57 protein-coding genes, 1 tRNA gene and 1 riboswitch are annotated in these 54630 nt (G+C 63.1%); of the genes, 30 read left to right on the forward strand and 28 right to left on the reverse strand.

The window, feature by feature from the left end; all coding sequences use genetic code 11:
• The coding region (gene rpoD / locus I8N66_RS05840; RefSeq protein WP_291150783.1) for an RNA polymerase sigma factor RpoD at positions 1 to 1137 on the forward strand (1137 nt) is incomplete at its 5' end.
• A 200-nt stretch (positions 1138 to 1337) separates the two neighbouring features.
• On the forward strand, positions 1338 to 1631 hold the full coding sequence (locus I8N66_RS05845; protein WP_113540453.1) for a GYD domain-containing protein: 294 nt from the start codon (positions 1338 to 1340) through the stop codon (positions 1629 to 1631).
• A gap of 22 nt (positions 1632 to 1653) precedes the next feature.
• Here I8N66_RS05845 and I8N66_RS05850 read toward each other — a convergent pair whose 3' ends face one another.
• Positions 1654 to 2469 (reverse strand): DUF2066 domain-containing protein, encoded by an 816-nt coding sequence (locus I8N66_RS05850; RefSeq protein ID WP_291150786.1) that lies wholly within the window; start codon positions 2467 to 2469, stop codon positions 1654 to 1656.
• 87 nt (positions 2470 to 2556) lie between these two features.
• Here I8N66_RS05850 and I8N66_RS05855 point away from each other — a divergent pair, with 87 nt between their 5' ends.
• Positions 2557 to 3126, forward strand: coding sequence for a hypothetical protein (locus tag I8N66_RS05855; RefSeq protein WP_113540451.1), 570 nt, complete (start codon positions 2557 to 2559; stop codon positions 3124 to 3126).
• Positions 3127 to 3215: 89 nt separating this feature from the next.
• Here the strand turns inward: I8N66_RS05855 and I8N66_RS05860 are convergent, their stop codons facing one another.
• The gene (locus I8N66_RS05860; protein ID WP_291150794.1) at positions 3216 to 3668 is read right to left on the reverse strand and encodes a VOC family protein; all 453 of its coding nucleotides are present in this window, start codon (positions 3666 to 3668) and stop codon (positions 3216 to 3218) included.
• Between the two features lie 152 nt (positions 3669 to 3820).
• Here I8N66_RS05860 and I8N66_RS05865 point away from each other — a divergent pair, with 152 nt between their 5' ends.
• From I8N66_RS05865 to I8N66_RS05880, 4 genes are all read left to right on the forward strand, one after another.
• Positions 3821 to 4174 carry a DUF1428 family protein gene (locus I8N66_RS05865; RefSeq protein WP_291150797.1) on the forward strand — a complete coding sequence of 118 codons (354 nt, stop codon included), beginning with the start codon at positions 3821 to 3823 and terminating at the stop codon, positions 4172 to 4174.
• Positions 4175 to 4315: 141 nt separating this feature from the next.
• Positions 4316 to 4738: a secondary thiamine-phosphate synthase enzyme YjbQ gene (locus tag I8N66_RS05870; RefSeq protein WP_291150800.1), complete on the forward strand. Its 423-nt coding sequence runs from the start codon at positions 4316 to 4318 to the stop codon at positions 4736 to 4738.
• Between the two features lie 104 nt (positions 4739 to 4842).
• Positions 4843 to 5247, forward strand: coding sequence for a ketosteroid isomerase-related protein (locus I8N66_RS05875; protein ID WP_223725072.1), 405 nt, complete (start codon positions 4843 to 4845; stop codon positions 5245 to 5247).
• Between the two features lie 398 nt (positions 5248 to 5645).
• The gene (locus tag I8N66_RS05880; RefSeq protein WP_291150806.1) at positions 5646 to 6032 is read left to right on the forward strand and encodes a hypothetical protein; all 387 of its coding nucleotides are present in this window, start codon (positions 5646 to 5648) and stop codon (positions 6030 to 6032) included.
• 946 nt (positions 6033 to 6978) lie between these two features.
• Here I8N66_RS05880 and I8N66_RS05885 read toward each other — a convergent pair.
• On the reverse strand, positions 6979 to 7719 hold the full coding sequence (locus tag I8N66_RS05885) for an SIMPL domain-containing protein (protein ID WP_291150808.1): 741 nt from the start codon (positions 7717 to 7719) through the stop codon (positions 6979 to 6981).
• Positions 7720 to 7974: 255 nt separating this feature from the next.
• On the opposite strand from I8N66_RS05885, the gene I8N66_RS05890 reads away from it, so the two are divergent.
• Positions 7975 to 8050: transfer RNA gene (locus I8N66_RS05890), tRNA-Ile, on the forward strand.
• A gap of 216 nt (positions 8051 to 8266) precedes the next feature.
• On the opposite strand, the gene I8N66_RS05895 is transcribed toward I8N66_RS05890, so the two are convergent.
• Positions 8267 to 9229, reverse strand: coding sequence for a phosphatase PAP2 family protein (locus I8N66_RS05895; RefSeq protein WP_291150811.1), 963 nt, complete (start codon positions 9227 to 9229; stop codon positions 8267 to 8269).
• Positions 9230 to 9654: 425 nt separating this feature from the next.
• Between I8N66_RS05895 and I8N66_RS05900 the strand changes: the two genes are divergently transcribed.
• The 3 genes from I8N66_RS05900 to I8N66_RS05910 all read left to right on the forward strand — a co-directional run bounded on the left by I8N66_RS05900 (position 9655) and on the right by I8N66_RS05910 (position 11610).
• Positions 9655 to 9867, forward strand: a complete 213-nt coding sequence (locus I8N66_RS05900) for a hypothetical protein (RefSeq protein ID WP_162768924.1) — start codon at positions 9655 to 9657, stop codon at positions 9865 to 9867.
• Positions 9868 to 10079: 212 nt separating this feature from the next.
• Positions 10080 to 10430: a hypothetical protein gene (locus tag I8N66_RS05905; protein ID WP_113540443.1), complete on the forward strand. Its 351-nt coding sequence runs from the start codon at positions 10080 to 10082 to the stop codon at positions 10428 to 10430.
• A 163-nt stretch (positions 10431 to 10593) separates the two neighbouring features.
• Positions 10594 to 11610, forward strand: coding sequence for a glycosyl hydrolase (locus I8N66_RS05910; RefSeq protein WP_291150817.1), 1017 nt, complete (start codon positions 10594 to 10596; stop codon positions 11608 to 11610).
• A gap of 142 nt (positions 11611 to 11752) precedes the next feature.
• Here I8N66_RS05910 and I8N66_RS05915 read toward each other — a convergent pair whose 3' ends face one another.
• From I8N66_RS05915 to I8N66_RS05925, 3 genes are all read right to left on the reverse strand, one after another.
• A complete protein-coding gene (locus I8N66_RS05915) occupies positions 11753 to 11992 on the reverse strand; it encodes a DUF982 domain-containing protein (protein WP_057253209.1) in 240 nt (79 codons plus the stop codon).
• A gap of 130 nt (positions 11993 to 12122) precedes the next feature.
• Positions 12123 to 12812: a GntR family transcriptional regulator gene (locus I8N66_RS05920; RefSeq protein WP_291150966.1), complete on the reverse strand. Its 690-nt coding sequence runs from the start codon at positions 12810 to 12812 to the stop codon at positions 12123 to 12125.
• A gap of 136 nt (positions 12813 to 12948) precedes the next feature.
• Positions 12949 to 13743, reverse strand: a complete 795-nt coding sequence (locus I8N66_RS05925; RefSeq protein ID WP_113540441.1) for a DUF1194 domain-containing protein — start codon at positions 13741 to 13743, stop codon at positions 12949 to 12951.
• Positions 13744 to 13900: 157 nt separating this feature from the next.
• On the opposite strand from I8N66_RS05925, the gene I8N66_RS05930 reads away from it, so the two are divergent.
• Both I8N66_RS05930 and I8N66_RS05935 read left to right on the forward strand, forming a co-directional pair.
• On the forward strand, positions 13901 to 15208 hold the full coding sequence (locus tag I8N66_RS05930) for a glucoamylase family protein (RefSeq protein WP_291150827.1): 1308 nt from the start codon (positions 13901 to 13903) through the stop codon (positions 15206 to 15208).
• Positions 15205 to 16053 (forward strand): ferric iron reductase, encoded by an 849-nt coding sequence (locus tag I8N66_RS05935; protein ID WP_291150830.1) that lies wholly within the window; start codon positions 15205 to 15207, stop codon positions 16051 to 16053. Before I8N66_RS05930 ends, I8N66_RS05935 begins: the two co-directional genes overlap by 4 nt.
• A gap of 44 nt (positions 16054 to 16097) precedes the next feature.
• Here I8N66_RS05935 and I8N66_RS05940 read toward each other — a convergent pair whose 3' ends face one another.
• From I8N66_RS05940 to I8N66_RS05950, 3 genes are all read right to left on the reverse strand, one after another.
• Complete coding sequence (locus tag I8N66_RS05940) at positions 16098 to 16895, reverse strand: CbtA family protein (protein ID WP_291150834.1); 798 nt, start codon at positions 16893 to 16895, stop codon at positions 16098 to 16100.
• Between the two features lie 197 nt (positions 16896 to 17092).
• Positions 17093 to 17269, reverse strand: a complete 177-nt coding sequence (locus I8N66_RS05945; protein WP_034791966.1) for a CbtB-domain containing protein — start codon at positions 17267 to 17269, stop codon at positions 17093 to 17095.
• A 41-nt stretch (positions 17270 to 17310) separates the two neighbouring features.
• Positions 17311 to 17575: riboswitch (cobalamin riboswitch) on the reverse strand.
• Positions 17574 to 18266 carry a TetR/AcrR family transcriptional regulator gene (locus tag I8N66_RS05950; protein ID WP_291150855.1) on the reverse strand — a complete coding sequence of 231 codons (693 nt, stop codon included), beginning with the start codon at positions 18264 to 18266 and terminating at the stop codon, positions 17574 to 17576. It overlaps the preceding riboswitch by 2 nt.
• A gap of 104 nt (positions 18267 to 18370) precedes the next feature.
• Here I8N66_RS05950 and I8N66_RS05955 point away from each other — a divergent pair, with 104 nt between their 5' ends.
• Together I8N66_RS05955 and I8N66_RS05960 are read left to right on the forward strand one after the other, a co-directional pair.
• Positions 18371 to 19201 carry an NAD(P)H-binding protein gene (locus tag I8N66_RS05955; protein WP_291150858.1) on the forward strand — a complete coding sequence of 277 codons (831 nt, stop codon included), beginning with the start codon at positions 18371 to 18373 and terminating at the stop codon, positions 19199 to 19201.
• Positions 19198 to 19677 carry an anthrone oxygenase family protein gene (locus tag I8N66_RS05960; RefSeq protein ID WP_291150861.1) on the forward strand — a complete coding sequence of 160 codons (480 nt, stop codon included), beginning with the start codon at positions 19198 to 19200 and terminating at the stop codon, positions 19675 to 19677. The genes I8N66_RS05955 and I8N66_RS05960 overlap by 4 nt, the downstream gene beginning before the upstream one ends.
• Before the next feature lie 69 nt (positions 19678 to 19746).
• Here the strand turns inward: I8N66_RS05960 and I8N66_RS05965 are convergent, their stop codons facing one another.
• Genes I8N66_RS05965 through I8N66_RS05975 form a run of 3 tightly spaced genes read right to left on the reverse strand, consistent with a single transcriptional unit; the run spans position 19747 to position 21538 of the window.
• The gene (locus I8N66_RS05965) at positions 19747 to 20313 is read right to left on the reverse strand and encodes an SRPBCC family protein (protein ID WP_113540435.1); all 567 of its coding nucleotides are present in this window, start codon (positions 20311 to 20313) and stop codon (positions 19747 to 19749) included.
• Complete coding sequence (locus I8N66_RS05970; protein WP_291150864.1) at positions 20310 to 20672, reverse strand: metalloregulator ArsR/SmtB family transcription factor; 363 nt, start codon at positions 20670 to 20672, stop codon at positions 20310 to 20312. Before I8N66_RS05970 ends, I8N66_RS05965 begins: the two co-directional genes overlap by 4 nt.
• Positions 20673 to 20722: 50 nt before the next feature.
• Positions 20723 to 21538: a crotonase/enoyl-CoA hydratase family protein gene (locus I8N66_RS05975; protein WP_291150867.1), complete on the reverse strand. Its 816-nt coding sequence runs from the start codon at positions 21536 to 21538 to the stop codon at positions 20723 to 20725.
• A gap of 83 nt (positions 21539 to 21621) precedes the next feature.
• On the opposite strand from I8N66_RS05975, the gene I8N66_RS05980 reads away from it, so the two are divergent.
• Positions 21622 to 22242 carry a TetR/AcrR family transcriptional regulator gene (locus I8N66_RS05980; RefSeq protein WP_291150870.1) on the forward strand — a complete coding sequence of 207 codons (621 nt, stop codon included), beginning with the start codon at positions 21622 to 21624 and terminating at the stop codon, positions 22240 to 22242.
• Positions 22243 to 22364: 122 nt separating this feature from the next.
• Positions 22365 to 22715, forward strand: a complete 351-nt coding sequence (locus I8N66_RS05985) for a VOC family protein (RefSeq protein WP_291150873.1) — start codon at positions 22365 to 22367, stop codon at positions 22713 to 22715.
• A gap of 327 nt (positions 22716 to 23042) precedes the next feature.
• Here I8N66_RS05985 and I8N66_RS05990 read toward each other — a convergent pair whose 3' ends face one another.
• The gene (locus I8N66_RS05990; RefSeq protein WP_291150876.1) at positions 23043 to 24326 is read right to left on the reverse strand and encodes a cystathionine gamma-synthase family protein; all 1284 of its coding nucleotides are present in this window, start codon (positions 24324 to 24326) and stop codon (positions 23043 to 23045) included.
• Positions 24327 to 24452: 126 nt separating this feature from the next.
• Between I8N66_RS05990 and I8N66_RS05995 the strand changes: the two genes are divergently transcribed.
• From I8N66_RS05995 to I8N66_RS06005, 3 genes are all read left to right on the forward strand, one after another.
• Positions 24453 to 24911: an Lrp/AsnC family transcriptional regulator gene (locus tag I8N66_RS05995; protein WP_113540430.1), complete on the forward strand. Its 459-nt coding sequence runs from the start codon at positions 24453 to 24455 to the stop codon at positions 24909 to 24911.
• 136 nt (positions 24912 to 25047) lie between these two features.
• Positions 25048 to 26337 (forward strand): mechanosensitive ion channel domain-containing protein, encoded by a 1290-nt coding sequence (locus tag I8N66_RS06000; protein WP_113540429.1) that lies wholly within the window; start codon positions 25048 to 25050, stop codon positions 26335 to 26337.
• A 220-nt stretch (positions 26338 to 26557) separates the two neighbouring features.
• Positions 26558 to 28243, forward strand: a complete 1686-nt coding sequence (locus I8N66_RS06005; RefSeq protein ID WP_291150881.1) for an alpha/beta-hydrolase family protein — start codon at positions 26558 to 26560, stop codon at positions 28241 to 28243.
• Here I8N66_RS06005 and I8N66_RS06010 read toward each other — a convergent pair.
• Positions 28237 to 29151 carry a LysR substrate-binding domain-containing protein gene (locus tag I8N66_RS06010; protein ID WP_291150884.1) on the reverse strand — a complete coding sequence of 305 codons (915 nt, stop codon included), beginning with the start codon at positions 29149 to 29151 and terminating at the stop codon, positions 28237 to 28239. The two genes, I8N66_RS06005 and I8N66_RS06010, sit on opposite strands and share 7 nt — an antisense overlap.
• A gap of 136 nt (positions 29152 to 29287) precedes the next feature.
• On the opposite strand from I8N66_RS06010, the gene I8N66_RS06015 reads away from it, so the two are divergent.
• From I8N66_RS06015 to I8N66_RS06030, 4 genes are all read left to right on the forward strand, one after another.
• Positions 29288 to 29953, forward strand: a complete 666-nt coding sequence (locus I8N66_RS06015) for an isochorismatase family cysteine hydrolase (protein ID WP_291150887.1) — start codon at positions 29288 to 29290, stop codon at positions 29951 to 29953.
• A gap of 125 nt (positions 29954 to 30078) precedes the next feature.
• Positions 30079 to 30381: a GYD domain-containing protein gene (locus I8N66_RS06020; RefSeq protein ID WP_291150890.1), complete on the forward strand. Its 303-nt coding sequence runs from the start codon at positions 30079 to 30081 to the stop codon at positions 30379 to 30381.
• 11 nt (positions 30382 to 30392) lie between these two features.
• On the forward strand, positions 30393 to 31208 hold the full coding sequence (locus tag I8N66_RS06025; protein WP_291150893.1) for a transporter substrate-binding domain-containing protein: 816 nt from the start codon (positions 30393 to 30395) through the stop codon (positions 31206 to 31208).
• Between the two features lie 18 nt (positions 31209 to 31226).
• A complete protein-coding gene (locus I8N66_RS06030) occupies positions 31227 to 31898 on the forward strand; it encodes an amino acid ABC transporter permease (RefSeq protein WP_291150896.1) in 672 nt (223 codons plus the stop codon).
• 15 nt (positions 31899 to 31913) lie between these two features.
• Here the strand turns inward: I8N66_RS06030 and I8N66_RS06035 are convergent, their stop codons facing one another.
• A complete protein-coding gene (locus tag I8N66_RS06035) occupies positions 31914 to 32789 on the reverse strand; it encodes a LysR family transcriptional regulator (RefSeq protein ID WP_291150899.1) in 876 nt (291 codons plus the stop codon).
• 123 nt (positions 32790 to 32912) lie between these two features.
• Between I8N66_RS06035 and I8N66_RS06040 the strand changes: the two genes are divergently transcribed.
• From I8N66_RS06040 to I8N66_RS06055, 4 genes are all read left to right on the forward strand, one after another.
• Positions 32913 to 35360: an FAD-dependent oxidoreductase gene (locus I8N66_RS06040; RefSeq protein ID WP_291150902.1), complete on the forward strand. Its 2448-nt coding sequence runs from the start codon at positions 32913 to 32915 to the stop codon at positions 35358 to 35360.
• A complete protein-coding gene (locus tag I8N66_RS06045) occupies positions 35357 to 37804 on the forward strand; it encodes an FAD-dependent oxidoreductase (protein WP_291150905.1) in 2448 nt (815 codons plus the stop codon). The genes I8N66_RS06040 and I8N66_RS06045 overlap by 4 nt, the downstream gene beginning before the upstream one ends.
• Positions 37805 to 38166: 362 nt before the next feature.
• On the forward strand, positions 38167 to 39711 hold the full coding sequence (locus I8N66_RS06050) for a trimethylamine methyltransferase family protein (RefSeq protein WP_291150909.1): 1545 nt from the start codon (positions 38167 to 38169) through the stop codon (positions 39709 to 39711).
• Between the two features lie 304 nt (positions 39712 to 40015).
• On the forward strand, positions 40016 to 41248 hold the full coding sequence (locus tag I8N66_RS06055; protein WP_291150912.1) for an aromatic ring-hydroxylating dioxygenase subunit alpha: 1233 nt from the start codon (positions 40016 to 40018) through the stop codon (positions 41246 to 41248).
• 42 nt (positions 41249 to 41290) lie between these two features.
• On the opposite strand, the gene I8N66_RS06060 is transcribed toward I8N66_RS06055, so the two are convergent.
• A complete protein-coding gene (locus I8N66_RS06060; RefSeq protein WP_291150915.1) occupies positions 41291 to 41734 on the reverse strand; it encodes an Lrp/AsnC family transcriptional regulator in 444 nt (147 codons plus the stop codon).
• A 114-nt stretch (positions 41735 to 41848) separates the two neighbouring features.
• Here I8N66_RS06060 and I8N66_RS06065 point away from each other — a divergent pair, with 114 nt between their 5' ends.
• Positions 41849 to 42433 carry an isochorismatase family protein gene (locus I8N66_RS06065; protein WP_291150918.1) on the forward strand — a complete coding sequence of 195 codons (585 nt, stop codon included), beginning with the start codon at positions 41849 to 41851 and terminating at the stop codon, positions 42431 to 42433.
• Positions 42434 to 42550: 117 nt separating this feature from the next.
• On the opposite strand, the gene I8N66_RS06070 is transcribed toward I8N66_RS06065, so the two are convergent.
• The 10 genes from I8N66_RS06070 to I8N66_RS06115 all read right to left on the reverse strand — a co-directional run bounded on the left by I8N66_RS06070 (position 42551) and on the right by I8N66_RS06115 (position 52680).
• Positions 42551 to 43075 (reverse strand): hypothetical protein, encoded by a 525-nt coding sequence (locus I8N66_RS06070; protein WP_291150921.1) that lies wholly within the window; start codon positions 43073 to 43075, stop codon positions 42551 to 42553.
• Between the two features lie 215 nt (positions 43076 to 43290).
• A complete protein-coding gene (locus I8N66_RS06075; protein WP_291150968.1) occupies positions 43291 to 44400 on the reverse strand; it encodes an ABC transporter substrate-binding protein in 1110 nt (369 codons plus the stop codon).
• Positions 44401 to 44433: 33 nt separating this feature from the next.
• Positions 44434 to 45189, reverse strand: a complete 756-nt coding sequence (gene fhuF / locus I8N66_RS06080; protein ID WP_291150924.1) for a siderophore-iron reductase FhuF — start codon at positions 45187 to 45189, stop codon at positions 44434 to 44436.
• Positions 45190 to 45426: 237 nt separating this feature from the next.
• Positions 45427 to 45918, reverse strand: a complete 492-nt coding sequence (locus I8N66_RS06085) for an ester cyclase (protein ID WP_291150927.1) — start codon at positions 45916 to 45918, stop codon at positions 45427 to 45429.
• A 60-nt stretch (positions 45919 to 45978) separates the two neighbouring features.
• Entirely contained in the window at positions 45979 to 47406 is a 1428-nt protein-coding gene (locus I8N66_RS06090) for a gamma-aminobutyraldehyde dehydrogenase (protein ID WP_291150930.1), read from the reverse strand.
• A gap of 24 nt (positions 47407 to 47430) precedes the next feature.
• Positions 47431 to 48246 (reverse strand): ABC transporter permease, encoded by an 816-nt coding sequence (locus I8N66_RS06095; RefSeq protein ID WP_223725036.1) that lies wholly within the window; start codon positions 48244 to 48246, stop codon positions 47431 to 47433.
• Positions 48236 to 49186 carry an ABC transporter permease gene (locus I8N66_RS06100; protein ID WP_223725035.1) on the reverse strand — a complete coding sequence of 317 codons (951 nt, stop codon included), beginning with the start codon at positions 49184 to 49186 and terminating at the stop codon, positions 48236 to 48238. The genes I8N66_RS06095 and I8N66_RS06100 overlap by 11 nt, the downstream gene beginning before the upstream one ends.
• Entirely contained in the window at positions 49183 to 50181 is a 999-nt protein-coding gene (locus tag I8N66_RS06105) for an ABC transporter ATP-binding protein (protein WP_113540410.1), read from the reverse strand. Before I8N66_RS06105 ends, I8N66_RS06100 begins: the two co-directional genes overlap by 4 nt.
• A 246-nt stretch (positions 50182 to 50427) precedes the next feature.
• The gene (locus I8N66_RS06110; RefSeq protein WP_113540409.1) at positions 50428 to 51588 is read right to left on the reverse strand and encodes an ABC transporter substrate-binding protein; all 1161 of its coding nucleotides are present in this window, start codon (positions 51586 to 51588) and stop codon (positions 50428 to 50430) included.
• Positions 51589 to 51771: 183 nt separating this feature from the next.
• A complete protein-coding gene (locus I8N66_RS06115) occupies positions 51772 to 52680 on the reverse strand; it encodes a LysR family transcriptional regulator (RefSeq protein ID WP_113540408.1) in 909 nt (302 codons plus the stop codon).
• A gap of 155 nt (positions 52681 to 52835) precedes the next feature.
• Here I8N66_RS06115 and I8N66_RS06120 point away from each other — a divergent pair, with 155 nt between their 5' ends.
• On the forward strand, positions 52836 to 53759 hold the full coding sequence (locus tag I8N66_RS06120; protein ID WP_291150938.1) for an alpha/beta hydrolase: 924 nt from the start codon (positions 52836 to 52838) through the stop codon (positions 53757 to 53759).
• A 63-nt stretch (positions 53760 to 53822) separates the two neighbouring features.
• Here I8N66_RS06120 and msrA read toward each other — a convergent pair whose 3' ends face one another.
• Positions 53823 to 54542, reverse strand: coding sequence for a peptide-methionine (S)-S-oxide reductase MsrA (gene msrA / locus I8N66_RS06125; protein WP_291150940.1), 720 nt, complete (start codon positions 54540 to 54542; stop codon positions 53823 to 53825).
• Positions 54543 to 54630: the final 88 nt, after the last annotated feature.

Raw genomic sequence — 54630 nt, forward strand, 5'->3', positions numbered from 1 at the left:
ACGCTTTCGCCCGCCCAGGAGCGCCGCTACAAGGAACTCAAGGACGAGCTGATCAAGGCGGTCAAGTCGCTGTCGCTCAACCAGAACCGCGTCGACAGCCTGGTCGAGCAGCTCTACGACATCTCCAAGCGCCTGATGCAGAACGAAGGCCGCCTGCTGCGGCTTGCCGAATCCTACGGCGTCAAGCGCGACTCGTTCCTGGAGCAGTATTCGGGCGCCGAACTCGACCCGAACTGGATGAAGTCGATCAGCAACCTGGCCGGCAAGGGCTGGAAGGAATTCGCCAAGAGCGAAAACCAGACGATCCGCGACATCCGCCAGGAGATCCAGAACCTCGCCACCGAAACCGGCATCTCGATCGCCGAGTTCCGTCGCATCGTTTCGATGGTGCAGAAGGGCGAGCGCGAAGCGCGCATCGCCAAGAAGGAAATGGTCGAAGCCAACCTGCGCCTCGTCATCTCCATCGCCAAGAAGTACACCAACCGCGGCCTGCAGTTCCTCGACCTCATCCAGGAAGGCAACATCGGCCTGATGAAGGCGGTCGACAAGTTCGAGTACCGCCGCGGTTACAAGTTCTCGACCTATGCGACCTGGTGGATCCGTCAGGCGATTACCCGGTCGATCGCCGACCAGGCCCGCACGATCCGTATTCCGGTGCACATGATCGAAACGATCAACAAGATCGTTCGTACCTCGCGCCAGATGCTGCACGAGATCGGTCGCGAGCCGACGCCGGAAGAACTGGCCGAAAAGCTCGCCATGCCGCTCGAAAAGGTCCGCAAGGTCCTGAAGATCGCCAAGGAGCCGATCTCGCTCGAAACGCCTGTCGGTGACGAAGAAGATTCGCACCTCGGCGACTTCATCGAGGACAAGAACGCGCTGCTGCCGATCGACGCCGCCATCCAGGCGAACCTGCGCGAGACGACCACTCGCGTTCTCGCTTCGCTGACGCCGCGCGAAGAGCGCGTGCTGCGCATGCGCTTCGGCATCGGGATGAACACCGACCACACGCTCGAAGAAGTCGGCCAGCAGTTCTCGGTTACCCGCGAACGTATCCGTCAGATCGAAGCGAAGGCGCTTCGAAAGCTCAAGCATCCTAGCCGTTCCAGGAAGCTCAGAAGCTTCCTCGACAGCTAAAGTCGGGCTGTTTCAAAATCGCAAAATCAAAAGAGCCGGGCCCTGTGCCCGGCTTTTTCGTTTCCGTCTCACCCAAGCGATTTATTGTGGGGGCTTTCAACGAGGAGTATATTCGCGCTTTCGGAGCAATTGGGGCACCCCGTCTAAGACGCGGGAGCAATCGCACCGCGGGCGTGAAGCGTGCCCCGTGGAGGTGTAGGATGACCACTTATGTAATGCTCCTCAACTGGACCGAGCAGGGCGTGAAGAATGTGCGCGACTCTCCCAAGAGGCTCGACACAGCCAGGCAGGTGCTCGGCGAGATGGGCGGCTCCTTCAAGCATTTCTTCCTGACAATGGGTGACTACGACATGGTGGCCGTCGTCGAAGCGCCAGACGACGCGGTGGCGGCACGTTTTGCATTGACGCTCGGCATGGCTGGCAATGTGCGCTCGACCACGCTCAAGGCATTTCCAGAGGCGGCCTATCGCGAACTGATTGCCTCGCTCGGATAAAATGCAGCGACGCCGCAGCCGTTCAGGGCGGCCCGTTTCCGGAGAGGACGCGGGCCGCAGCGCGTAACGCATTGCGAAAGGCGTCGTCAAAGCTGACGCCGCTGACCTGCCACGTGTAGCTTTTGCCGGCCGACATCATCCGCCAGTTGGCGATCCAGCCGCGGGCCTGATCGGACCAGACCAGCGTGCCTGCGAGCGGCATGTCGTCCTTGCTGAGGGCCGCGAGCCTGGCGAGTTTCTCAGGGCCTTCTTGCGATACGACGGTGAAGTCCAGCTGCGCATCTGCAACTGTTGCCCTGTCCGGCAGGACGACGGAAAGGGCGAGCGGTGTCGCTGCCGCCTGAAGCGAGTCCGCCATATAGGGGCTTTCGTCGCCGTCGCGCGCGAGCACGAAGCGGCGTCTCTGATCCTCGACCGCCAGCAACACGGCAATCACCGGGCGCGGCTCGAGCCACGGCTTGTGGCCGAGCTTTGCGAGAAGCGGGTCGAGCGTTGCCGGTGCATAAAGGCACCTAAGATCGTGCGGGCGATCGTGGGTGCCCTGTTCGTCGTGGATGGGGATGCCTTCCATCCGGTCGCGATAGGAAAAGGACGCGACGAAGCTGCCCGCCTCAGCCTCGAGCGCTGCGAAGCCGGGCGCTTTGGGGATCGTCGGATCACCCGAAACTTTCACCAGCACTTCACCCAGGCATTCGCGAAAGCCGATCTGCCGGTTGACCTCGCCGGTGCCGGTGACGATCGCGTCACTGCGATAAAGCTGCTCGATATCGCCGGCCCTTGCCGCATCGCCAAGGCTCAAAGCAAGCAGGAACGGCAGCAGCAAACTCGACTTCGTCATGCGGCTCTCCCGATCGTTGGCCTTTGAATCAAAAGAGATCCTTAACGTTTACACTTTATCAATTTCTCGGAAACCCGAGGTTCTGCGATGCGTTGCGTATTTGTCGTCGTCCTCCTGTTGCTGGCCGGCTGCGGAACGGTGCCGAGAGACACCCGGAATGCCTGTGCGGTTTTCGAGCAGCGAGATGGCCTGTTCAACAATTGGCGTCGTGCCGCCTATGGCGCCGAGCGCGAATACGGCGTGCCCGTGCCGATCCTGATGGCGACGATCTATACCGAGTCCGGCTTCCGCCATAATGCGCGGCCGCCGCGCACCAAGCTGTTCGGCTTCATCCCCTGGACGCGCGCCTCCACCGCCTATGGCTATTCCCAGGCGCTTGACGGCACCTGGGCGCGCTATCAGAGCGAGACCGGCCGCTGGGCCGCACGGCGCTCGGACTTCGGCGACGCCATCCGCTTCATCGCCTGGTATCACCGCGAGAGCGCGCAGCAGAACGGCATTGCGCTCAACGACGCCTACCGGCTCTACATCGCCTACTACCACGGCCACGCCGGCTATGCGCGCGGCAACTGGAGCGATACGGCCAAGACCGGCGCCAAGCGGGCGGCCGGCATGGCGTCGATTTACAACAAGCAGCTCAGGGGCTGCGGCAGCTAAGGCCCTTCCAGCCAGGGCGCGGGAGTGTCCTGTCCCGTTGTTTTGCGCAACCGGACGCCGAACCGTGTGACACTTTCGTTGGTCTCGCTTCAGCCGGCTGCCGCTCTCTCCAGTTCGGCGACGTCGATCTTCACCATGCCCATCACCGCCTGCTGGGCGCGTGCGGCGCGTGCCGGATCGGGATCGCTAAGGTGTCGCATCAGGGCGCTCGGAATGATCTGCCAGGCAAGGCCGAACTTGTCCTTCAGCCAACCGCAATGCTGCGGCGTACCGCCTTCGAGCAACCGGTTCCAATAGTAGTCGACCTCCGCCTGATCGGCACAGCGCAGGAAAAACGACACCGCCTCGTTGAACTTGAAATGCGGGCCGCCGTTCAGCCCCATGAAATGCTGCCCCTCGAGTTCGAAGCTCGCGGTGAAGGCCTTGCCATCCGGGCCTTTTTGAATGTCGGTGACGCGGGCGTTGCGGAAGATGGAGGTGTAGAAACCGATGGCTTCCTCCAGCTGATCGTCGAACCAGAGAAAGGGCGTGATCCTCTGCATGGATATGTCTCCCGTGGTGTTGCTACCAACCAAGGACGAACGGGCCATGCCCGTTCCGACAGGCGCGGTTCAAAAAAAATCAAAGGCGGTGTCGGAACCTTTGCGCCTCAAGCGTCCTTTGCTGGTCGGAAGAACCAAGGAAGGATTTCTCAATGACCTATGTGGATGGTTTTATCGTTGCCGTGCCGAAGGTGAACATCGAGGCGTACAAGGCGATGGCCAAGGCGGCGGGCGATGTCTGGATGGAGTATGGCGCGCTTTCCTATAACGAATGCCTGGCCGACGACGTGCCCTATGGCGAGGTGACGTCCTTCCCTCGCTCGGTTCAGGCCAAGGACGATGAAACGGTGGTCTTTTCCTGGATCGCCTACAAGTCGCGGGCGGACCGCGACACGATCGTCGCCAAGGTGATGGCCGATCCGCGGTTGCAGGGCGACGCCTGGAAGGAAGTCTTCGACGGCAAGCGCATGATCTATGGCGGCTTCCAGACCTTTCTGGAGATGTAGCCTGGAGATGTAGGCGGCGCGCGGCACCTTTTCCCATGGCGCCCTGTCTTGGAGCGGAAACGGTCCAGGGGTAGAAGCGTTCGGCAAATCAACGAGTTGCACCTGCCTTGCGGCGGGTGCCGCTGCGCGCTGGAGACCGACATGCCGCAGACGAGCATCACTATTTCCACCCGCGGGCAGGGGCTATACGAGTTCACCGACGAGGTGGCCGCATTCGTGCGGGCCAACACAGACAGAGAGGGGCTCCTAACCGTCTTCGTCCGCCACACGTCCTGCTCGCTTCTCATTCAGGAAAATGCCGATCCGGATGTGAAGCGCGATCTCGATGCCTTCTTTCGCCGGCTGGTGCCGCCGTCTTCCGATCCCACGATGAGCTGGGTGGTGCACAGGCAGGAGGGGCCGGATGACATGCCAGCGCATATCAAGGCGGCGCTGACACCGGTCTCGCTCGGTATTCCCGTTGCCCGTGGCCGCATGGTGCTCGGCACTTGGCAAGGGATTTATCTCTTCGAACATCGCGACCGGCCGCACCGTCGCGAGATCGTGCTGCACCTTGGCGCCTGACCGCCATCCGATCGGCACGCCGATGCAATTGACCGGAACGGGATTCGTCCTAGTTAGTGCATGGAGATCGGAGGGCTCCGGCGCGGCGCCGGAGAGGAACAGCAATGACGGATGCACAGACCATTGCCAACCGCTTCATCGAAGCGCTGAACCAGCGTGATTTCGAGGCGCTGGCGCGGCTCGTCCATGAGGATATCGAGCTCGATTCGCTGACGGGTCAGCGCACCGTCGGCGTCGGTCCCCTGCGCGCCTGGCTTATGAACTACCTACGCCGCTTCGACGAACAGTTCGGCGATGTCGTGCTGATGCGTGATGCCTTCGGCCAGCGGGTGGCGGCCGACCTGACGGTGCGTGGCACCTATCGCGAAACGATGGAGGGCTTTCCCCCTGCAACGGGCCAGAGCTATTCCATCCCGAGCGTGCTGATCTTCGAGATAGAGGAGGGGGTCATCACTCGCCTCAGCCACTATCGCAACATCCGCGTTTTCGAACGGACGCTCGCCGGCTGACGAGGGCTTGAGGGCGAGCGCGAATCGCTCGATTGCGGCCTTCGACGCCAGAGAATGCCCCGATGTTTTGATTGCGCGACCGTCCTGGCGGCACCCGATTTGCTTTTGCCGCGACGATCACATCAGCAATCGTCGCTTTCGCGCCGGGCCGCATTATTGCCCCCCGACGATCTCAATAAGCCGTTCTGGATCAGTGGCTTATCGCCCGTCTGCAATCCGCGGACTGGACCGCTTCGCAAGGCCGAATCCTGCGTCAGTGGGGGGGGGATCACGTTCCGACAATCTGAACCTCCAATGAACACCGGGTTCCGCTGTCGTTCAGCTTAGGGAACCTATTCTTTGCTCAATCGCTTGGGACGGTGATTGCCTGCTGAACCCTTCAAGCCTGGAGAGATGTCATGAAGAACCGCTTTTTTAACGCTGCTGCCGCCGCCGTCATTGGATTGACTGGCCTGCTTGGTGCTGCCTCCACCGCTTCGGCGGACTCGATCGAATTCGGACTCGGCCCGCGCGACGGCATCGACGTGCAGTACCGCGACTACGACGGCGGCTACGGCGACGAGCGTGATTGGAACCGCGGCCGTGACCGTCACTGGGACCGTGGTCGCCGCGGCGGCTGCTCTCCGTGGATGGCCGTCGACAAGGCTCGCGACCGGGGTCTCCGCCGCGCCTATGTCGCCGACGTGACGCCGCGCCGCGTCGTCGTCGAAGGTCGCCGCCACGGCTACCGCCAGACGATCGTCTTCGCAAACGCGCGCGGTTGCCCGACAATCGGCCGCTGGTAAGCGCCAATACCAATCTTCCCGCCTTGTCTCCCCCGGCCGGCGGAAGAATGGCCCCCCACGCTTCGGCATGGGGGGCTTTTTTACGTGCTGTGCCGTGTCGTTGAGACCGGGAGGTTTGAGCATTGCAACACTGCTGTACTGTTCGCCCACATACAGCTCCTTTCCGGCTCTGGCTGCGTGGCCTCTCTCCTGGAGTAGCGATCGCAGAGGGGTTGATACTTGATCGGGCGGTTGTTATTCGCGGGCAGTCTTTGCCAATGCGGTACGTGGTGTCCGCTTTTTCAAATGTCATTCGACTACAGATTTGTAGACGGGCCTCGCGGGTGGGCTTTCCTTCGAGTTCGTCCCCTGTGACCATGGCTTCGGCGACAAGAGTGGCTACGGCCGGTTTGGTCCAGATGTATTCAGTATAAGAGAAGAAGCGCTTCTCTTGACTGAGGGCTTGATTGCCCGCTCTTTCCCGGATTGGTCGACAAGCCATCGCCATCGGGGCGTTCCGTGGGTGTGGGGAGACATCTGGCTGATATTCCCGCTCGTTTTCGGAGTTGCGGCGCGACGTCAGAGGGAATGTGCGCCTGGGTCCGATCGTCGAGAAATACGTCCCTTGTCCCTGTCTGCTGCCTCGCAAACAAAGGTTTCATCGAAAGGTGCTGTTGACCTTTCTCGACCGGTCCGAGGATCGCGTGCGAATGGTGAGCGAACGCCATCGCTATTTGCTGATCTGCGGCATCTGATGCGCGACAAGGCGTTCGCCAGACGCTGGACATCTTACCGACGGAGGCATCCCCACCTTGTTCTGGAGCTACCTTGCTCGTTTCAACCCACGGTTCCAGCGTGAGGGCCGCTGAGCACGGGGCCAAAACGAATCGCCCCGGCACCGATTTCCGGAGCCAGGGGCGAGAAGGGTGGAAGCCCGCGCGCGATCGCTGCGGGCTTAGCCAGGTTTTTACTGCTTGATTTCGAAGGTCACGTTGACCGTCACGTTGTAGCTGTTTTCGCCGGTTGCGACCGGAACGGCGTCGGCGGCATATTCCTTGGCCATGCCGGCGCGCATCATCGAGACCGGTTCGGGGCGGAAGCCCTGCTCGCTGATGGTGACGATCTTGCCGACCGAGACGCCGGCAGCTTCGGCAAGCACCTTGGCCTTCTCCACGGCGTCGGCAACGGCGGCCTTGCGCGCTTCGGTGATGACGGCTTCCGGCTTGTCGTTGGTGAACTGCACACCGCCGCCCTGGTTGACGCCGAGCGTGACCGACTTGTCGATGACTTCGCCGAGCTTGGCGAGATCACGCACGCGGACGGTGACGCCGTTGGTGACCTGATAGCCGATCAGCTCCGGCGGGCGGTTACCACCATCGGTGTTGGTCGGGTAGTTGTATTGCGGGTTCAGCATGAAGCCGCTCGTCTGCAGGTCGCGGTCGGCAATGCCGCTGTCCTTCAGCGCCTTCAGCACTTCGGCCATGGTCTTGTTGTTGGCGTCGAGCGCCTCGCGGGCGGTCTTGGCGTCCTTGACGACGCTGAGCTGCAGTACCGCCATGTCCGGCGCGGTCGTCGCGCGGCCTTCGCCGGCAACGATAATGGTTGCCTTTTCCTTGTCCGACTCCTGCGCCTGAGCGGCGGCCACACCGGCAAAAGCGGCGGCGAAAGCGGCAATCGAAAGCGTGCGGGCAGTGCGTGTGGAAATCATGGTCTATGTCTCTCCGGTTGTTCCGTCCCTGCGTCTTCTTGGCTGGCGATTGTGTGAGCATTGCGGCAATGGCTTGTCCGCAAAAAGGTTTTCCGCTAGAGCCATTCCACCGCGAACTGCCATTGGTTCGCGCACCTGGATCGCCACGGCGCCACACGTCCTTCTCAGGCGTGCCAAAGTCGCCGTAGCACTTAAAGTTGCTGCTTGTCTTACCTTGAGATTATTACGATTTCAGGAAGCCTGCAGATCCAGAGTGGGCCTGTAGCTCAATGGTTAGAGCCGGCGGCTCATAACCGCTTGGTTGGGGGTTCGAGTCCCTCCGGGCCCACCAAATTTAATCTATTCACAGACTTGTTGGGTGGTTAGCCGCTCGGCTAGGCTGCCGGTCCTTTGTGCGAACCCGCCATTTTGTATCGAGCCGTCAGGTCGCGACATCGTCGAGATCGTCGCACGGATCGAGTTTGCCACCTTTGGGAGAGGTACTGACTGGCGCCGCGCAGAATGCCTCCCGCAGTGCTATGAGATGTGACAGCCTCGAGTATTTCGCCTAGGCGACTTGAGGCGTTAGCCTTCGGGATTGGAACCGTGAGGCGATCCCGTACCAGATCACCAGCGTAGCGGCATAGGAAACGTAGGCGTCGACGGCATAGTGCCAGCCGAGGTGTATCGACCCCAGAAATATCAGCGCGCAATGGACCTTGAGCGCCCATTGTATGGCGGGGTGAAAGCTCCTTGAAGCCAGGACCATCAAGAGCGCCGTCGCATTGTGAAGGCTGGGCATGGCAGAGATGCCCATTTCGGTGCCGGCACCCGCGTAGCCCTGCCAGAGCAGGTTCTGTACGTTGAGAGCAAAAATCGGCGCGTTTTGGTCGGCGGCCCTGAGATAGGACATCAGATCGGCATATGGATTTTCCCCGAGGCCGAGATTGCCGAAGAAGCACGGGCCGGCGGATGCGAACGCGGTCGCCAGGAAGCTGCCGAGAATGATCCATGACAAGGCGAAAGTGACGAGAAATTGCATGCGCTGCGGCCGCTCGCTGAACGCGACTGCCATCCAGAAGGTCCACATCACCATGAACCAGATGCTGTAGTTGATGCTGAGCAGGAAGGTGATGGGCCAATAGCCGAGGACCGGCTGAAGCCATTGCCACGGGAGCCAGCCGAAGTGGAGCGCTCGGTCGAGATCACTCAGCGTCTGGTCCCAGGAGAAGACAGGCAGGCGAGTCTTCCACTGCCAGAATACGCTGGTGAGGATCACTTGCGCGACGGCAACGGGAAAATAGGAGACTGCCGTTGCGAACGGCACGCTGCGGATGTCACGGACGATCGCCGTAATCGGGCGGTCCTCGCGATTGACCAGAACATGATAGGCACCCCGCACGCCCGCCGCGAACAATGCCGTAATCGCGACAAGACCCATCAGGGAAACGCCGAAATACCAGAACCACGTGCTGGGGGGCACTTCAAGCAGGCTGAAAGCCAGAAGCAGATAGGCGATCGGCAAAGACACGACGACAGCGTCTCTGCGTACACCGGAAAGCAATGCGCCCATAAATGTTCGAGGATCAAGCATAGCCGCCAAGAAATCCCGATTAATTTAGCAATTAGGATATTACCAACACCTGAAATTCCTCTTAATCATCAAATGATGATGCGCGTTCTCGATCAGGAGTAGGCTTCGTGTGCGCGCATAAGCACCGCGCCAGGTATCGGTGCCTCACCAAAGGGACGGGAAGGTGAGGGCGGCGGCACGAGGAAGGTCAGCTCTCAGCGCAAAAAAAATGCCCGCTCGACGCGGGCAGTTTTGGAGTGGGCGCATACGCTCAACATGTTGCGCCTCGCACCAAGGTGGCCGTCATAGGTCAACGAACTGTAAATGCGTGATAGCTAAATATGAGGAAGGACGGTGCTGCGTCCGTTGCCGCTGTGTGCCGCTTGATCGACAAGCGTGGCGGTTTCTCCGCCAGTGCGGCCGATTTTGCGCCTTCATGCGAAAAAATTTCCTTGCGAACCATCCGGCGTTTCCGGCGGCGCAGCTACCACCGGGCGTGGTGGATGGCGGTGCGGGTGGGCCTGCAAGTGGCGGGCGAGTTCGCCTTCGGGTCGGCTGTCGGGCAAGCATCTGGTTTTCCTGATTTGTCTTCCTGATCCTCGTGCGGCGCCCCAAGCCCAGCATGTGCCCAATCAGCGGCCGCATTTGCGCCTGGTGCCGGTGCCATTCGCTGCAACCGTCGGAAGAACGCCCTACGAAAGAATTCGTTAATTTTAGCAATTTATAATGGAGAGGGGGTTGAACAACGCCGCCATATCCCCCAAAGGAGGCATCGGGCGGCCAAGGTCGCTAATTCGAAAGGATGCTTATGCGAGATAAGACCGCATGTGCCGGCGCGAGCCGCACCCCCATTTCGGGTTTCAAGTATCTCGTACCGACCGCCTCAATTCTTGGTATTCTGCTGCTTTCCGGCTGCTCGTCGACGGTTCTTGGAGAAACGCCGTTGTTCGCATCGGGCCATTCCAGCGCTTACGCGAGCCCTTCGGTCAAGATCCGCAAGGAAGAGAAGCAGTTGCAGGTCGCCGAAGCGGATGAGGATGTGGTCGCACCGCAGCCTGTGAGGAAGACCACCGCCGCCTATCTCGGCCGCGCACCCTACATCTGCTCGCCGAGCGGCTTCGGCCGTACGTCGCACTGCTTCCTCCGAGCTTCGCTCTAGCGGGATTGTCTCTGTTCGAGTTTGCGTAATTCCGGCGCGGCGAAGCCGCTCGGGAACGTTTGGGGGATCGGGGTCCCCGTCTTCGGCGGTGACTGACCGTCGCATGCGTGATGCGTCCGATTTTATTTGCGGCGTCGAGAGACGATCCGCTGGAGAATGTTCGTTGTCTGCCAGGCTTTTGAGATCAGCCCTTGCCGCGGGAACACTGGCGCTTCTCGCCGTTGCCGGCACGCCGGCGGCGCGCGCGGACGATCCGGCCGATGGTATCGACCGGGCGCTGACGACAGCTGCGATCGCGCCCGAGGCAAAGGGCGCGAAGGAGCGGGCGGTTGCCATCGGCGTCTACGATCCGCATGACGCCGTTGCCGACAGTGAGGCGCTCGAGCTCGAGCATGTGTTCGTTTATTGGCAAAAGCCGGACCGCGCGCTCTTGAAGCGCAAGATCGCGATTGCGGCGCGGCAGGGGCGAGCCCTGATGCTCTCGGTCGAGCCCTATACCCATGCGTCCGACTGGCGCGCCGGCGGCGAAAGGCTGTTTGCCGATATCGGCAAGGGCCGCTTCGACCGCGAGATCGGCGACGTCTGTGCCCGCGCGGCCGCCTTCGATGGCCCCGTCTATGTGCGCTGGGGGCACGAGATGGAGGACCCCGATGGCCGCTATCCCTGGGCACGTCGCGATACGGAAGGCTACAAGAAGGCGTTTCGCTATTTCGTTGGCAAATGCCGGGAGCTCGCGCCGCAAGCGCGGTTCGTCTGGTCGCCGAAGGGCCACCGCAATCTCGCCGGCTACTATCCGGGTGACGATGTCGTCGATGTCGTCGGAATCCCCATCTGGGGCTTGCAGAAAATGGATGTCGACTATTGGGGCCGCGAGCGCCGCTTCGCAGAAGCGCTGAGCGAAAAGTACCAGCGTGTGGCAGGCTTCGGCAAACCGGTCATGATCGCCGAACTCGGCGTCTCGGGTTCGGCCGACTACAGGCGCGCCTGGTACAAGGAAATCCTCGATCAGCAGACCTATCGCCGGGCTTTCCCGCTGCTGACCACCGTCGTGTTCTTCAACGACAAGGAGCCTTACAAGTGGCCGCTCGGCTACGGCTCGCCGGATTGGCGGCTCGACAGGGAAGCACTGAAGGCGCTAGCCGAGCGTCAGGCGAAGCAAGCGGCAGAACTCGCCGACTGATCGTGCATAACATCCGTGGAAAAGTCAGGTAGCGCTTGTGCGATGGCGCAGCGCCTTTGGGGGGCGATGCGCCGATCGTCCTTCGGCGCATCGTAAAGACCCGATCTACGAACACATGGCCCCGGATCTTGGGACTTCCGCGTCAGGCCAGAAGCAGGCCCGATTCGCGGGCAGCGGCAGCAAAGCAGCGGCTGGCCCGGTCCGTACTCGTCAATCCATCCAGCGCGTCCAGGCAGCGCCTGAGAGCCGCGCGGTACTCCCGTCCACGGCGCCCCGGCCATTGCCGCAGCAACTCGACGGCTTCGAAGACCGTTCTGACGACGGTCTGCCGTTTTGCGGATAACCGGAGGGGAATGGGAGTGGCGAAGAACTTCTCGCTCATTTGCTTATCCTCGTTCTCAGTCTTTTTCGAGCGCGAGGCCAACGCCGTGGCGCGGCAATGGTTCCGTCGGATCACCGACTTTTTTCGGCCCGTGACCTTTTCGTGATTCGGCGCGTGCCGGGGGCGGGCTCTAAAGCTCGAGTGCAGCCTTGAGGTCGCTCGACTTGTGCGCGCGAAGATCGAGATCGGCTTCGATGTGGTCGATATGGTGGACCATCATCTTGGCAGCCAGGTCGATGTCGCCGCGTTCCAGCGCATTGACGATCTCGTCATGTTCGCTGTGGCCGCAGCTTGAAACGGTCGACTGGCCGTAAAGCGCGATGACGAGGGAAGAGCGGGCGACGAGCTCGTCCATGAAACGCCGGAGGATGGCGTTGCCGCTGAGATCGGCGAGTGCCAGGTGAAAATCGCCCGAGGCCTTGATCTCGGCGCGGCGGGCCGACTGGCCGCGCTGTTCGGTGAGCTGCCGCTCCTCTGCCAGCATGCGCCGGAGCTCGGCGAGCTCGGTCTTGCCGATATTCGCCGCTGCAGCCCGCACGACGCCGGGCTCGATCAGGCGGCGGGTGGCGAAGATCTGGCGCGCCTCGTCGATCGAGGGATGGGCGACAAAGGCGCCACGGTTCTTCTCGACGCTGACGAGCCCTTCATAGGAGAGCGCCTGCAGTGCGGCGCGCACCAGGGTGCGGCTTACATTGAAGAGTTCGCCGACATCGCTTTCCGAAAGCTTGGTGCCGGGGGTAAGCCGCCGCTCGACGATCGCATCGCGCAACGTGTCGCGGATATGCTGACTGCCGGTGTCGGTGGCCGGGTCTGCGGCCATGTCGGCCGGTGGGGGCGTAGTGGTCAAGGACATGAATCGATCCGCGAAGCAACGGCTCATCTTATCGCCGGACGAAGCGAAGGGAAACGACAATCTGACGCGCGTGGGTTGCGCGGCAACAACTAGGCGGTGAAGCCTATTTGTCGAGTTCGGGATAGACTCGGTCGAGGAAACCGGGCCTCAGCTTCTCGCCGATCAGGCAATCGGATGCCGGCAGCGCATCGGCCAGGCGAACGGTTGGCGGCGGCTGCAGGCCGCTGACCTCGAGCACCAGCTTCTGGCGGATGGCGATCGAAAAATCCTCCGGTTCGTGCACCGGCAGCACGAAGGAGCCGGGGCCACCGATGACGCATTCGGCGTAATACTGGTCGAGCGGGCCGGTCGAGACCGAGGGGCGAATGAGGATCGCTAGCCCGTTGATGGTGATGCCGCGGGCGATCGCCGTCTCGCGGGCCGGGATGACCGGCGGGCCGATGTTGTTCGGGCCGTCGCCGGAAACGTCGATGACCCGGCGTATGCCGTTGAAGGCGTTCGAATCGATCAGCGCCGTACCGTAGGTGATCGCGTTCGAGATCGACGTGCCCCGCCTGGTGCCGACCGGGCGTGCCTCGATCAGCTTGGCAAAGGCATCGGCGTCGGCGGCGGTGGAGATCACTTGCCAGGCGACGACGGAGGATTCGTTCACCGTGCCCGCCCATTCGAAATAGCCGATGGCGATCTTGCCCAGTTGCCCGCTTCCGACCGCATCCAGGAAATCGCGGTGCCGGAGCGCCTCGACATAACCGGCGCGCTGGATGCGCGCCTCATCCAGATCCATCGAGCCGGACATATCGACGGCCAGGATCAGTTCGACATCGACATCGGTCGGCACGGCGGTCGATGGGCTCGTGCCACCACTCAATGAGAGGATCAACGCCAACACGCTCAACATCGCTTCAACCAGTCATTGCGCGCGGTCAGATTAGAAGAATGTAACACAGGATTGGATTTCGGCGACCATTTGGGTGTAGTTGGCCTTCAACAAAGAGTGATTTTGTCGGGGTCGGCCCGGAAATATACTTGCGGCCGGCCAGGGCCGGAAAGGCGGAATGCTGAAACCGACGGAAAATGCCGAACTATTTCAGATCGATAGTCTGCAGAGGGCGGCGTTCGGCTACTTTCTCGAATATGTGGATCCAGTCACCGGATTGATCGCGGATACGTCGCTTCCGGGTGCGCCGTCGAGCATTGCGGCGACCGGCTTCGGCCTTTCCTGCTATCCCATCGGCGTCGAGCGCGGGTGGATCTTGCGCCGCGAGGCGGTCGGGCGGGTGTTGACCACGCTGCGTTTCCTGGCTGAAAGCCCGCAGTCGCGCGACCGGGGCGCGAGCGGCTATCGCGGGTTCTACTATCACTTTCTCGATATGCGCACCGGCGCGCGCACCTGGCGCAGCGAGCTTTCGACCATCGACACGGCGCTGCTGATCGCCGGCTGCCTGACGGCTTCGGCCTACTTCTCCCGCGAAGATGAAGAGGAAGGCGAGATCCGCGCGCTTGCCGAACGGCTCTATGCGCGGGTCGACTGGCGCTGGGCGTTGAACCGGAGTGAGACGCTGACGATGGGCTGGCGCCCACCGGGCCGATTCCTGAAGTATCGCTGGCAAGGGTATAGCGAGGCGCTGCTGCTCTATGTGCTGGCGCTCGGGGCGCCAGAGCACGCAATCGAACCGGAGCATTATACCGTCTTTACGGACGATTATGCCTGGATCGCGGTTCAAGGCGGGTGTCATCTCCACGCGGCGCCGTTGTTCATCCACCTGGTCCCGCAGGCCTGGCTCGATCTTCGCGGCCTCGGCGATCGGCCGATGCGGGGAAGGGGAACCGACTATTTCGAAAACAGCCGGCGAGCTATCGGGCTGCAGCGTGACTATGCGCGGCAAAACCCGGGCCGCTTCGCCGGCTATGGCGAAGACCTCTGGGGGCTCAGCGCCTGCCACGCGCCACATGGCCAGCTGCGCCTCAAGGACGGGCGCTGGCAGCGACTTCGGGGCTACGCCAATCGCGGCGCACCTTTCGGTCCGGATGACGGCACGCTTGTGCCCTGGGCGGCGGCGGCCTGTCTGCCGTTCTGTGCGGATGCGTCGCTATCGGCGCTCAGCCACATGACGGCCAGCTACCCCGGGCTTCTGAAGGCGGGGCGCTTTCCGGGCGGCTTCAATCCGAGCCTCCCGGGCGAGGGGCCGGAGGGGTGGATCGACGCGCGCGTCGTCGGCCTTGACCAAGGGCTCGTCGTGATGATGATCGAGAACTGGCGGAGCGGCTTCGTCTGGGAGTTGACGCGTAGTCTGCCTGCGATCCGGCACGGACTTGAGCGTGCGGGATTTGAAGGTGGCTGGCTGGCGACGGAGACGGTATGAATTTGGGAGGCCAGCAACAGATTGCGCAGACCGGGGAAGGATATCCGCCCCGGGTGCTGGCAGTGGTCGAGCGGTTGTGCGCTCAGTTCCCTGACGCTGGTGTCTCGCTCGGGCCGGCGGACGGAGCCTTCAGCGCACCGGCCGGCTTCTGGGCTGCGGGCGGGGCCGGGATCGAGGAGAGCCTCGCCTATCAGGACTTTTTCGCAGTCGGCATGACGGACCGGATCCGGGCCGCGCATCTGATCGCCTTTTACAGTCGCCAGGTAAGTGTGGTTCTCGGCGCGCTCTATCTCGGTGCGGGCGTCCAGGCTGAGATCGCCGGCATTCGCTTTGAAGACTGGAGCCGCCTTTACCAGGACCGCGCGGTTGCCGGCAAACGCTACCATTTCCAAGTGGATCTGGCGGAGAGATTGCAGCAGCCGGAATGCATCGGCGTTTTCGAGCGCGGCTTCACAGCCCATCTGGCGCCGGTCATCGCGATCCTGAAGAAACGCTCGGGGCTTTCCTCCGGGGCGCAGTGGCGGCTGGCGGCGGATTCGCTTGCCGGCGCGTTCCTGGAGATCGGACGGGCGATCGGGGACGAAGCGCGCGGCATGGCTGAGGCGCTCGCGATCGTCAAACGGCCGGGTTCGCGGCTGTTTTCGGAAGAGATCGGCTACGAGGAGATCTCCGCCACCGATCCGGCAAGCGGCGCGCAACTGTCGTGCCAGTACCGGATCCGCTGCGGCTGTTGCCTCTATTTCAAGACGGAGGGCGGCGGCTTCTGCGATACCTGCGTCCTGCTGGAGCCGGACGATCGCCGCGTGCGGCTGGCAGCGCGTCTGACGCAAAACGGCGGGGCTTGAACCCCGCCGTTTTATGTTCTGGTGCCTGCTGAGGCACATTGGGTTCAATGCGATTTGAGGAAGCGCTCGTTGATGAAGCCGGAGACGACGCCGAGAACGATCCAGAAGGCGAGCGTGGTGGCGAGCGCGGCGACCGCGAACTCGGCGCCGAGCACGGCCGGGACGTTGCTGGAGATATCGAGTGGCTGCGGCGCGCCGTAGACATGGGGTGCGGCGATCAGGACGAGGCCGGCAACCTTGGATACGATTTCCTCGCGCAGAACCAGGAGATAGAGGCCGACTGCGGAGAGAGCGACGGTTGCCAGCCACCAGGTTTGGCGGTCGCCGAGTTCGGCTGCCGGGAAGCCCGGCAGTTCCGGCGGCAGGCCGATCGCCGGCAGCATGTGCACCGCGAGCCAGCCGCAAGCGCCCCAGAGTGCGCCGTTCCTAAGCGTGATCGGATAGCCGATCACCAGGCTGACGCCGGCGAGCAGCAGGCCGAAGCCGGAGCCGGTGACGAGGTTTGCCATCAGCGTGCCGGAGAAGCGGCTCAAACCGAACATGATGCCGCCTTCCTCATGTTCGCCTTCGTGCGCATAGGCCGGCGTGATCGGCGACAGCGCGTCGAGCACGGCGCCAAGCGGCGATACCGCCTTCAGCGACGAATGCTGGTCATGGCCCTCGGCGGCCGGCTGTGCCGCACCCGGCTGGCCGGCCGGCTGTTCGGTCGCGGCCGGAGCCTCGCCTTCGAATTGCTCCGCATGCAGGATCAGCGGCGTTACCCGCAGTTCCTGGGCGCCGGTCATGAAGACACCGGCAATCAGTCCAGCCACGATCGCGGCCAGAAGCGTTCTGACAATCATCTTGAATTCCCTCGATAACGGCAAACGCCACGCGTTTCGGCGTGGTTGTTGAGCCTTCCCATTCGCTGTGCCACACGGACGGTGCTTGCATGTTCGCCAAAGCGCCATGCGCAAACGCCGACATCCGGCGTGAGCCGGATGCATTCAGGTCCGCAGCTATTTCGATGCGGAACGTTGTTCACGTTCCGGCGCATCGTTTAGTGGCAGGGGAAGCCGTAGGAGTGGCGGGTGTCGTGCGCGGTGTCGTGCAGCACGGCCGAATTGGCAAGGCCGGCACCGAAGACGAGGAATGCGCCGATGAAAAGGGCGATGACGCCAGCGGTCAGACGATCGCTGAGGGAGAGCGGGGTGCTCGAAATGGTAGACGTAGCCATGACAACCTCCGTGATGGCATCGGGAAATTCCCGGTGTGGGCCCTATGCCCGTATCGAGTGGCAGGTTTCCTGGCTCACGGCGCTGGGCGAAATGCCCGGGATCTGCCTCGCCTTCCCAGTTCGACCCCTCTCTCGGGGCCTGTTCCAGTGGCTTCTTCCGGATTGCTCCGGAACGGCAAGATCAACGTCGCTCTACAGTCGCGGGGTCGGCCGTGATTTGAATGCCCAGCATGGGTCCATCCGTCACGTTCCCGTTTACTCCCGAAACGCGTTCGCGTCCCGGGAACCAATCGATCCAAAATGATTAGGAGCGTGTCATGGCGTTGTCAATTGAGCCTGCGCCGCCGGCCGCTTCATCCGCGACAAAATCGCGAAGCATCATCTGCTTGTAGGCCTCGACGATGCGGTCGCCCTCCGGCCGATCGACCGAGACGGCAAGTCGCATGGTGCAGTCGCCGAGATGCATGATCAGGAAGGCAGCGCTGTCGATCATTTCGCGCGGCGTCTCGGGCGCAAAGCGGGCCCAGACATCGGCCAGAAGCTTGCCGCCGGTGCGGCTTTGCAGAAGATCGACCTCACGCAGCGCCTTGTCGGCCTGCATCGCCGACCAGATGTCGCGCATGACAGGCTCGGCCAGGAACATGTCGTAGTAGATGTCGAACAGCAGTGAGAAGGCGTCGCGCAGTTCTGCCATCGACGTGACCTTGGCGAGTTCGGCGGCGATGCACTCGTTGCACACGGCATTGTAGCGCTCGGCCAGCGTACGCACGATCGCCGCCTTGTCCGGGAAGTACTGGTAGAGCGACCCGATCGAAATCCCCGCCTTTTCAGCGACTTCGCTCATGCGCATGGCGTCGCTGCCCTTCTCCTGGATGAGTGCCGTCGCGCAGGCAAGGATCTGCTCCACGCGCTCGCGGCTGCGCTTCTGGCTGGGCGTCCGGCGCAACGTGGTCTCGTCGTCGGCGGGAAGTGTGGCGGGGCTTGCACCTGGAATCATGAGTAATGCTCACATTTTGACTTGACTCCTAAAATACGAGGATTTATCACATTTGCAAATGTGAGAGATACTCATGTTTGTTGGTGAAACCTCAGGAGGAAACGATGTCTCAGAAAGTCACACTGGTTTTGGGCGGTACCGGCAAGACGGGGCGGCGCGTGGCCGAGCGCCTTCGGGAGCGGGGCATAGCGGTGCGCATCGGCGCCCGTTCGGCGTCGCCGTCCTTCGACTGGACGGACGAGGCGACCTGGGTGCGCGTCCTTGAAAATGTCGATCGCATCTATGTCTGCTACCAGCCGGATCTGGCGGTGCCGGGCGCCGTCGACGTCATCGACCGGTTCTCGAGCCTTGCCGTTCGCTCGGGCATCAAGCGGCTGGTGCTGCTGTCGGGCCGCGGCGAGGACGAGGCGGAAGCGGCCGAGCGCGCGCTGCAGGCCTCCGGCGCCGACTGGACGGTCATCAGTGGCAGCTGGTTCTTCGAGAATTTTGACGAAGGCTTCTTGGCCGATGGCGTGATGAGCGGGTCGGTCTTCCTGCCGGTGGACGAGGTCACTGAGCCCTTCGTCAGCTGCGACGACATTGCCGATGTGGCGGTCGCGGCGCTTCTGGACGACGCACATATCGGCAAGGTCTATTCGCTGACCGGCCCGCGGCTGATGACCTTTGCCCAGGCCGTGGCCGAGATCGCCGTCGCGGCCAACCGCCGGATCGCCTATCAGCCGGTGCCGATTGACGATTTTGCGGCACAGCTCAAGGCCGACGGCGTGCCGGATGACTATGTCGCACTCATCCGCTATCTCTTCTCCTCGGTGCTCGACGGACGCAATTCCAGCATGACGTCCGATGTCGAGCGCGTGCTTGGGCGGCCCCCGCGCGACTTTGCGGATTATGCCCGGGAAACCGCAGCAACTGGTGTTTGGAGTATTGCCGCATGATCCCGCTGATCCCCGCTCTGGCGTTTGCCGCCGCGATCGGTTCCGGCCTGATGGCCGGACTGTTCTTCATCTTCTCGGTCTGCATCATGCAGGCCCTGTCGCGGCTGCCGCCGGAGCAGGGGATCGCCGCGATGAACGCCATCAATGTCGTGATCCAGAACCCGATCTTCCTCAGTGCTTTCATGGGCACCGCGCTGCTCGGTCTGGTGCTCGTCGTCATGGCCTTCCTCTCGGGCGGCGAGGGCAGGTGGTGGCTTGCCGCCGGCGGCATCGCCTATGTCGTCGGCGTGCTTCTGGTGACGATCATCTTCAACGTGCCGATGAACGATGCGCTCGCCGCTGCAGCCCCCGGTCAGGCGGCGACCGATCTCTGGCATGAGCGCTATCTGACCGATTGGGTCTGGTGGAACCACGTGCGCACCTTCGCATCGATCGGCGCGCTGGCGCTCTTCGTTCTCGGTTTCGCCCGCGCCTGACGAAAAGCGCCGGCAAGTCGATCCTTGCCGGCGCCTGTAGGCGTCTTGACCTCTAAGCCCATTCCGCCGTCACGGCTTCGGAATACGCGCGTCATATTGCGCTTCCAGGTCGGCAAACTTGCTCCAGAAGGCTGCCGGCTTTTCGCCTTCGAGCAGAGCGCGCAAAATGTCGAGATGCACGTGCCAGCCGGCGGAAAAGCTGGTCATGATGGCACGATCGGCGATGCGTTTATGGGTGACAACGAGCAGCACCTTGTCGCCGCGAGGGCTGAGCTCGAAGCGGACCTCCGAGGGCGTGCCGGTCTCTTCGTTCCAGGTATAGGCGAGCAGCCGCGGCGGCTCCCAGGCGAGCACGTGACCGTAATTGCGCACCTCGCCGGCATGCGCGGCATATTTCTGCGGCGGCCGATCGTCTTCCGCTGTCAGTTCCGAGTGGCGGAAGACGTGCTCGACCGCGGCACCTTCGCACGAGCCGATCGTGCCCGATGCCATCCAGAGCCGACGCTTGCTTTCCTCGGTCAGATAGGACCAGACCCGCTCGATCGGGCCCGGCAGCAGGCGTTCGATGCGCACCGCGTCCGGTGCGATGACGCGACCGTAATCGGTACCGGCAAAGGCTGTGGCAGACGAAGTCATGGCTTTTCCTCCGGATCATTTTGGATAGTGGCGTCTTCGGCCAGAAGCAGCGCCTCGAGTGCGTCGATGCGGGTCCGCCAGAAGGCTTCGTAATGGCGCATCCACTCCATGCCTGCATGCATCGGCGCGGCATCGAGCCGGCACACATGCGTGCGACCTTTCACTTCGCGGCGCACCAGACCTGCTCCTTCCAGCACCTTGATGTGCTTCGATGCCGCGGCCAGCGAGATCGAGAACGGCGCCGCAAGCTCACCCACCAGTCTTTCGCCCTGCGAAAGGTCCTGGAGCATGGCGCGCCGCGTCGGGTCCGAAAGCGCGTGAAACACGGCATCGAGATGTGCGTTCTGATATTCAACCATATCGTTGAATATCGTCGCGATCGACCTAATTGTCAACCGTTCGGTTGAATTTAAAAGTATCGCGAAAAGAGACCGGGCCGCGGTGGATCGTCGTGGACGCGCCGTCCCCTCCAGGCAGCGAGCGCATCCGCGAGATCGTCGGTTGGCACCATCTGGGCAAACTGTTCGCTTTCGACCAGCAACCCCTCGGCGATCGACATGTTGAGGCCGCGGGTTACGGCATTGATGATCGAGCGGATGGCGAGGGGGGAGTGCGCCATGATGCGTTTTGCTAGGTCACGGGCGGAAGCGATCAGTTCCTCATGCGGGACGACGCGGTTGACGAGCCCTAGCTCCAGCGCGCGATCGGCCAGGAAATCCTCGCCGGTCAGGAGCAGTTCGATTGCGCGCTTGCGGCCGGCCAGCCGCGGCAGGCGCTGGGTGCCGCCGAAGGTCGGCGGCATGCCGAGCTTGATCTCCGGCTTGGCAAAACGTGCCTTGTCGCTAGCAATTGCCAGATGCACGGCCTCGGTAATCTCACAGCCGCCGCCATAGGCGAGCCCGTTGACGGCGGCGATCACCGGTTTCGGGAAGGCTTCGAGCCGGGCCGTCAGGCCCTGACCGCGGCGAACGAAATCGCGCACGGCCGGGTTCACGCCCTTGGCCACGCTTTGCGAGAACTCATGGATATCGCCGCCGGCGGAAAAGGCTCGCTCGCCGGCGCCGGTGATGATCACCGCGCCGATCTCGTCGTTCACTTCGATCTCGTCGAGAAGGCTCATGAGCCGGTCGATCAGCTCGTAGTTGAGCGCGTTGAGTTTCTGCGGACGGTTGAGAGTGAGGACGGCGATGCCCTCTGATATCTGCATCAGCACAGTGTTCGACATGGTTGCTCTCCGGCAGGTGTTGACGGGGAGAGGCTAGGTGAGGGAAGATGCGATGTATATTCACTAGTCGGTATACATCAGAGATGGCGAAACCAGAGAAATCGACCCGGGACGTGATCGTCGCAGCGGCGGAAAAGCTGTTTTATGCCGAGGGCATCCGTGCCGTCAGCGTCGATGCGGTGGCCGAGGCGGCGGGGGTCACGAAGCGCACGCTCTACTACCACTTCGAAAGCAAGGACGAGCTGATCGCCGCCTATCTCGAAGGTCGCGACCAGCCCAATCTCAAGCTCTTCCGGAAGTGGTTCGACACGGGCGACGGGGACCTTGCCGACAAGGTCGAGGCGATCTTCGTCAATCTGGCGCGGGCGGCGCGCCACCCGAAGTGGAAGGGCTGCGGTTTCCTGCGCACCTCTGCCGAGCTTGCCAACATGCCAGGACATCCGGCGCTCCGGATCGGTGCGGCTCACAAGAAGAAGTTCGAGGCGTGGATGGCCGAGACCTTCACCGACGCCGGCGCCGCCGAGCCTGCCATGCTGGCAAAGCAGATCCTGCTGCTGCTCGACGGCAGCTTCGCCGTGGTGCTGCTGCACCGGGATGCCAGCTATATGGAGATGGCGGGCAAGGCAGCGGCGACGCTGGTGCGGGCGGCGCTTGCCGACGCAAACCCGCACGCGTCATCGAAGCACGCGGCGGCGGCTTTCTGAAGCGATGCGTTTTCGCTTCAACTGAGTGCACTTGGCAGGCAGTATAGGCTGTATCGCGTTCAACAGAACAACTGGGGAGTGCCGATGTAGCCGTGTTGCGGCTCACCGGAGGAGAGCAATCCATGACCGTCAAGCGTATCGTCTCCAACCTCTACGCGCCGGACCCGCGGGCGGCACGCGCCTTCTACGGTGACCTCTTGGAACTGGACGTGGTGATGGATCACGGCTGGATCCTGACCTTTGCCGCCGAGGGCAAGGCGGCGATGCCACAGGTGAGCATCGCCAGCGAGGGCGGCAACGATACGCCCGTGCCGGTGCTTTCGATCGAGGTCGACGACGTCGACCGGGCCTATCAGCGCGCCAAGGCCGCCGGCGTCGAGATCGTCTACGACATCACCAACGAGCCCTGGGGTGTGCGCCGTTTCTACATGCGCGACCCGTTCGGCAATATCGTCAACATCCTGGCGCACTAAAGCAATTCCAGGAAAAGTGCGCAGCGGTTTTCCGTCCGGAATTGCGCCAGCCAAGCGAGCCAATTCCAGGAAAAGTGCGCAGCGGTTTTCCGTCCGGAATTGCGCCAGCCGAGCGAGCCAATTCCAGGAAAAGTGCGCAGCGGTTTTCCGTCCGGAATTGCGCCAGCCGAGCGAGCCAATTCCAGGAAAAGTGCGCAGCGGTTTTCCGCCCGGAATTGCGCCAGTCAAGCGAGCCAATTCCAGGAAAAGTGCGCAGCGGTTTTCCGTCCGGAATTGCACATTTCAATTCAGCGAAGCGGCCGCCGGCTCGACCGGCGGCCGCTTGCATCAGGAGACCGACAGGGCGTTTGAAAGATCCGCGACGAGATCATCCGGATGCTCGATGCCGATCGACAGGCGGATGGTCGATTCCAGCACGCCGATGCGGTGGCGCACCTCGATCGGCACGCCGGAATGGGTCATGGCCGCCGGGTGGCTGGCGAGCGATTCCGTGCCGCCGAGGCTGACGGCGAGCTTGAAGATCTGCAGCGCATTCAGAAAGCGGAAGGCCGCTTCCTGGCCGCCCGTAATGTCGAAGGAGAAGGTCGAGCCGGCGCCGGTGCACTGTGCCTTGAAGGTGCGGCCGACGGGCGTATCCTCGCCATGGAAGGGCAGGTAGTGGATGCGCTCGACCTTCGGGTGCTCGCGCAGGAACTCGGCGACGATACGGGCATTGTCGTCGGCCTTCTGCATGCGCACCGAGAGCGTTTCCAAGGAACGGCCGAGCATCCAGCAGGAATGCGGATCGAGCTGGGTGCCGATCGCGCCGCGCAGCGCCTTTACCTGCTTCATCACCGCCTTGGAGCCGAGCGCCGCGCCGGCGATGAGGTCGGAATGGCCGCCGACATATTTGGTCAGCGAATAGAGCGAGATGTCGGCGCCGTGTTCGATCGGCCGCTGGAAGACCGGGCCGAGCAGCGTGTTGTCGCAGGCGACGATCGGCGTATGGCCCTGCTTTCGGCCGATAGCGTCGGCAACGCGGCGGATCATGGCGACATCGACGAGGCTGTTGGTCGGGTTCGCCGGCGTTTCTATCAGGATCACCGAGACACGGCCCTTGGCCATCGCCTCTTCGGCGGCGGCCGTCACCGCCGCTTCGTTGACGCCATCGGCAAAGCCGACGGCGGCGACGCCGAGATTGAGGAAGGTGCGGGCAAGCAGTGTCTCGGTGCCGCCATAGAGCGGCTGGCTGTGCAGCACCGCGTCACCCGGCTTGACGAAGGCGAGCAGGGTCGTGGCGATCGCCGACATGCCCGACGAGAACAGCGCGCAGCTCTCGGTGCGCTCGTAGACGGCGAGGCGGTCTTCGACGATCTCGCTGTTCGGATGGTTGAAGCGCGAATAGACGAGGCCGGCGCCGACGCCCGCCGGCGGCTCGCGGCGGCCGGAAACGAAGTCGAAGAAGTCGCGGCCCTCTTCGGCCGAGCGGAACACGAAGGTCGAGGTCAGGAACACCGGCGGCTTGACGGCGCCCTCGGACAGTTCCGGATCGTAGCCATAGTTCAGCATCTGCGTTTCGGGATGCAGCTTGTGGTTTCCGATATGGGTCTTGGAGGGATGCGGTGCGGTCATGACTTGTCTCCTGATGGGAAGCGGACTCGACTGACAGGCAAATTATATCAGATGCTTGGACTGATCCTTGCTATTTCCGGCTCGAGGTCTTTGAGTTGCGCAAAGATCTGGCTGAGTTGAGAAGATATGGCGCAGAAAATTGCCGACGAGATGGATCGCAGGATTTTGAAGGAACTGGTGGGGGATGCCCGCCTCACCAACAACGAGCTTGCCGAACGGGTGGGGCTATCGGCTTCGCCCTGTCTGCGTCGGTTGCGACGGCTCGAGGAGACCGGCGTCATCCGCGGCTATACGGCGCTGATCGATCCGGCGGTCGACGGCTGGACGATGACGGCGATCGCGACTGTCAGGCTCAGCCGCCAGCACGAGGACGAGATCGTCATGTTCGAGGAGGCGGTGCGCGGCTGGGACGAGGTGCTCGAGTGCCACCTGGTAACCGGCTCGCGCGATTATGTGCTGAAGGTGATGAGCGCCGGCCTCGATCAGTACGAGCGCTTCATCAAGGAGAAGATCGCAAGGCTCAAATGCGTCGCCTCGATCGAGACCAGCTTCGTCATGAACACCATCAAGGAGCGGCGGATCTAGCGTCCACGCTTCACAAGTCTTTGAAGACGTTCGACTTTCTTCGGTCGGCTTTGAAAGCGTCGAGGATGCCCTAGATTCAAGGGGTCAGGGCGTCCCCAAACGCTCGGCGGGCGCCTTGATCTCTCGGAGAGAGACGATGGATTTGGCAACAGCGTTCGATGCCGTCGCTTCCTGGTTGCGCACGGTCCTTTTGAACGAGTGGACGTATTATCAGCTCGCCATCATCGTCGCCGGTCACCTGATCTGCGGCGCGCTGGCAAAGCGGACAGAGCCGCTGGTCGAAGCGCGCGCCCGCCTGATCAAGGGTAACCCGGACCTGCTGCGCGTGATCATCGCCTTCATGCGGCGGCTGCAGTGGCTGTTTCTGATCGTCTGGCTCTGGATCGCCGACGGGATGATATTGCGCTTCGGATGGCCTTCCTATCGCTGGCTGGTGGCCACTGCGCTGACGCTGACGGCGGCCTGGTTCGTCATCTCGGTGCTGACACGCATCATCCGCAACCAGATGCTGGCGCGGGTTACCGCCGTCGTCGGCTGGATCTATTTTGCGCTCTATGCGGTCGGGCTCGATCGGGTGATCCTGACGACGCTCGACGGCGTTGCCATCAATTTCGGCGCGGTTCGTCTGTCGCTGCTGCTGGTCCTCAAAGCCATCGTGCTTTCTTCCGCGCTGGTCTGGCTTGCGGTGCTGATCGGCAACGTCTCTTCACACTGGATCCAGCGTTCAGCGGATCTGACGCCCTCCTTCAAGGTGCTGATCAGCAAGTTGGTCAAGATCGCGCTGATCGGCTTTGCCGGCGCAATCGCGCTGTCGGCAACCGGCATCGACCTGACGGCGCTGACGGTCTTTTCCGGGGCGGTCGGCGTCGGTATCGGTTTCGGTCTGCAGAAGGTGGTCTCCAACTTCATATCCGGCATCATCATCCTGCTCGACAAATCCATCAAACCCGGCGACACGATCACGCTCGGCGATACCTTCGGCTCCGTGCGCGACCTGCGCTCCCGCTTCGTCTCCGTCATCACCAGGGACGGAAAGGAGTACCTCATTCCGAACGAGGACTTCATCTCGCAGCAGGTGGTGAACTGGTCGTTCTCAAGCGACTTCGTCCGCATCGAGGTCAGTTTCGGCACCTCCTATGACAGCGATCCGCATGAGGTGGCGCGCATTGCCATTGCGGCTGCCAAATCGATCCCACGGGTTGCCAGCAGCCACGCGGAGCCGGTCTGCTGGATGACCGGCTTCGGCGCATCGTCGCTCGATTTCAAGCTGAGGTTCTGGATCTCCGATCCGAGCAACGGGCTCACCAACATTCGCGGTCAGGTGCTGATGGCGCTGTGGGATGCCTTCAAGGCGGCGGGCATTTCGATCCCGTTCCCGCACCGCGAAATCATCATGAAAACACCGGTCGAGGTGACCCGCGCGTGAGGGTCGGAGTGCCGCTGTCAGGCCAGTGCTTGCGCGTCTTCCGGTTGCGGCGATTGACTGGACACGAGCGGGAGGCGACATTGCTGCCGGCGCCTGCTGCGCGTTTCGTCAAATCGTCGCCGATTTGAGGATAAATGTGCAGCAATTCAAAGTGATACGGGACCTTCGCCGGACGGCCTCGGCCGTTGCGGTGACATGTCTGCATAAGGTGGGATCGGCCATGGCAAATCTTCAACAGACCCGACTGTCGAGACTGCCGGTGCCGCGCTTCGTTTCGGCGCTGCTGGCATCCTTCTCGACCTCCGGCCTGATTGTCGGCGTCTTCTTCTTTGCCATGTCGCTGACGCCGAGCCTGATCCCGCGACCCTATGTGGTGCAGGCGGTAATCTCTGGCCTGTCGCTTTCCGCCGGCTATGCGATCGGCGTGCTCATGCGCTGGCTATGGTCCTTGCTCGACCTGCCGGAGATCCGCGGGCGCACCGGTTTCACCGTGAAGGTGGTGGCGGCGTTCGGCTGCATCGCGGTTGCGCTGACCTTCCTCTGGCGCACAGCCTACTGGCAGAACACGGTGCGCGAGATCATGGGGATGCACCCGGTCGAAAGCGCCGAGCCGTTCAAGCTCGGCCTGATCGCGGCCGTCGTCTTCGTCGTCGTCGTGCTGTTGGCGCGCCTGTTCCGGCTGACCTTCCGGTTTCTGACCAGGCGTTTCGAATATGTGCTGACCCGGCCGATGGCCAAGCTTGCCGGGGTGGTTGCGGCGCTCGCGCTCTTCTGGTCGGCCGCCGATGGTGTCATCTTCCGCTTTGTCCTGCATGCGGCCGACAGCTCGTTCCAGCGGCTGGACGCCTTGATCGACCCCGACGTTGCGCCGCCGACAGATCCTTCGAAGACGGGCAGTAGCGCGTCGCTGATGACCTGGGACGAGCTTGGCCGCCAGGGGCGCCAGTTCATCGCGTCCGGCCCGGCCGCGAAGGACATCGGCGCCTTTTTCGGGGCTGAGGCAAAGGAACCCTTGCGGGTCTATGCCGGTCTCAACTCGGCCGAAACCGCCAAGGAGCGGGCGAAGCTGGCGCTCGAGGAACTGAAGCGCGTCGGCGGTTTCGAGCGCTCCAATCTGTTGATCGTGGTTCCGACCGGCACCGGCTGGATCGACCCGCCGGGCCTCGATTCGCTCGAATATCTCTTGAAGGGCGATGTCGCGAGCGTCGCCGTGCAGTATTCCTATCTCACAAGCTGGCTGTCGCTGCTGGTCGAGCCGGAATATGGGGCGGAGACGGCCGATGCACTGTTCGACGCGGTCTATGGCTACTGGACGACGCTGCCGAAGGACAAGCGGCCGAGGCTCTATCTCTATGGTCTCAGCCTCGGCGCAATGAACTCGCAAGGCTCGGTCGATCCCTTCGACATCATCAGCGACCCGTTCCAGGGCGCTCTCTGGGTCGGTTCGCCGTTCCCGACCAGGACCTGGCTGCAGATCACGCGAAATCGCAATCCCGGCTCACCGGAATGGCGGCCGCTCTATCGCGATGGCTCGGTGATCCGCTTCACCAACCAGGAAAACGCGCTCAACATTCCGGGCGCCCAGTGGGGCAATGTCCGCATCGTCTACCTGCAATATGCGAGCGATCCGATCACCTTCTTCGATCCCCATTCCTTCTACCGTGAGCCGGACTGGATGAAGGCGCCGCGTGGTGCCGACGTTTCGCCCGCGCTTCGCTGGTTCCCGGTCGTCACCATGTTCCAGCTGTTGGCCGACATGGCGCTCGCGACCACGTCGCCGATCGGCTACGGCCATGTCTATGCGCCGGAACACTATATCGACGCCTGGATGCAGGTGGTGGCACCGCCTGGTGTGACCGAGGCGGATGCCGAGCGGCTGAAGGCGCTGCTCAAGGGCCGCTACTGAGCCTGCTTGTCGCCCAAACGCTCGCCGCGCAGGTGGGCGGCGATCTGGTTGGCGAATGCCTGGATCAGCGGCTCCTCGGCTTTTTCCGTGGGGCAGAGCAGGTAGTAGCCGGCCGACGCCGGTATTGCCGTCGGGAAAGGCTGGATCAGCCGTCCCTCATAGAGATAGGAGCGTGTCAGCACGTCGGAGACGAGGGCAATGCCCTGTCCTTGCAGCGCCGAGGCGACGGCGATCGCGACCGATTGCACCCGCACGCTGCGGCTGCCCTCGAGCGAGATGCGCGAGGCGGCCGACCAGCGCGCCCATTCCCGGCCGTCATCCTCATGCAGCAGCGTGACGTCGCGCAGCTTCCTCTCGCGCAGCGGTCCTTCGAGCCGGGGAAAGAGCAGCGGCGAGCAGACCGTGCGCAGTTTCACGTCGCTGACCGCCTGCCACCACAGGCCGTCGAAAGGCGGGTTGTCGTAGACGACGGCGAGATCGACGTCGTCCCAGGCGACGTCGCTGGCGCGAATGCAGTTGCGCATCGAAAGGTCGGTCAAACCACGCGCGCCGGCAAACTGCACCAGCAGCCCGGCCATCCAGGCAATCGCCAGCGCCGGTGGCAGGGCGACGGTCAGCTTGTGCTGGTGGCTTTCAAGCCGTCGGTCGGTGCCGTCCTCGACAGCTGCGGCAAGGTTGCCGATCGCGTGGGAAACCGTCTGCGCGAACTCGCGACCGGCGGCGGTGAGCTTGATGTTGCGGCCGGATTTCTCAAGCAGCGTCAGGCCGGTCGTCTCCGACAGCCGGCGCAATTGCAGCGACACGGCGCCGGGGCTCAAGCCCAACTCGTCTGCCGCCTGGCGCACGGAACCGATGCGCGCCACAGCCTCGAACGCCCGGATATAGGGCAGGAAATGCAGCGCCTTCACATGGATTCTCCGCGTACCTGGTGGCCGTTTGAGGCTCATTATTGTTTAGCCAGACTGCACAATATCAAGCATAAAAAATCGCTATTCCCAATCGATTTTTGCTCCTATGAATCGAACCGGAGAGAGGGAGAACACCATGATCGAGGCACAACCGTTTGATTTTCCTTATGATGGAAAGCTGGTTCCGTCGCAGACCGCGCTGATGGTGATCGATCTCCAGGTCGACTTCTGCTCGCCGAACGGCTACTTCGCGTCGATGGGCTACGATCCGGCGCCGCTGGCCGCCATCGTGCCCTCGGTCAATCGGGTGATTGCAGCAGCGCGGGCTGCCGGCTGCCTGATCATCCACACGCGCCAGGGCTACCGCGCCGATCTCGCCGACATGACGCCTTACGAGAAATGGCGGCGCAAGCGCTCGGGGCTGGAGAATACGCAGGTGCTGTTGCGTTCGAGCCCGGGGTTCCAGCTCTTGCCCGAACTCGATGTCGCCGACACCGATGTCATCATCGACAAGACCTGCAACAGCTCCTTCACCTATACGGATCTCGAGCATGTGCTGAGGTCTCAGGGCATCACCCACATGCTCTTTACCGGCTGCACCACCGATGTCTGCGTACACACGACGCTACGCGAAGCCTGCGACCGCAATTTCCAGTGCCTGACGATTTCGGACTGCTGTGCCAGCGGCGAGCAGTGGGCGCATGAGGCGGCGATCAACATGATCTCGATCGAGAACGGCATCTTCGGCACGGTCTCGACCAGCGATGCGGTCATTGCCGGATTGGCCAAGGCCGCGCGCTAGCGCTCTGGCACCGCGCAATTCCGGACGAAGAACCGTTTCGCACTTTTCCTGGAATTCTCCGAGCGCGGCTCAATACCTCACATTTCCAAAGCCTTTTGCCAACCGTTTCAACGGATTGATGCCCTATGCAAAGATATATCTCGCTAATGCGACTGACCTCCAAGGGACTGGCCGAGCTCTCGGACAGCGGCGCCCGGCGCAGGGTGAGCGAGGATCGGGTCGCAGCGCTTGGCGGCCGCTCGGTCGCCTTCTATGCCACGCTCGGAGCCTACGACTTCGTCCAGGTTTTCGAGATGCCGGACAATGCGTCGATGATGCAATACGTGCTGACGGCGCGGCGTGATGGCTTTGTGGATCCGCTCATCCTTCCGGCCTTCGACAGCCAGACCTACGGCGACATCGTCGGCCGCGTTTCACCAGCACAATAAGGGGAATGACGATGTTCAGACTGGCATCCTGCGCAACTCTTCTTACAGCCGCCGTGCTTTCGGCCGGCGCCGCACAGGCCGAGCCGCCGGCCTTTGCGGCGGATGGCGAGATCGGCGTCTGCACCACCGCCGCCTTTCCGCCGCTCTCCTTCAAGGAGCATCCCGCCGACGCGGCGCCGACAGGCATCGACATCGAGATCGCCGAAGCGCTGGCGGCGCAATGGAATGCGAAGGTGAGCTACACTGTCACCGAATTTGCCGGCCTGCTGCCGACGCTTGGGGCAGGGCGCTGCGATGTCATCATTAGCGGCATCTACATCAACGCCAAACGGCGCGAGACCTATGACGGCGTGCCCTACATGAAATCGGCAACCGCGATGGTCACCAAGGCGGGCCGCGATACGATCAAGGTGCCGGAGGACCTGAGCGGCAAGGTCATCGCGCTCGAAGCCGGCGCCTACTACAAGGAAGAGCGGATCGGGCCGCTGAACGAGGCACTCGCCGCCAAGGGCCTGCCGCCGGTCGAGGTGCAGGAATACCCGACACAGCAGGCGGCCTATCAGCAGGTTTTCGTCGGCCGCGTCGATGCGACGGTGACGGAAGAGGCCGAGGGTGCCTATCGCGCCGCGCGCTCCGACGGCACGCTTCAGCTTCCTTACATCTGGGCCTCGGATTTCAAGTACGGCATCTACAGCCGCCGCGACGGCGGTGATGCAGTCGCGGTCAAAGCGGGGCTGAAGGCGCTCAAGGAAAAGGGCTTCTTCGGTGATCTCGCCAAGAAATACGGCGTCGATCCGTCGCTCTTCGACGTCGATTACGACTCCTGATCAAAAAGGGGGCAGGGCATGAACTTCGACACCAAACTGTTTCTCGATGCCCTGACCATGCCCGTCATGCTGCAGGGGGCGGGCATCGCCATCCTGCTTTCGATCCTGGTGCAGGCGGCGTCGTTCCTACTCTGCCTGCCGCTTGCCGTCGCGCTGAATTCGGTGGCGGCGGTGCGGCGTACGGCAGCGCAGCTCTATGTCTGGCTGTTTCGCTCGGCGCCTCTGATCCTCGTGCTCCTGATCGTCTGGAACGGCGCGCCGCAGCTCTTCCCCGGGCTGACGCGGGCGCCCTGGTACACGCCCTTCGTCGCCGCCTTCATCGCGTTTACTCTGGTGACGGCGGCCTACATGGCGGAGGCGATGCGCGGGGCGCTTTCGGCAATCGGCCAGGGGCAGACGGACGCCGCCCGCGCGCTCGGCCTCAATCGCTGGCAGACGTTCTTTCTCGTGATCCTGCCGCAGGCGCTCAGGATCGTCATGCCGGTGCTGGTCAACGAATTCATCAACCTGATCAAGCTGACCTCGCTTGCCTATGTGATTTCAATGCGCGAGATCATGGCGGTCGTCAACGACGCGATCGCATCAAGCTTCCGCTTCGTCGAATGGTACTCCGCGGCGTTGATCTATTACCTCGCGATCGTCTCCATCCTGATGGTCCTGCAGCGGCTGATCCAGCGCCGCATGGCGTAACAGCTCGACATTGATCTAGGCGCTCTCTGTATTTGGCACCGGCAGCGTGGCGAGCAGTTCGCCCATGGCGGCGATGATCTTGCGGTGCTGGTGGGCGTGACGGGTGCGCAGGCTGGTTGCGGCATAGACCGTCTGCGGGATCACCGGAGCATCGTGAACGCGGGCGGCAAATCCGTCTGCCGCCAGCCGCTCCGCCGTGGCGGCGGTCACATAGGCCGAGCCGCCGAGGGCCGCGAGAACCCGGGTGATCGCCATGTTCTGGCCGGCCGAGACGAGTGCGGCGGAGAGATGCGGCAAGGCCAGCCGGTGGGCGCGGTCGAAGGTCGGCGAATAGCTCGAGCGGATGTAGTTTTCGGAGCGTACATCTGCGAGGTCGCGGGCCTCGGTGCTGACCAGCACGTAATGCAGATCGCCGATCCGTTCGTAGTAAAGGTCAGGCAGATAGTGGGGCGTATAGAGGATCGCCAGATCGAGGTCGCCGGCGCCGAGATCGCGGTTCATCTGGTTGGAGTAATCGGCCTCCATATAGACCTCGATGCCGGGCATGTCCCGGCGGATCGCCGCCATCCATTCCCCCGCAAAAGCCTCGGCCAGATCATGCTGGATGCCGAGCCGCATGGAACGCTCCAGCGCCCCGGCATTGGTGACGGCGCGCGTTGCCTCATGCCATTGGTTTTGCAGGGCTTTCGCATAATCTAGGAAACGCAGCCCGGCAGCGGTCGGCACGGTGCCGCCCTTGTTGCGGGTGAAGAGCTTGCGGTTGAACTGCGCTTCCAGCGCCTTCACCCGATGCGAGACCGTCGACTGGGTGAGGTTCAGCCGCTCGGCGGTGCGATTGAAGGAGCGACTCTCCATCAAATCCAGGAAGGTTTCGATCAGCTCCACCTGCATGCCGTTCTCTCCCGCTGCAATCGCTCCAATCTAATCGAAAACATCGATCAATAAAGCCTGTTTCCGTTGCTTGATGACGCCCGGCTTCACCGGCAAGAATTCGGCAAAACGAGGGAACAGTTGATGTCGAATTTGCCGTCGCACGCACGCGTCGTGATCATCGGTGGGGGAGCGATCGGGGCTTCCTCGCTTTACCATCTTGCCAAGGCCGGCTGGACCGATTGCGTGCTTCTGGAAAAGAACGAGCTGACGGCGGGCTCGACCTGGCATGCGGCCGGCAACGTGCCGACGTTTTCGTCCTCCTGGTCGATCATGAACATGCAGCGCTATTCGGCGTCGCTCTATCGTGACCTCGGGGCCCAGGTCGATTACCCGATGAACTATCACGTCACCGGCTCGATCCGGCTCGGCCACTCGAAGGAGCGGCTGCAGGAATTCAAGCGCGTCGTCGGCATGGGCCGCTATCAAGGCATGGATCTCGACATTCTCTCGCCGGACGAAATGCGCGCCCGCTACCCGTTCCTCGAAACCCACGAGCTGACCGGCGCGCTCTACGATCCCTATGACGGCGACATCGATCCGGCGCAGTTGACGCAGGCGCTGGCCAAGGGTGCGCGCGACATGGGCGCCAAGATCATCCGCTTCTGTCCGGTCACGGGCGCGCGCCGCGAAAACGACGAATGGGTCATCTCGACGCCGCAGGGCGAGATCCGCTGCGAATACGTCGTCAACGCCGCCGGCTATTATGCCCGCGAAGTGGGCAAGATGTTCGGCCGTGACGTGCCGATGATGGTGATGAGCCATCAGTACATCCTGTTCGACGAAATTCCGGAACTCGCCGCCTGGTCGAAGGAGGTCGGCCACAAGCTGCCGCTGCTTCGTGACGTCGACAGCTCCTACTATCTTCGCCAGGAGAAGAACGGCATGAACCTCGGGCCCTACGAGCGCAACTGCCGCGCCCATTGGGTAACGCCCGACGATCCGATGCCGGAAGATTTCTCCTTCCAGCTCTTCCCCGACGATCTCGACCGGCTGGAATGGTACCTGAACGATGCGGTCGAGCGCGTGCCGATTCTGGGAACCGCCGGTCTGTCGCGGATCATCAACGGCCCGATCCCCTACGCGCCCGACGGCAACCCGCTGATCGGCCCGATGCCCGGCGTGCCCAATGCATTCGAGGCCTGCGTCTTCACCTTCGGCATCTGCCAGGCGGGTGGCGCCGGCAAGGTGCTCGCCGAATGGATTACCGAGGGGCAGACCGAGTGGGACATGTGGTCCTGCGACCCGCGCCGCTACACCGACTATACCGACCAGGATTATTGCATCGCCAAGGGCATGGAGATCTACGGCCACGAATATGCGATGCATTTTCCCAAACACTATTGGGCGGCCGGCCGCGACAGGAAGATGTCGCCGATCCACGATCGCATTACCGCCCTTGGCGCCCAGTTCAAGCCCTATAACGGCTGGGAACGGGCGATGTGGTACGCCAAGCCCGGCGACGACACCTCCGAGGAGGCGACGCAGACCTGGGGCCGGGAAGGGCCGTGGGCGAAGCGCATCGAGGAGGAATGTCTCGCCGTGCGCGATGCCGCCGGCATTCTCGACCTGCCGGGCTTCTCGCGTTTTCGGGTGAAGGGCGAGGGCGCGACCGCATGGCTTTCCGGCCTCATCACCGGCCGCGTGCCGAAGCCTGGGCGAATCGGCCTTGCCTATTTCGCCGACGACAAGGGCCGGATCGTCACGGAAATGTCGGTCATGATGCTGGACGAGGATTTCTTCTTCCTGATCACGGCGGCGACCGCGCAGTGGCACGATCTCGAATGGCTGCTGAAGCACCGGCCGGCAGACGCCGCCTTCAGCATCGACGACGTCACCAAGTCCTTCTCCTGCCAGATCCTCACTGGGCCGAAGTCGCGCGCGATCCTCGCCGAGGTCAGCGAAGCGGATCTCGCCAAGGGCTGGCTCACGCACCAGACGGCGCAGATCGCCGGGCGCCATTGCCAGCTCGTGCGCGTCTCCTTCGCCGGTGAACTCGGTTGGGAGATCCATACCAAGGTCGAGGACACGGCCGCCATCTTCGACGCCGTCTGGGCGGCCGGGCAGAAGCACGGGGTGAAGCCCTTCGGCATGGAAGCGCTCGATAGCCTGCGCATCGAGAAGGGCTACCGCGCCTGGAAGGGCGACCTTTCGACCGACTACACCATCCTGCAGGGCGGGCTGGAGCGCTTCGTCGATTGGGGCAAGCCTGGCTTCAAGGGCAAGGTGGCGCTGGAGCGCGAGAAGCAGCAGGGCGTTTCCAAGCGCTTCGTGACGTTGACGGTCGCCGCAGACGGTTGCGACGCACCCTACATGTCGACGCTCTGGTCCGACGGTCAGGTGGTCGGCGAAACGACCTCGGGCAACTGGGGCCACCGCGTCGGCAAGTCGATTGCACTCGGCATGCTGCGCGCCGATCTCGCCGTGCCCGGCACGGAAATCGAGGTCGAGATCTTCGGCGATCGCTTCAAGGCTACGGTCGAAGCGGACCAGCCGCTCTGGGATCCCTCCAATGAAAGACTGCGCGCATGACGAAGCCCATTCCCTCGAAAGCCCGTGCGGTCATCATCGGTGGCGGCGTGTCCGGCTGTTCGGTCGCCTATCACCTGGCCAAGCTTGGATGGACCGACGTGGTTCTGCTTGAGCGCAAGCAACTGACGTCAGGGACCACCTGGCATGCGGCCGGCCTTATCGGTCAGCTGCGCGCTTCGCAAAACATGACGCGGCTCGCGAAATATTCTGCCGACCTCTACGTCAAGCTCGAGGCAGAGACCGGCATTTCCACCGGCATGCGCCAGAACGGCTCGATCACCGTGGCGCTGACGGAGGAACGCAAGGAAGAAATCTACCGACAGGCGTCGCTTGCGCGGGCTTTCAATGTCGACGTGCGCGAGATCACGCCTGACGAAGTGAAGGCGATGTATCCGCACCTCAACACCTCGGACGTGAAAGCGGCGGTGCATTTGCCGCTCGACGGCCAGTGCGACCCGGCCAACATCGCCATGGCGCTGGCCAAGGGGGCGCGCCAGAACGGCGCAACGATCATCGAAGGCGTGAAGGTGACCTCTGTTTTGAAGAAGGACGGCCGGGTGACCGGCGTCACCTGCGAACAGAACGGTGAGACCTACACGATCGAGACCGAGCATGTCGTCAATTGCGCCGGCATGTGGGGCCGGGAATTCGCGCGGCAATCGGGCGTCACGGTGCCGTTGCATGCCTGCGAGCATTTCTACATCGTCACCGAGGCGATCCCGAACCTCACGCGCCTGCCGGTGCTGCGCGTGCCCGATGAGTGCACCTACTACAAGGAGGACGCCGGCAAGATGCTGATCGGCGCCTTCGAACTGAAAGCCAAGCCCTGGGGCATGGATGGCATCCGCGAAGATTTCTGCTTCGACCAGCTGCCCGACGATTTCGACCATTTCGCGCCGATCCTCGAAATGGCGGTCAACCGCATGCCGATGCTGGAGACGGCCGGCATCCACACCTTCTTCAACGGGCCTGAGAGCTTTACGCCCGACGACCGCTACTATCTCGGCGAGGCGCCGGAGGTGAAAGGCTATTGGGTGGCGGCCGGCTACAACTCGATCGGCATCGTTTCCTCGGGCGGGGCCGGCATGGCGCTCGCGCAATGGATGAACGACGGCGAGCCGCCCTTCGATCTCTGGGAGGTGGATATCCGCCGGGCGCAGCCGTTCCAGAAGAACCGCGCCTACCTGAAAGACCGCGTCTCTGAAACGCTCGGCCTGCTCTATGCCGACCATTTCCCCTATCGCCAGATGGCGACGGCCCGCGGTGTGCGCCGCTCGCCGCTGCACGAGCATCTGAAAGCCCGCGGCGCGGTCTTCGGCGAAGTGGCGGGATGGGAGCGGGCCAACTGGTTTGCGAACGAGGGCCAGGAGCGCGAATACCGCTATTCCTGGAAGCGGCAGAACTGGTTTGAAAACCAGAAAGCGGAGCATCTGGCTGTGCGCAACGGCGTCGGCCTGTTCGACATGACCTCCTTCGGCAAGATCCGGGTCGAGGGGCGCGACGCGCTTTCCTTCCTGCAGAAGCTCTGCGCCAACGAGATGAACGTCGAGCCCGGCCGCATCGTCTATACCCAGATGCTGAACGGGCGCGGCGGCATCGAGAGCGACCTGACGGTGACCCGTCTTTCGGAAACCGCCTTCCTGCTGGTGGTGCCCGGCGCCACCTTGCAGCGCGACCTTGCCTGGCTGCGCAAGCATCTGACCGACGAGTTCGTTGTCATCACCGATGTCGGCGCCGGCGAAAGCGTGCTTTGCGTCATGGGGCCGAAGGCGCGGGAGCTCATGCAGAAGGTCAGCCCCAACGATTTCTCCAATGCCGCTCATCCTTTCGGCACGGCCCGCGAGATCGAGGTCGGCATGGGGCTCGCCCGCGCCCACCGCGTCACCTATGTCGGCGAACTCGGCTGGGAGCTCTATGTCCCGACCGACCAGACCGCGCATGTGTTCGAGGCGCTGGAGGCGGCGGGCGAGGGGCTGGGCCTGAAGCTCTGCGGCATCCACACGCTCGACAGTTGCCGCATCGAAAAGGCCTTCCGCCATTTCGGCCACGACATCACCGACGAGGACCATGTGCTCGAAGCCGGGCTCGGCTTTGCGGTCAAAGCCGACAAGGGCGACTTCATCGGCCGCGAGGCGGTGCTTGCCAAGCACAATCGGGGCCTATCGCGCCGGCTGGTGCAGTTCCGGCTTTCCGATCCCGAGCCACTGCTCTTCCACAACGAGGCGATCGTTCGCGACGGCAAGATCGTCGGCACGATCACGTCGGGCAATTACGGCCATCACCTCGGCGGCGCGATCGGGCTTGGCTACGTGCCGTCGGAAGGCGAGAGCGCCGACGACGTGCTCGGATCAAGCTTCGAGATCGAGATCGCCGGCACGCGGGTGAAGGCCGAGGCGTCGCTGAAGCCTATGTACGACCCAAGGGCGGAGCGGGTGCGGATTTAGGGCAGGCGGTTGGGCTCGTCCCTCATCCGCGCGGAAAGGCTAGAGCCCCTCATCCGCCTGCCGGCACCTTCTCCCCGCAGGCGGGGAGAAGGGAGACGCGGCCCCGGGTCATTCCCTCTCACCACACGCGGAGAGAGGTTGGAGTGAGGGGCGGTGGAAGAACGAGGCGGTGCAGAAGGCCAGCTAATCCTCATCCTCATGAACGCTGAGGAGAGGAACGAGCGGGCGCCACAAGTCCCTTCTCCCCGTCCAGACGGGGAGAAGGTGCCGGCAGGCGGATGAGGGGCAATCTCTCACCGCGCGGATGTGGGGCAGCGCCGCACGGCAGGAATCAGGGGCATGCGCCCCATTGGGAGATGATGATGGCTGATGATTGTGCAGTTGCGGCTTCGAGACGGTCCGGCGGGCGGGCGGCGCGGGTGGCGCTGCGCGCGGCTCCCTTGGCCGAAAACATCCGGCCGGTACGCCCTGGGCTTTCCGGCGGGCAATACAAGCCGTTGAGCGACGCCAATGTGAAGCGCATCCACGAGGCAGCACTCGATGCGCTGGAGCAGATCGGCCTTGCCAATGCGCCGAAATCGGGTGTCGAGATCATGACCGGCGCCGGCGCGATCCTCGGCGATGACGGACGCATCCGCTTTCCCCGAGCACTGGTCGAAGACATGCTTGCGATCGCCGCGCGCGACATCACGCTTCATGCCCGCGATCCGAAACAGGATCTCGAGCTCTCGGGCACTCGCGTCTATTACGGCACCGCCGGAGCCGCGGTACACATCGTCGATGTCGAGAAACGCGAATACCGCGAGTCGACCTCCAAGGACCTGCTCAATGCCGCGCAGCTCGTGCACCACCTCGACAATGTGCACTTCTTCCAGCGCGCCATGGTCTGCCGGGATGTGGCCGACAACTTCCTGATGGACATCAATACGCTCTATGCCTGCTGCGCCGGCACGACCAAGCATGTCGGCACCAGCTTCTCCGATCCCTCGCATGTCGACGGCTGTTTCGATCTCATCCACATGATCGCCGGCGGCGAGGACAAGTGGCGGGCGCGGCCCTTCGTTTCCAACTCGAACTGCTTCGTCGTGCCGCCGATGAAGTTCGCCGAGGAAAGCTGCATCACCATGGAAAAGTGCATCCGCGCTGGGATGCCGATCCTGCTTCTTTCGGCCGGTCAGGCGGGCGCCACCGCACCGGCACCGCTTGCAACCGCGATCGTCCAGGCGGTGGCCGAGTGCCTGGCAGGCGTGGTCTATGTCAACGCTATGTCGCCCGGCCATCCTGCCGTGTTCGGCACTTGGCCCTTCGTCTCTGACCTGCGCACCGGGGCAATGTCGGGCGGTTCGGGCGAACAGGCGCTGCTGACGGCCGGCTGCGCCCAGATGCACCAGTTCTACCGCCTGCCGGGTGGCGCTGCGGCCGGCATCGCCGACGCCAAGCTGCCGGATATGCAGGCCGGCTGGGAGCAGGCGATCTCCAACGTCATGGCGGGGCTCTCCGGTCTCAACATGGTCTACGAGGCCGTCGGCATGCATGCCTCGCTGCTCGGCTTCTGCCTCGAATCGCTGGTGCTTGGCGACGATCTTCTGGGGCAAGTGCAGCGCTGCATCCGCGGCATCGACGTAACAGAGGATTCGGTCTCGCTCGAAACCATGCGCTCGGTTTGCCTCGAGGGCCCCGGCCACTATCTCGGCCACCCGCAGACGCTGGGGCTGATGCAGACGGAATACATCTATCCGGCGGTTGCCGACCGCACGAGCCCGAAGGAATGGGTGGAGATCGGCCGTCCGGATCTGGTGGCCAAGGCGATCGAGAAGAAAAACCGCATTCTGGCGGAGGCGGCCCCTTCGGTGATCGCGCCTGAGATCGACCGGATGATCCGGGAGAAGTTTCAGATCTTCTGCTGAAGGCTCCGTCCCGGTCGCGGGACGGGTGTTGCGGGCGGCCGGACATGGTCGCTCGTTCCCTACAGATTGCAAGGAAATGCGACGGGCTGAGGTGTCGACCGAAGTTCGCGGCTGGTGACGTGTGCCTGGGGATGGAGACACACGCGTTTGGGCTGGCCCTGATGCGAGGGGGAGCGCCTCTGATCCGGCCTGCTTCTCCCCGTTTTGACCGGGAGAAGGAGACGCGTGGCGAGCCCCTTGCGTCAAAATGAAATACACGCGCGCCGGAACGCGGTCCTTCCGGTCCATTGTTGGAGTTCAGCCCATGCTCGTATCGGAGCTCAAGACCACAACTGTTACCGGCGACCGTATCGACCAGCTGGTCGCCGCCCATCGCGCCGGTCATGGGCTTGCCCGCGCCTTCTATCTCGATCCGGAGATCTACGAACGTGATCTCGAGCGGGTCTTCCGCCGCCATTGGCACTGCGTCGCCCATGAGAGTGCGATCCCGAATGCCAATGACTTCGAGGTCTTTCGCATGGCATCAGAGCAGGTGATCGTCACCCGCACGGCGAACGGCGAGATCCACGCGATGCTCAATGTCTGCCGTCATCGCGGCGCTGAGGTCTGCACCAAGGACAAGGGCAACGCCCGCGCCTTCGTCTGCCCCTATCACGCCTGGACCTATGGCAATGACGGGGCGCTGAAGGCAGCAAGGCTGATGCCCAAGGATTTCAGGCGCGAAGACCACGGGCTGAAGAAGCTGCATGTGCGCGTCACCGAAGGGCTGATCTTCATCTCCTTTGCCGAAGAGCCGCTCGATTTCTCCGAGGTCGAGCATCTGCTGCACGCGACCTGCGGGCAGTATGGCTGGGGATCGGCGAAGATCGCCCATCGCCAGTCCTATCCGGTTGACGCCAACTGGAAGCTCGCCGTCGAGAACTATGTGGAGTGCTACCACTGCGGCCCGGCGCATCCGGAATATTCCGAGACACATGCGCTGGAACAGCCGCTGCACATGATCGAGGAACTGAACGCCCGGATGGAGGCGCGTACTTGTGAACTGGGCATCGAGGTTGGCTCCGGCAACCACTGGCAGACGTCTGCCGGCGGCAAGGAGGCGGTGCATGCCTTCCGTTATCCGCTCTATGACGGCGCCAAGACCGGGAGCAAGGACGGCCAGGCGCTGAGCACGCTGATGGGGCGCTTCAGCGATTTCGACGGCGGCGTCACCTCCATTCACCTCGGCGGCACCACCTTCCTCGTCTGCTATCCCGATCACGGCATGATCTACCGCTTCGTGCCCAAGACCGCGGAGACCTCGGAGATGGAGCTGATCTGGCTCGTCGACGGTAGCGCCGAGGAGGGGCGCGACTACGATCTGGAAAGGCTGACGTGGCTGTGGAAGGTGACGACCGAGGAAGACAAGGCGATCATCGAACATACCGCCCGCGGCGTGCGCTCGCACTATTTCATGCCGGGGCCGATCGCGCCGATGGAGCACAACGAACTGCGCTACATCCATTGGTATCTCGACGAGATCAGCCGGCCGGCCTGAAGCAGGGCCTCAAATGTGTGGGATCGGCCAAGGCCGGCCCACCTAATCTCTTCGATCGAAATGCGTCCGGAGCGCCACATGCGTCTGCACGGTGGCGATGCCCGGGATCAGGGAAATCTGCCGGCGGATCGTGTCGAGATCGCCATTGGATGCGCATTCGACGAGCACCATCAGGTCGGTGGACCCGGCGAGCGACCAGCAGGTGACCACTGGCGGCATGGCGGAGAGATGCGGCACGATGTGATCGCAATTCTTGCTGGACTGGAACGTGATGGCGACCAGGGCCCTGACCGTCGGGTTCTTGTCCTCGACGCCGAGACGGATCGTGTAGCCGGCGACGACGCCTTTGGCTTCGAGGCGCCGCAGGCGCTCGTGCACGCCGCTGCGCGAGAGGCCGGCATGTCGGGCGAGCGCCACCAGGCTCTGGCGAGAATCCTGGCGAAGCGCTGCCAGCAGCAGCCGATCCTTGTCGTCGAGTTCCGTCAAATTGTATCTCCTTTCGTGCGAAGGCCGGACATTTGTCCGGTCTGGCGCCATCTTGTCCAGTGAAACCGGACGATAGGACAGATAGCTTCCTTCTCGCAACGAAGGAGCCTTGCCATGAAATTACCCGTAGTGCCCGACAATGCCGTGCTGCTGCCGATCGACATGCAGCAGGCTTTCGACAGCGCCCCCTGGCCACGCCGATGGAATGCCGATATCGACCGGAATGGTCTCGCTTTGCTTGCCGCCTGGCGCGCCGCCGGCCGGCCGGTGATCCATGTACGCCATGATAGCGTCATGCCGGGCTCGACACTCGGCCCCGGTGCTTCCGGCAACGCCTTCCGGCCCGGCTTCGAACCGCAGGCCGGCGAGCCGCTCGTCACCAAAAGCGTCAACGCCGCCTTCATCGGCACCGATCTCGACCTCAGGCTTCGTCGCCTCGGCGTCGATACAGTCGTTACGTTCGGCATCTCCACCGACATGTGTGTCTCCACCTCGGTGCGCGTCGGCGCCAATCTCGGTTACCGCATGATCCTCGTCGAGGATGCATGCGACTGCTTCGATCAGCCGGATGGAGATGGAACGGAAATCCCGGCACGGGACGTCCACCGAGCCCATGTCGCGACCTTGCGCGCCGAATTCGCCGAGGTGACGACGACGGTTGCTTTCGTCGAAGCCCTACGCCGTCCGCACGCCGCCTAGAATATCCCACTCTCCTGTCGAATCGCCGAGCGCGCGCTGTTCACAAGCGATTCCTGATAAACTGTGAAGCGGGTTTCCGCCGGAATTGTGTCGCATTCCGGGCACTGCGCCCGCTGTTCACCGGTTTGTGCCGCGAACCTCGACGATGTTGGTCGTCCATTTTGGGGCCGTCAGGCTCTGGCCCTCGCGGTTCGGAAAGGTGAGGAAAGTTTCGAACGGCCGGCTCTGGCCGGCCGGCACCCGGGCGAGGATGAGGGCCGCGTCGTCGCCGATCGCCTGGCAGGCATCGTCAGGGCAATCTTCCAGCGTGACCGAAAGCCGGAAATATTCGAGCAGGGTCTGGCCCCTGTTCGTCACCGTGCCACGCAGGCGGAAGCTTCGTTCCGGCTGGCTTTGCTCGAAGGTTAGCCCTTCCAACGCTATGTCGGCAGCGCTGAGGCCCGCGGGTTGCGTCGTCTGCGCCGGCTCAGGTGCTACGGGCTTGCGGCCGTCGCGATCGCTGAACCAGATGATGAAGGCGACGAGCAGGCCGACCGCTACGGCGACCGAGAGGATCGGTTCCGCCCATTGGCGAAAACGGCTGAAGCGCGCTGCCAGATACACAACGACAAGACCCAGCGGTAACGCAATCAACCAAAGCATCCAGATCCTCCTCACCGCATCATTCCTTGAATCGGATTCGATGCAAGAGGGAAACCATGCAGCCGATCAAAGCGTTAGACGGTCCTTGCCCTCTTGGAACAAGGCCGTGACGACACTTATATAGTGCGTCTTGCGGCAGACAACACGCGACGATAAGCAGCGGGTGGCGATCCCGGTCGACCAGGGACGGACACAGGTCAAGTGAGGAAGGAGAGCTACTCCGCTGGCTTCAGGTCTACCCAGTAGGTGCCCTCGAACGGGACCGCAGCGAATCGGGTGTTGATTTCGTCAAGGCTCTTATTCGGATCGAGATCACCAAAGAGATCCGGCCGGATCCAGGTGGCGAAGGCTTCTGCGGCGACGATGTTGAGTGGGATGGCGTTGAAGAAGTTCCAGAGTCCATGGACCTGCTTTTCCTCAACGGCGCGCATGCTCGTGAGCGCGGGCGCCTCGATGGTGCGGGCGAGCGTCTGGCGCGCTTCGTCCTGGCTGACACCGGGCCCGATCGAGAGCGTGCCGTATTTGCCGCCGGGCGAGGAGGTGGCGATGTAGATATCGGGATTGGCGGCCATGACCGCTTCGGCATTGACCGTGCCGCCGGGGCGCGGCAGCACGCCTTCGGCGATGTTGCGGCCGCCGGCGATCGTCAGGAATTCGCCGAGACCGCCGGTGCCGTAGGCCCAGCAGCAACGGTCTGCCTGGGGGAAGGCATCCATCAGCACCAGCGGACGGGGCTCCGGCTTGGCGGCAATGCGGGCCTGGATCAGCGCCAGCCTGTCCTCGTAGAACCGTGCAAAGGCGTCGGCCTGCTCGTCGCGTTCGAGGATCCTGCCAAGCAGCCGCATCATGCGCGGCGTGCTCGTCACCGGGTCGTTGTTGAAATCGACGACCACCACAGGCACGCCGATGCCGGTCAGATAGTCGATCGCGCGCTTGCCCGGCTCGGTATCGGCCTGCCAGTTGGCGAGGATGGCGAGGTCGGCTTTCAGCGTCAGCAGCGTTTCGAAGGAAAGGCCGGGGCCGGTTCCGTCGTCGATCTGCGGCACGTCGGCGATATCAGGGAATTTCCGCCGAAAGGCTTCATAGATCTCGGGATTGTCACCCTTCATGTCGCCGGACCAGCCGGCGAGCAGGCTGACGGGATCGGGATGGATCAGCGACAAAGCGACAAGGTTGAAGCCGCTTCCAAGCAGGATTGCCTTCGGCCTTGCCTGGATCATCACCTCGCGGCCGACCGCATCGGTGACGGTCATCGGCCAGTTGCCTTCGGCGCGGGCAGAAAAGGCGAAGAGCAGCGCGACAACGAGAGCGGGCGTCAGCCGTATGGTGGCCGGGAAGGGGCGACGGGACGACAAAACCTATTGGTTCCTTTGGCTGGGAAGGGCGCAGAGACTGCCGCAGCTCGGAACACCGGGCAGCAGGTAGCGCAGGCAGCAGATCTTGCGGCGGCAGACACGGGCGCCGTCTTCTTCTTCGTGGCGAAGGCAATCGAAGAAGGGGTTGGGCGTGCCGTCCGGCAGGGTCTTGCTGCCGATCAGCGCGTCGGCCTGTGCGTTCAGCGGCTCGATGCCGGAGGCCCGCAGTGCATAGTCGATATAGACGAGCGCGTTGTTCCAGGCGAGCTTCGGGGCGATGCCACCTACGGACTTGAGGTAGCCGACGACCTCGCGCAGGTGCCCGTGCATCGGCGGGCCAAGCGTTGCGAACACGTCGGTATCGTCAGCCTGCTGCCAGTCGCCCGATGTCGCCACGCCGAAGGTTCGGGGAAGGCCGTCTTCGCCGAGCGCCACTTTCATCTGGTCGAAGGTGACGGGAAGCACCTGATGGTCGAGCACACGCGCCACCAGATAGGGGATAGTGAGGGCCGAGAAATAATAGAGCGACCACATGGAGGCGACGGCGCGCCGGTCGCTGGCGCCGGATTTTGCCGTGTAGATATCGAGCGCGTGACCGAAGGCACCGGAGGAAAAGAAGTCGGGTAGCGCCATGCCATCGGAAAGCTCGTCCGAGAGCACCATCTTCTCGTTGCACCAGGCATGGGTGCCGGCGAAGGCGGCCGACAGGGCCTTGGGGCCGCCGATCTCGACAACCGGTTCGCAGGCAATGGCCGTCATGATGCCACTCGCACGCGGGCGCGCCCGATCGGAAATACAGCCGTGAAACTACGCCGTCCTGCCAGCATGCGACACCTTCTGAGCGCGGTCAGAAACTCATAAGGTGATCGTGTTACTCAAGATTTCTATCGACGCAAGTCATTTATGAGTTTTGAAGTCATGATTTGCGGACAAAAGCGGCAGGAAGCCGCAGGCTGGAGCCTGCGGCTTTCGAAGCGCAGGGCGAGGCACCGCCCGTTACATCAACCCGAGCTGCTTGTAGAAGCCGAGGGCGTCGTAATAGTCGTTCTGGGCAGCGATCTTGCCATCCTTGACGGTGAAGACCGAGGCGCCAGTGAACTTGAAGCTCTTGTTGGTCGCGGCCGTACCATCGGCCCAGGCTCCGGAATTGGTGCCGGAGAATTCCCACTCGAAGGACACCTTGTCGCCGCTAGCGATGGGGTCGCCCTTCATGGCCCAGACCGCGTCGGGCACCGCGTTCAGGAAGTTGTCGATGACGCCGGTCTTGGCGGCATCCTTGCCGGTGACCGGCTTGCCGACCGAGGCGTCGTAGTAGCTGACGTCGTCGGCGAAATAGGATGCGGCCTTGGCCGAGTCATGAGCGTTCCAGGCCGCGACATAGGCCGCGACCACATCCGGCGCCGCGTCGGCGGCAAAGGCCGCTGGCGTCAGCACAAGGGCGCCCAAGCCGAGCGCGCCTGCAGCAACAAGCAATTGACGACGGTACATCGCAAACTCCTCCCGTTTGTTGTTCGTTTGCATGCGTTGTCCGGGGCCGGGCGGTGAGCCTCAGCCGTGGTTGATCATGATGTGGCGAACGGCGGTGTAGTCCTCGAGCGCATAGACCGACATGTCCTTGCCGTAGCCCGACTGCTTGACGCCGCCATGCGGCATCTCGTTGGTCAGCATGAAGTGGGTGTTGATCCAGGTGCAGCCATACTGCAGGCGAGAAGCCGCCTTCATCGCCCTGGAAATATCCTTGGTCCAGACGGAGGAGGCGAGGCCATAATCGCTGTCATTCGCCCAGGCGACCGCATCGTCGTTGCCGGTGAAGCGGGTGATGGAGACGACGGGGCCGAAGACCTCGCGCCGGACGATCTCGTCTTCCTGGGTCGCACCGGCGACTACGGTAGGCTGGAAGAAAAAGCCGTCCGAGCTGCCGGGACTGCCGCCGGTGGTGATCTCAATGTGTTTCTGGTCGGCGGCGCGCTCGACGAAGCTTGCGACGCGGTCGCGTTGGCGGCGCGAGATCAGCGGGCCGATCTCGTTTTCCGTGTCGTCGGCGAGATTGTAGCGGATGGTCGAGACGGCTGACGTGAGGTCGGCGACCAGCTTCTCGTAGATGCCCGCTTCAGCATAGATGCGGCAGGCGGCGGTGCAGTCCTGCCCGGCATTGTAGTAGCCGAAGGTCCGGATGCCGTTGACCACCGCTTCGAGGTCGGCGTCGTCATAGACGATCACAGGTGCCTTGCCGCCGAGTTCCAGATGCGTGCGCTTGACGGTCTTGGCGGCGGCCGCCAGCACCTTCTTGCCGGTGGCGATGTCGCCGGTGATCGAGACCATCGAGATCTTCGGGTGGTTGATCAGTGCGTTGCCGACGGTTTCACCGCGGCCGCTCACAACATTGACCACGCCTTCCGGCAGGATTTCGGCGAGCACGCGGGCAAGCTTCAGCGCCGTCAGCGGCGTCTGTTCGGACGGCTTGAAGACGACGGTGTTGCCGCCGGCGATCGCCGGTGCCAGCTTCCAGGCCATCATCATCAGCGGATAGTTCCAGGGCGCGATCGAGCCGACGATGCCGATAGGGTCGCGGCGGATCATCGAGGTATGGCCGGGAAGGTATTCGCCTGCGGTCGGCGCATGCAGGTTGCGCACGGCGCCGGCAAAGAAGCGCCAGCAGTCAACGATCGCCGGCAGTTCGTCGTTCTTGACCGCATTGATCGGCTTGCCGCAGTTGAGCGCCTCAAGCGCTGCAAAGCCATCGGCATCCTTCTCGATCGCGTCGGCAATCTTCAGGAGATAGTTCGAGCGCTCGGCCGGCGTCGTCTGCGACCAGGTGGTGAAGGCCTGTTCGGCGGCGTCGACGGCCGCCTCGACCTGGGCATGCGAGGCTTCCGGCAGATCGACGATCTTGCCGCCCGTCCGCGGGTTCAGGATGTGTTCGTCGGCCTCGGTGCCGGCCTCGAAGCGCGATCCGATCAGCAGTTGGGTGTCCATGTCTGTTCTCCCTTGATAGTCGAGTTATTTGCCGGCGCCGGCGATCTGGTCGCCGTCGCGGGTGAGGTAGTAGGCGCCGAGGATCGGCAGGAAGGTGACGAGCACCACGACCATGGCAACCACGTTGGTCACCGGGCGCTGGCGCGGGCGGATCAGTTCTTCGAGCATCCAGATCGGAAGCGTCGATTGCTGGCCGGCCGTAAACGTCGTGACGATCACCTCGTCGAAAGACAGCGCGAAGGCGAGCATGCCGCCGGCGAGCAGCGCCGTGCCGATGTTCGGCAGGATGATGTAGCGGAAGGTCTGGAAGCCGTCGGCGCCGAGATCCATCGAGGCCTCGATCAGCGAGCCGGAAATCCGTCGGAAGCGGGCAACCGCATTGTTGTAGACGACGACGATGCAGAAGGTCGCGTGGCCGAGAACGATGGTCCAGAAGGAGAAGGGGATATCGGCCATCGAGAAGGCGGAGCGAAGGGCAATGCCGGTGATGATGCCGGGCAGTGCTATCGGCAGGATGACAAGTAGCGAAATCGTCTCCCGACCGAAGAAGCGGGTCTGGCTGACCGCGGCGGCGCAGAGCGTGCCGAGCACGAGCGCGACCGAGGTTGCGATCGAGGCGACCTTGACCGACAGCGTCAGCGCCGCCCAGACGTCCGGCCGATTCCAGGCGACGGCGAACCATTGCGTCGTCAGCCCCGGCGGCGGGAACTGGTAGCTCTTCTCCTCGGTCGTAAACGCGTAGAGGAAGATCAGGAGGATCGGCAGGTGCAGGAAGGCGAGGCCGGCGGCGGCCGCGATCTTCAAGCCTATCGGCGAGCGGTTGAGGCGATCAGAGCGCATCGAAGGCCCCCATGCGTTTGGCCACGTAGAGGTAGGCGCCCATGATCACGATCGGCACCACGGTGAAGGCGGCGGCGAGCGGGATGTTGCCGGCAGTGCCCTGCTGGGCGTAAACCGCCTGGCCGATGAAGAGCCGCGACGAGCCGACGATCTGCGGAATGATGTAATCGCCGAGCGTCAGCGAGAAAGTGAAGATCGAACCCGCGACGATGCCGGGCAGCGCCAGCGGGAACAGCACGTAGCGGAAGGTCTGCGCCGGCGTGCCGCCGAGGTCGGAGGAGGCCTCGATCAGGTTTCCCTGTACCCGCTCTAGTGCCGCCTGGATCGGCAGGATCATGAACGGCAGCCAGACATAGACGAAGACGATAAACGTACCGGTGTAGCTGACGGAGAGCGAGTTTCCGCCGACGACGGGCAGCGCCAACCAGCCATCGAGCAGCCAGAGCAGGTGCAGCTTGTCGAAGATCCAGGTGAGGATGCCTTCCTTGGCGAGGATCAGCTTCCAGGCGTAGATTTTGACCAGATAGCTCGACCAGAGCGGCAGCATGACGCCGAGATAAAAGAGCACCTTCCATTTTCCCTGCGCATAGCGTGCCGCGTAATAGGCGATAGGAAAGGCGATGATGGCGGAGGCGACGGTGACCGTCGCGGCCATCAGCACGGTGCGCAGGATGATGTCGAGATTGGTCTCGCTGAGGAGCTGGCGATAGGTTGCGAACGTGAACTCGTAGTTGATCAGGCCTGAGAAATCGTCGATCGAGAAGAAGCTCTGCAGCAGCAGTGCGAACAACGAACCGAGATAGACGACGCCGAGCCAGAGCAGCGGCGGCGCGAGCATCAGCGTCAACAGCAGGTGCGGATGGCGCCAGAAGAAGTCCGACAGGCGGCCGGCGGGGCCGCGGCGTTCGGGCAACACGAGGGGTTCGGCAAAGGCGGTCATGCGTCCTCCATCGGGTGCAGCTCGTCGGCGGCGAAGCTGATGGTGACGGGGCTGCCGACCGCAGGCACGGTCAGCGCGGCGGGGCTGGCAACGGCGACGCGGGCGCCATCGACATCGACGACGATGCGGTTGACAGCGCCGAGGAAACTATGGGCCGAGACGGTGCCGGAGAGGCTGAGTGCGCCGTCCCACGGTTTGGAAATGGAGATCGCCTCAGGGCGTAGGCTGGCGGAGGGCGCCTTCAGGCCGAGCCGCTGGCAAAGCTTTTGCGGCAGCACGTTGGACGAGCCGACGAAATCGGCGACGAACCGCGTCTTCGGCTGCTTGTAGACATCTTCCGGACGGCCGAGCTGCTGGATGCGGCCATCGTTGAAGACGGCGATGCGGTCGGCCATCGAGAGCGCTTCGCCCTGGTCGTGGGTGACGAAGACGAAGGTGATGCCGAGCGACTTCTGCAGGCTTTTGAGTTCCTCCTGCATCTGCTCGCGCAGCTTCAGATCGAGCGCGCCGAGCGGCTCGTCGAGGAGCAGCACCTTGGGCTTGTTGACCAGCGCCCGGGCGAGCGCCACGCGCTGGCGCTGGCCGCCGGAAAGCTGGCCGGGGCGGCGGGTGCCATAGCCCGGCAGCTTGACCATGGCGAGCGCGTCTTCTGCCGCCTTGCGGCGTTCCTCGCGGCCGACACCCTTGACCATCAGCCCGTAGGCGACGTTGTCGAGGATCGAGAGATGCGGGAAGAGGGCGTAATCCTGAAAGACGGTGTTGACGCTGCGGCGATAGGGCGGCACGCCCTCGGCGGTTTCGCCGAAGATTTCGATATGGCCGCCGGTCGGTTGCTCGAAGCCGGCCATCAGGCGCAGACACGTGGTCTTGCCCGAACCGGATGGGCCGAGCATGGCGAAGAATTCGCCCTCGGCAACCTCGAGGTTCACGCCATCGACGGCGCGCACGGCGCCGAAGTGGCGGGAAACATTGTCGAAGAGAACGGCGGTCGTCATTGAATGGCTCCGGAAAGTTTAGCCCCTCATCCCCGCGGGGGAAGGGAAGTGCCCCTCATCCCCGCGGTGAGGGTAAGGCCCCCATCCGCCCTGCCGGGCACCTTCTCCCCGCAAGCGGGGCGGAGGGACCCTAGGCGGGCGCTTTGCCTCAAGCCGTCCGTTGGCGTGGCCGGAGGCGTTCCCTCTCCCCACGTGCGGGGAGAGGGCCCAAGGTTGAGGGGCAAATGCTTGCTCTATGGTCGCGGTTCAGCGACCGCCGATCACGCCGATGTAGTCGGAGACCCAGCGGTGATAGGGCACGCATTCGCCCTGGCTTGCGCACTTCGTCACCGGCGTCTTCCAGAACTTGACCTTGTCGAAGTCCTCGTAGCCGTTGGTCTTGCAGCCGGCGTCGGTCAAGAGCTCGTTGCCCTTGCAGGCCGCACCGACCGACGGATTGGCGCCGAACCAGGCGGAAACGTCGCCCTGGACCTTCGGCGACAGCGAGTGCTCCATCCACATATAGGCGCAGTTCGGATGCTGGCTATCGGCATGCAGCATGGTCGTATCGGCCCATCCGGTTACGCCTTCTTCCGGAATGGTGGATGCGATCGGCAGCTTTTCGGCTTCCATCAGGTTCACCTGGAACGGCCAGGAACCGGAGGCGACGACGCCTTCGTTCTTGAAGTCGTCGATCTGGATCATCGCGTCGTGCCAGTAACGGCCGACCAGCTTGCGCTGGCCGCGCAGCAATTCGAGGGCTGCCTTGTACTGGTCTTCATTGAGCTCGTAGGGGTCCTTGATGCCGAGGTCCGGCTTGTGCGCCATCAGGTAGTTGGCGGCGTCGGCCACATGGATCGGGCCGTCATAGGCCTGGACGCGGCCCTTGTTGGACTTGCCGTCGGGCAGGTTCATTTCCTCGAAGACGACGTTCCAGCTCTTCGGTGCCTCACCCTTGAACGCATCCTTGTTGTACATCAAGACGTTCGGGCCCCAGACGTAAGGGGTGCCGTAGTGCACGCCGTTGACCGTAAACCAGGGCGCATTCTGCATGCGCTCGTCGATCGTCTTCCAGCTGGGGATGAGGTCGGTGTTGATCGGCTGGACGCGCTTGCCGGCGACGAGGCGCAGCGAGGCGTCGCCCGAGGCGGTGACGAGATCGAAGCCGCCTTCGTTCATCAGCGCCACCATTTCGTCGGAGGTGGCGGCGGTCTTGACCGAGACCTTGCAGCCGGTCTGCTTTTCGAAATCCGTGACCCAGTCGTAGTTCTTGTCGGTCTCGCCGCGCTCGATGTAGCCGGCCCAGGCGACGATGGAAAGTTCGCCTTCACCCTTGCCGAGTTCCTTCAGCGGCTCCTGCGCGAATGCCGGGGCTACAAGGCCGAGCGACAGGGTCAATGCCGTGCAGGATTTGAGCATCTGCTTCATCTGAATTCTCCCAGTTTTGAGCCGCGTTTTGCGGCTTCGTTCCCAATATGAAGCGTGCCTTGCTTTCACCGTATTCGCAAATTCATTAAACAGAATGTCGCTTTCGGTTTTTCCGATATCTATAGTCGGGAGGCACGCCAAAGGTGTGATGAGTGGCGGGAGAAGGCTAATAAATCCAGGGAATTAGCGCGGTCTTGCGCTTCGGAGAGCCTCGGCGATGCCGACGAAATCGCGCGCCGATTGTGGCAGGCCGGAACCCTTGCGCCAGACCATGCCGACCTGGACGACGGGAAGGGCGCCCGAGACGTCGCGGCTTTCGATACGGTCGCCTTCGAGCGACCAGGGGCGGTAGACGAGGTCGGGAAGGAGAGCGATGCCGGCGCCGGTCGCGACCAGGCTGCGCACCGCTTCGACCGAGCGGGTACGGAACGCAACGTGCGGACGGGCGCCGAGCGCGGTCAGAAGCTTGCCGGTGTTCTCCTCGATTTCGTCCACCGTCAGCATGATCAAGGGCTCCTTGGCGATATCGCTGACGGAGATGATGTCGGCGCTGACCAAGGGATGGCCGATCGGCAGCCACAGGCGATAGGGCGAAGTTTCGAGGATCTCCGCCTGCAGCGCCATGCGGTCGCGCAGGTTGGAGATGACCATGACGGCGACGTCGAGTTCGCCGCCGATCAGCAGATGTTCGAGATAGGAGCCGTTGTCCTCGATGGCGCTGACCTCGACGCCGGGGCAGGCGCGGCGGTAGCGCGCGAGCAAATCGGAAAGCACATAGCCGGCGACCAGCGAGGTGACGCCGAGATTGAGCTTGCCGCCGGTCTCCTCGCGGCTGTCGGAAAAGCTGCGACGCGCGTCCGAGACGTTGGCGAGGATCTTGGTCGCGTGGCGCAGGAACTGGTGGCCGTTATGGGTGATCGACAGGCCGCGCGGATGCCGATCGAAAAGCTCGACGCCGAGGTCGCCTTCGAGCTCCTTGATCGCCTCGGTGATCGAGGATTGCGAGATCGACAGGTTCTGCGCCGCACGGGTGATCGACCCCTGTTCGGCAACGGCGACGAAATATTGCAACTGTCGAAATGTGAAGGCCATGGCGCGAGTTAATAGGTGCGAGGCGCGGCTGGCAAGCGCCGAAACGCTAGCGGATCGACGCTGATTTTTTCCTCTTATGTCGGTTTTCGGACAGGGAGCGGGATTGCCGATGCTAAGCTGCGAGCGGAGCGGAGCGGAGCAGCGGGAGGATTGACGTGGACCAGATGACCAAGCGGCCGATGCCGACGGAAGAGGGCATCCTCGCCTTTCACCGCCGCTGCGAAGCGTTCTATCCGGCCGATGCGGTCGATGCCTCAATCGATCAGCAGCGCAAATGGTACGATGCGCTCTGCGCCGAATTCGATGCGCCGAGCCCGGAAGGTCTCACCCGCGAGGATGCGCTCGTCGACGGCCGCATCAAGGTCCGGCGCTACCGGCCGGCGACGGTTTCGACGAACACCCGCATCTACTATATCCACGGCGGCGGCTTCGTCGTCGGCTCGCTCGACAGCCATGATGCGATCTGCGCCGAGCTCTCCGATTTCGCCCACGCCGAACTGGTTTCGGTCGATTATCGCCTGGCGCCCGAGCATGTCTGGCCGGCCGCGTTCGACGATTGCTACGCGGTGCTTAAGGAATTGCTGTCCGATGGCTGTCCTGTTGTCGTTGCCGGCGACAGCGCCGGCGGCAATCTCACGGCGGGCATCGTGCTCAAGGCCCGGGCGGAAGGCCTCACTGGCATCGTCGGCCAGGTGCTGATCTATCCGGGCCTTGGTGGTGATCTCGTCTCGGGCTCCTATGAAGAGATGGCCGAGGCGCCGGGACTGACGACGGCCGACACCAGCTACTATCGCAAGATCCTGCAGGCGCCGGCTGACAATCCCTTTGCCGCGCCCTTGGCGGAAACGGACCTTTCCGGCTTGCCGCCGAGCTATATCACCGGCGCCTTCTTCGATCCCTTGCGCGACGATGCGCGTATCTACGCTGCCCGGCTTGCCGCTGCCGGCGTCAACGTCACCTTCCGCGAGGAGCCGCAGATGATCCACGCCTGGCTCAGGGCGCGGCACATGAGCGAAGGCGCGCGCGAAGGGTTTCAGCGGCTGGCGGAGGGTGTCGCTGTTCTTGCCGGCACCCGCTGACGCTCCCCTGCGAGACGCCGCAGCGCCTGCGTGAAAGCCACGTCGCCCGTTTCCCGAAATGGCCTAGCTCTTCGCCTTGAACACCAGCACCGGATTTGCCCGGAAGGCCTGCGGGAAGAGGGCCTTCAGGTTGTCGATCTTCGGCAGGTCGTTATAGACGATATAGGGGTGGGTCGGATTTCGCGTCAGGAAATCCTGGTGATAATCCTCGGCGGCGTAGAAGCCCTTGAAAGGCGAGACTTCCGTGACGATTGCCGCCGGGAAGGCGCCTGATTTGCCAAGCTGGGCTATGTAGCCATCGGCGATGTGCTTCTGCTCCGATGTCACCGTGAAGACCGCCGAGCGATATTGTGTGCCGTGATCGGGCCCCTGATAGTTGAGTTGCGTCGGGTTGTGGGCGACGGAGAAGAACACCTGCAGCAGCCGGCCATAGCTCACTTCGCGCGGATCGAAGGTCACTTCCACCGATTCCGCGTGGCCGGTCTTGCCGCCGCTCACGGTCTCGTAGTCGGCAGTGGCCGCCATGCCGCCGGAATAGCCGGAGACGGCTTTCCTCACGCCTTTCACATGCTGGAAGACGCCCTGGACGCCCCAGAAGCAGCCGCCGGCGAAGACGGCGATTTCCGTCGATGCGGATGATTTCTCGTCGAGCGATGGTGGCGGGATGACGACGGCCGGTTCCTGGGCGGCGGCGATCGGCGCCGAGCAGAGCAGCGCGGCCAAGGCAGCGGCGAGGATGACGGAGGGTCTGCCTGAAGCATTTGCCGACTTGCTGCGCGCCATCGTTTCCTCCACCACCCGGCTTCCACGCCGGACGTTTGATGACCTCATGTTTTCACGGGAAAGACAATGGTCAAATCGCGATCGCGTG

Source organism: Ensifer sp. SSB1, from assembly GCF_016652895.1.
Classification (GTDB): Bacteria; Pseudomonadota; Alphaproteobacteria; order Rhizobiales; family Rhizobiaceae; genus Ensifer.

Excerpts from the sequence above, each read along its gene's own strand:
- I8N66_RS05845 (WP_113540453.1), top strand. The coding sequence starts at position 1,338 with ATGACCACTTATGTAATGCTCCTCAACTGGACCGAGCAGGGCGTGAAG.
- I8N66_RS05850 (WP_291150786.1), bottom strand. The coding sequence starts at position 2,469 with ATGACGAAGTCGAGTTTGCTGCTGCCGTTCCTGCTTGCTTTGAGCCTT.
- I8N66_RS05855 (WP_113540451.1), top strand. The coding sequence starts at position 2,557 with ATGCGTTGCGTATTTGTCGTCGTCCTCCTGTTGCTGGCCGGCTGCGGA.
- I8N66_RS05860 (WP_291150794.1), bottom strand. The coding sequence starts at position 3,668 with ATGCAGAGGATCACGCCCTTTCTCTGGTTCGACGATCAGCTGGAGGAA.
- I8N66_RS05865 (WP_291150797.1), top strand. The coding sequence starts at position 3,821 with ATGACCTATGTGGATGGTTTTATCGTTGCCGTGCCGAAGGTGAACATC.
- I8N66_RS05870 (WP_291150800.1), top strand. The coding sequence starts at position 4,316 with ATGCCGCAGACGAGCATCACTATTTCCACCCGCGGGCAGGGGCTATAC.
- I8N66_RS05875 (WP_223725072.1), top strand. The coding sequence starts at position 4,843 with ATGACGGATGCACAGACCATTGCCAACCGCTTCATCGAAGCGCTGAAC.
- I8N66_RS05880 (WP_291150806.1), top strand. The coding sequence starts at position 5,646 with ATGAAGAACCGCTTTTTTAACGCTGCTGCCGCCGCCGTCATTGGATTG.
- I8N66_RS05885 (WP_291150808.1), bottom strand. The coding sequence starts at position 7,719 with ATGATTTCCACACGCACTGCCCGCACGCTTTCGATTGCCGCTTTCGCC.
- I8N66_RS05905 (WP_113540443.1), top strand. The coding sequence starts at position 10,080 with ATGCGAGATAAGACCGCATGTGCCGGCGCGAGCCGCACCCCCATTTCG.
- I8N66_RS05915 (WP_057253209.1), bottom strand. The coding sequence starts at position 11,992 with ATGAGCGAGAAGTTCTTCGCCACTCCCATTCCCCTCCGGTTATCCGCA.
- I8N66_RS05920 (WP_291150966.1), bottom strand. The coding sequence starts at position 12,812 with ATGGCCGCAGACCCGGCCACCGACACCGGCAGTCAGCATATCCGCGAC.
- I8N66_RS05925 (WP_113540441.1), bottom strand. The coding sequence starts at position 13,743 with ATGTTGAGCGTGTTGGCGTTGATCCTCTCATTGAGTGGTGGCACGAGC.
- I8N66_RS05930 (WP_291150827.1), top strand. The coding sequence starts at position 13,901 with ATGCTGAAACCGACGGAAAATGCCGAACTATTTCAGATCGATAGTCTG.
- I8N66_RS05935 (WP_291150830.1), top strand. The coding sequence starts at position 15,205 with ATGAATTTGGGAGGCCAGCAACAGATTGCGCAGACCGGGGAAGGATAT.
- I8N66_RS05940 (WP_291150834.1), bottom strand. The coding sequence starts at position 16,895 with ATGATTGTCAGAACGCTTCTGGCCGCGATCGTGGCTGGACTGATTGCC.
- I8N66_RS05945 (WP_034791966.1), bottom strand. The coding sequence starts at position 17,269 with ATGGCTACGTCTACCATTTCGAGCACCCCGCTCTCCCTCAGCGATCGT.
- I8N66_RS05950 (WP_291150855.1), bottom strand. The coding sequence starts at position 18,266 with ATGATTCCAGGTGCAAGCCCCGCCACACTTCCCGCCGACGACGAGACC.
- I8N66_RS05955 (WP_291150858.1), top strand. The coding sequence starts at position 18,371 with ATGTCTCAGAAAGTCACACTGGTTTTGGGCGGTACCGGCAAGACGGGG.
- I8N66_RS05960 (WP_291150861.1), top strand. The coding sequence starts at position 19,198 with ATGATCCCGCTGATCCCCGCTCTGGCGTTTGCCGCCGCGATCGGTTCC.
- I8N66_RS05965 (WP_113540435.1), bottom strand. The coding sequence starts at position 20,313 with ATGACTTCGTCTGCCACAGCCTTTGCCGGTACCGATTACGGTCGCGTC.
- I8N66_RS05970 (WP_291150864.1), bottom strand. The coding sequence starts at position 20,672 with ATGGTTGAATATCAGAACGCACATCTCGATGCCGTGTTTCACGCGCTT.
- I8N66_RS05975 (WP_291150867.1), bottom strand. The coding sequence starts at position 21,538 with ATGTCGAACACTGTGCTGATGCAGATATCAGAGGGCATCGCCGTCCTC.
- I8N66_RS05980 (WP_291150870.1), top strand. The coding sequence starts at position 21,622 with ATGGCGAAACCAGAGAAATCGACCCGGGACGTGATCGTCGCAGCGGCG.
- I8N66_RS05985 (WP_291150873.1), top strand. The coding sequence starts at position 22,365 with ATGACCGTCAAGCGTATCGTCTCCAACCTCTACGCGCCGGACCCGCGG.
- I8N66_RS05990 (WP_291150876.1), bottom strand. The coding sequence starts at position 24,326 with ATGACCGCACCGCATCCCTCCAAGACCCATATCGGAAACCACAAGCTG.
- I8N66_RS05995 (WP_113540430.1), top strand. The coding sequence starts at position 24,453 with ATGGCGCAGAAAATTGCCGACGAGATGGATCGCAGGATTTTGAAGGAA.
- I8N66_RS06000 (WP_113540429.1), top strand. The coding sequence starts at position 25,048 with ATGGATTTGGCAACAGCGTTCGATGCCGTCGCTTCCTGGTTGCGCACG.
- I8N66_RS06005 (WP_291150881.1), top strand. The coding sequence starts at position 26,558 with ATGGCAAATCTTCAACAGACCCGACTGTCGAGACTGCCGGTGCCGCGC.
- I8N66_RS06015 (WP_291150887.1), top strand. The coding sequence starts at position 29,288 with ATGATCGAGGCACAACCGTTTGATTTTCCTTATGATGGAAAGCTGGTT.
- I8N66_RS06020 (WP_291150890.1), top strand. The coding sequence starts at position 30,079 with ATGCAAAGATATATCTCGCTAATGCGACTGACCTCCAAGGGACTGGCC.
- I8N66_RS06025 (WP_291150893.1), top strand. The coding sequence starts at position 30,393 with ATGTTCAGACTGGCATCCTGCGCAACTCTTCTTACAGCCGCCGTGCTT.
- I8N66_RS06030 (WP_291150896.1), top strand. The coding sequence starts at position 31,227 with ATGAACTTCGACACCAAACTGTTTCTCGATGCCCTGACCATGCCCGTC.
- I8N66_RS06035 (WP_291150899.1), bottom strand. The coding sequence starts at position 32,789 with ATGCAGGTGGAGCTGATCGAAACCTTCCTGGATTTGATGGAGAGTCGC.
- I8N66_RS06040 (WP_291150902.1), top strand. The coding sequence starts at position 32,913 with ATGTCGAATTTGCCGTCGCACGCACGCGTCGTGATCATCGGTGGGGGA.
- I8N66_RS06045 (WP_291150905.1), top strand. The coding sequence starts at position 35,357 with ATGACGAAGCCCATTCCCTCGAAAGCCCGTGCGGTCATCATCGGTGGC.
- I8N66_RS06050 (WP_291150909.1), top strand. The coding sequence starts at position 38,167 with ATGGCTGATGATTGTGCAGTTGCGGCTTCGAGACGGTCCGGCGGGCGG.
- I8N66_RS06055 (WP_291150912.1), top strand. The coding sequence starts at position 40,016 with ATGCTCGTATCGGAGCTCAAGACCACAACTGTTACCGGCGACCGTATC.
- I8N66_RS06065 (WP_291150918.1), top strand. The coding sequence starts at position 41,849 with ATGAAATTACCCGTAGTGCCCGACAATGCCGTGCTGCTGCCGATCGAC.
- I8N66_RS06070 (WP_291150921.1), bottom strand. The coding sequence starts at position 43,075 with ATGCTTTGGTTGATTGCGTTACCGCTGGGTCTTGTCGTTGTGTATCTG.
- fhuF (WP_291150924.1), bottom strand. The coding sequence starts at position 45,189 with ATGACGGCCATTGCCTGCGAACCGGTTGTCGAGATCGGCGGCCCCAAG.
- I8N66_RS06085 (WP_291150927.1), bottom strand. The coding sequence starts at position 45,918 with ATGTACCGTCGTCAATTGCTTGTTGCTGCAGGCGCGCTCGGCTTGGGC.
- I8N66_RS06090 (WP_291150930.1), bottom strand. The coding sequence starts at position 47,406 with ATGGACACCCAACTGCTGATCGGATCGCGCTTCGAGGCCGGCACCGAG.
- I8N66_RS06095 (WP_223725036.1), bottom strand. The coding sequence starts at position 48,246 with ATGCGCTCTGATCGCCTCAACCGCTCGCCGATAGGCTTGAAGATCGCG.
- I8N66_RS06100 (WP_223725035.1), bottom strand. The coding sequence starts at position 49,186 with ATGACCGCCTTTGCCGAACCCCTCGTGTTGCCCGAACGCCGCGGCCCC.
- I8N66_RS06105 (WP_113540410.1), bottom strand. The coding sequence starts at position 50,181 with ATGACGACCGCCGTTCTCTTCGACAATGTTTCCCGCCACTTCGGCGCC.
- I8N66_RS06110 (WP_113540409.1), bottom strand. The coding sequence starts at position 51,588 with ATGAAGCAGATGCTCAAATCCTGCACGGCATTGACCCTGTCGCTCGGC.
- I8N66_RS06115 (WP_113540408.1), bottom strand. The coding sequence starts at position 52,680 with ATGGCCTTCACATTTCGACAGTTGCAATATTTCGTCGCCGTTGCCGAA.
- msrA (WP_291150940.1), bottom strand. The coding sequence starts at position 54,542 with ATGGCGCGCAGCAAGTCGGCAAATGCTTCAGGCAGACCCTCCGTCATC.